At 62.8% G+C, this 55,797-nt stretch carries 56 protein-coding genes, 1 tRNA gene and 2 pseudogenes (1 of these 59 only partly in view); 22 read left to right on the forward strand and 37 right to left on the reverse strand.

The annotated features are described in order from the left end of the window. Positions 1–956, reverse strand: a pseudogene (locus NKL06_RS26810) (FAD-dependent monooxygenase); the annotation flags it as partial. 95 nt (positions 957–1,051) lie between these two features. On the opposite strand from NKL06_RS26810, the gene NKL06_RS26815 reads away from it, so the two are divergent. The 8 genes from NKL06_RS26815 (at position 1,052) to NKL06_RS26850 (ending at position 9,344) form a co-directional block, all read left to right on the forward strand. Next, complete coding sequence (locus NKL06_RS26815) at positions 1,052–1,939, forward strand: DUF2182 domain-containing protein (protein ID WP_023691318.1); 888 nt, start codon at positions 1,052–1,054, stop codon at positions 1,937–1,939. A 14-nt stretch (positions 1,940–1,953) separates the two neighbouring features. Further along, positions 1,954–2,568 (forward strand): DUF1326 domain-containing protein, encoded by a 615-nt coding sequence (locus tag NKL06_RS26820; protein WP_023691317.1) that lies wholly within the window; start codon positions 1,954–1,956, stop codon positions 2,566–2,568. Beyond that, entirely contained in the window at positions 2,565–3,395 is an 831-nt protein-coding gene (pcsA, locus tag NKL06_RS26825; RefSeq protein WP_023682522.1) for a phosphatidylcholine synthase, read from the forward strand. Before NKL06_RS26820 ends, pcsA begins: the two co-directional genes overlap by 4 nt. An 18-nt stretch (positions 3,396–3,413) precedes the next feature. Next, positions 3,414–4,391, forward strand: a complete 978-nt coding sequence (locus NKL06_RS26830; protein ID WP_023691316.1) for a quinone oxidoreductase family protein — start codon at positions 3,414–3,416, stop codon at positions 4,389–4,391. Positions 4,392–4,607: 216 nt separating this feature from the next. Further along, positions 4,608–6,185 carry an ABC transporter ATP-binding protein gene (locus NKL06_RS26835; RefSeq protein ID WP_023691315.1) on the forward strand — a complete coding sequence of 526 codons (1,578 nt, stop codon included), beginning with the start codon at positions 4,608–4,610 and terminating at the stop codon, positions 6,183–6,185. Further along, entirely contained in the window at positions 6,182–7,306 is a 1,125-nt protein-coding gene (locus tag NKL06_RS26840; RefSeq protein WP_031193354.1) for an ABC transporter permease, read from the forward strand. The genes NKL06_RS26835 and NKL06_RS26840 overlap by 4 nt, the downstream gene beginning before the upstream one ends. Beyond that, entirely contained in the window at positions 7,306–8,226 is a 921-nt protein-coding gene (locus NKL06_RS26845) for an ABC transporter permease (protein WP_023668962.1), read from the forward strand. The genes NKL06_RS26840 and NKL06_RS26845 overlap by 1 nt, the downstream gene beginning before the upstream one ends. Positions 8,227–8,276: 50 nt before the next feature. Further along, positions 8,277–9,344, forward strand: a complete 1,068-nt coding sequence (locus tag NKL06_RS26850) for a BMP family ABC transporter substrate-binding protein (protein ID WP_023682527.1) — start codon at positions 8,277–8,279, stop codon at positions 9,342–9,344. A gap of 139 nt (positions 9,345–9,483) precedes the next feature. On the opposite strand, the gene rimO is transcribed toward NKL06_RS26850, so the two are convergent. From rimO to NKL06_RS26880, 6 genes are all read right to left on the reverse strand, one after another. Beyond that, positions 9,484–10,797 carry a 30S ribosomal protein S12 methylthiotransferase RimO gene (gene rimO / locus NKL06_RS26855; protein WP_023691314.1) on the reverse strand — a complete coding sequence of 438 codons (1,314 nt, stop codon included), beginning with the start codon at positions 10,795–10,797 and terminating at the stop codon, positions 9,484–9,486. Positions 10,798–10,936: 139 nt separating this feature from the next. Beyond that, positions 10,937–11,596, reverse strand: coding sequence for a TerC family protein (locus NKL06_RS26860; RefSeq protein ID WP_023668959.1), 660 nt, complete (start codon positions 11,594–11,596; stop codon positions 10,937–10,939). A gap of 262 nt (positions 11,597–11,858) precedes the next feature. Next, positions 11,859–12,266 (reverse strand): DUF930 domain-containing protein, encoded by a 408-nt coding sequence (locus NKL06_RS26865; RefSeq protein ID WP_032889884.1) that lies wholly within the window; start codon positions 12,264–12,266, stop codon positions 11,859–11,861. 119 nt (positions 12,267–12,385) lie between these two features. Then, a complete protein-coding gene (locus NKL06_RS26870) occupies positions 12,386–13,312 on the reverse strand; it encodes a glycosyltransferase family 2 protein (RefSeq protein ID WP_023691313.1) in 927 nt (308 codons plus the stop codon). Continuing rightward, complete coding sequence (locus NKL06_RS26875; protein ID WP_023691312.1) at positions 13,313–14,533, reverse strand: FAD-dependent oxidoreductase; 1,221 nt, start codon at positions 14,531–14,533, stop codon at positions 13,313–13,315. A 43-nt stretch (positions 14,534–14,576) separates the two neighbouring features. Further along, entirely contained in the window at positions 14,577–14,966 is a 390-nt protein-coding gene (locus NKL06_RS26880) for a sugar 3,4-ketoisomerase (protein ID WP_023691311.1), read from the reverse strand. A gap of 431 nt (positions 14,967–15,397) precedes the next feature. On the opposite strand from NKL06_RS26880, the gene NKL06_RS26885 reads away from it, so the two are divergent. After that, entirely contained in the window at positions 15,398–16,129 is a 732-nt protein-coding gene (locus NKL06_RS26885; protein WP_352581297.1) for a hypothetical protein, read from the forward strand. Between the two features lie 349 nt (positions 16,130–16,478). On the opposite strand, the gene NKL06_RS26890 is transcribed toward NKL06_RS26885, so the two are convergent. Continuing rightward, positions 16,479–16,670 (reverse strand): DUF3606 domain-containing protein, encoded by a 192-nt coding sequence (locus NKL06_RS26890; protein ID WP_023668952.1) that lies wholly within the window; start codon positions 16,668–16,670, stop codon positions 16,479–16,481. Positions 16,671–16,856: 186 nt separating this feature from the next. Here NKL06_RS26890 and NKL06_RS26895 point away from each other — a divergent pair, with 186 nt between their 5' ends. Then, positions 16,857–17,018 carry a hypothetical protein gene (locus NKL06_RS26895; protein WP_023691300.1) on the forward strand — a complete coding sequence of 54 codons (162 nt, stop codon included), beginning with the start codon at positions 16,857–16,859 and terminating at the stop codon, positions 17,016–17,018. A 147-nt stretch (positions 17,019–17,165) separates the two neighbouring features. On the opposite strand, the gene NKL06_RS26900 is transcribed toward NKL06_RS26895, so the two are convergent. After that, a tRNA-Ser gene (locus tag NKL06_RS26900) sits at positions 17,166–17,255 on the reverse strand. Positions 17,256–17,466: 211 nt separating this feature from the next. Next, entirely contained in the window at positions 17,467–17,910 is a 444-nt protein-coding gene (locus tag NKL06_RS26905; RefSeq protein ID WP_502903795.1) for an MgtC/SapB family protein, read from the reverse strand. A gap of 330 nt (positions 17,911–18,240) precedes the next feature. On the opposite strand from NKL06_RS26905, the gene NKL06_RS26910 reads away from it, so the two are divergent. The 7 genes from NKL06_RS26910 (at position 18,241) to NKL06_RS26940 (ending at position 25,759) form a co-directional block, all read left to right on the forward strand. Further along, a complete protein-coding gene (locus NKL06_RS26910; RefSeq protein WP_023691299.1) occupies positions 18,241–19,449 on the forward strand; it encodes a septal ring lytic transglycosylase RlpA family protein in 1,209 nt (402 codons plus the stop codon). A gap of 102 nt (positions 19,450–19,551) precedes the next feature. After that, entirely contained in the window at positions 19,552–20,718 is a 1,167-nt protein-coding gene (locus NKL06_RS26915; RefSeq protein WP_023691298.1) for a D-alanyl-D-alanine carboxypeptidase family protein, read from the forward strand. Between the two features lie 72 nt (positions 20,719–20,790). After that, complete coding sequence (gene tmk / locus NKL06_RS26920) at positions 20,791–21,465, forward strand: dTMP kinase (RefSeq protein ID WP_023668949.1); 675 nt, start codon at positions 20,791–20,793, stop codon at positions 21,463–21,465. Beyond that, positions 21,462–22,517 (forward strand): DNA polymerase III subunit delta', encoded by a 1,056-nt coding sequence (locus NKL06_RS26925; protein WP_023691297.1) that lies wholly within the window; start codon positions 21,462–21,464, stop codon positions 22,515–22,517. The genes tmk and NKL06_RS26925 overlap by 4 nt, the downstream gene beginning before the upstream one ends. Before the next feature lie 90 nt (positions 22,518–22,607). Further along, entirely contained in the window at positions 22,608–24,158 is a 1,551-nt protein-coding gene (gene metG, locus NKL06_RS26930) for a methionine--tRNA ligase (RefSeq protein ID WP_023691296.1), read from the forward strand. Further along, the gene (locus NKL06_RS26935; RefSeq protein WP_023691295.1) at positions 24,158–24,946 is read left to right on the forward strand and encodes a TatD family hydrolase; all 789 of its coding nucleotides are present in this window, start codon (positions 24,158–24,160) and stop codon (positions 24,944–24,946) included. Before metG ends, NKL06_RS26935 begins: the two co-directional genes overlap by 1 nt. Positions 24,947–24,949: 3 nt before the next feature. Continuing rightward, a complete protein-coding gene (locus NKL06_RS26940) occupies positions 24,950–25,759 on the forward strand; it encodes an MBL fold metallo-hydrolase (RefSeq protein WP_023691294.1) in 810 nt (269 codons plus the stop codon). A gap of 23 nt (positions 25,760–25,782) precedes the next feature. On the opposite strand, the gene NKL06_RS26945 is transcribed toward NKL06_RS26940, so the two are convergent. The 10 genes from NKL06_RS26945 to NKL06_RS26990 form a co-directional block, all read right to left on the reverse strand. Then, positions 25,783–26,544 carry a GNAT family N-acetyltransferase gene (locus tag NKL06_RS26945; RefSeq protein ID WP_023691293.1) on the reverse strand — a complete coding sequence of 254 codons (762 nt, stop codon included), beginning with the start codon at positions 26,542–26,544 and terminating at the stop codon, positions 25,783–25,785. A 342-nt stretch (positions 26,545–26,886) separates the two neighbouring features. Beyond that, on the reverse strand, positions 26,887–27,216 hold the full coding sequence (locus tag NKL06_RS26950; RefSeq protein WP_023691292.1) for a hypothetical protein: 330 nt from the start codon (positions 27,214–27,216) through the stop codon (positions 26,887–26,889). After that, entirely contained in the window at positions 27,213–27,359 is a 147-nt protein-coding gene (locus tag NKL06_RS26955) for a hypothetical protein (protein WP_155927151.1), read from the reverse strand. The genes NKL06_RS26950 and NKL06_RS26955 overlap by 4 nt, the downstream gene beginning before the upstream one ends. A 47-nt stretch (positions 27,360–27,406) precedes the next feature. Further along, on the reverse strand, positions 27,407–28,318 hold the full coding sequence (locus tag NKL06_RS26960) for an alpha/beta fold hydrolase (RefSeq protein ID WP_031208114.1): 912 nt from the start codon (positions 28,316–28,318) through the stop codon (positions 27,407–27,409). A gap of 52 nt (positions 28,319–28,370) precedes the next feature. Continuing rightward, entirely contained in the window at positions 28,371–29,255 is an 885-nt protein-coding gene (locus NKL06_RS26965; protein ID WP_081725383.1) for a DUF8605 domain-containing protein, read from the reverse strand. Then, on the reverse strand, positions 29,255–30,031 hold the full coding sequence (locus NKL06_RS26970; protein ID WP_023691288.1) for a pyrroline-5-carboxylate reductase: 777 nt from the start codon (positions 30,029–30,031) through the stop codon (positions 29,255–29,257). Before NKL06_RS26970 ends, NKL06_RS26965 begins: the two co-directional genes overlap by 1 nt. A 23-nt stretch (positions 30,032–30,054) precedes the next feature. Further along, on the reverse strand, positions 30,055–30,933 hold the full coding sequence (locus tag NKL06_RS26975) for an aldose 1-epimerase family protein (protein ID WP_023668938.1): 879 nt from the start codon (positions 30,931–30,933) through the stop codon (positions 30,055–30,057). Between the two features lie 174 nt (positions 30,934–31,107). After that, on the reverse strand, positions 31,108–31,824 hold the full coding sequence (locus NKL06_RS26980) for a Bax inhibitor-1/YccA family protein (RefSeq protein ID WP_023668937.1): 717 nt from the start codon (positions 31,822–31,824) through the stop codon (positions 31,108–31,110). Between the two features lie 56 nt (positions 31,825–31,880). Continuing rightward, entirely contained in the window at positions 31,881–32,657 is a 777-nt protein-coding gene (locus tag NKL06_RS26985) for an anti-sigma factor family protein (protein ID WP_023691287.1), read from the reverse strand. Beyond that, the gene (locus tag NKL06_RS26990; protein WP_023691286.1) at positions 32,654–33,187 is read right to left on the reverse strand and encodes a sigma-70 family RNA polymerase sigma factor; all 534 of its coding nucleotides are present in this window, start codon (positions 33,185–33,187) and stop codon (positions 32,654–32,656) included. The genes NKL06_RS26985 and NKL06_RS26990 overlap by 4 nt, the downstream gene beginning before the upstream one ends. Before the next feature lie 175 nt (positions 33,188–33,362). Between NKL06_RS26990 and NKL06_RS26995 the strand changes: the two genes are divergently transcribed. The 3 genes from NKL06_RS26995 (at position 33,363) to mazG (ending at position 36,015) form a co-directional block, all read left to right on the forward strand. After that, the gene (locus NKL06_RS26995) at positions 33,363–33,800 is read left to right on the forward strand and encodes a DUF3592 domain-containing protein (protein ID WP_023706554.1); all 438 of its coding nucleotides are present in this window, start codon (positions 33,363–33,365) and stop codon (positions 33,798–33,800) included. Between the two features lie 129 nt (positions 33,801–33,929). After that, positions 33,930–35,114 (forward strand): amino acid aminotransferase, encoded by a 1,185-nt coding sequence (locus NKL06_RS27000; RefSeq protein WP_023691284.1) that lies wholly within the window; start codon positions 33,930–33,932, stop codon positions 35,112–35,114. 76 nt (positions 35,115–35,190) lie between these two features. Continuing rightward, positions 35,191–36,015, forward strand: a complete 825-nt coding sequence (gene mazG / locus NKL06_RS27005; protein ID WP_023691283.1) for a nucleoside triphosphate pyrophosphohydrolase — start codon at positions 35,191–35,193, stop codon at positions 36,013–36,015. A 6-nt stretch (positions 36,016–36,021) separates the two neighbouring features. Here the strand turns inward: mazG and hflX are convergent, their stop codons facing one another. From hflX to dusB, 8 genes are all read right to left on the reverse strand, one after another. Further along, complete coding sequence (gene hflX / locus NKL06_RS27010) at positions 36,022–37,413, reverse strand: GTPase HflX (protein WP_023691282.1); 1,392 nt, start codon at positions 37,411–37,413, stop codon at positions 36,022–36,024. Then, complete coding sequence (gene hfq / locus NKL06_RS27015) at positions 37,414–37,659, reverse strand: RNA chaperone Hfq (protein ID WP_006202172.1); 246 nt, start codon at positions 37,657–37,659, stop codon at positions 37,414–37,416. Positions 37,660–37,804: 145 nt separating this feature from the next. After that, positions 37,805–38,665, reverse strand: a complete 861-nt coding sequence (locus NKL06_RS27020) for a D-amino-acid transaminase (protein WP_023668930.1) — start codon at positions 38,663–38,665, stop codon at positions 37,805–37,807. Positions 38,666–38,767: 102 nt separating this feature from the next. Then, the gene (gene ntrX, locus NKL06_RS27025) at positions 38,768–40,129 is read right to left on the reverse strand and encodes a nitrogen assimilation response regulator NtrX (RefSeq protein WP_023668929.1); all 1,362 of its coding nucleotides are present in this window, start codon (positions 40,127–40,129) and stop codon (positions 38,768–38,770) included. Continuing rightward, positions 40,119–42,407 carry a sensor histidine kinase NtrY-like gene (locus NKL06_RS27030; RefSeq protein WP_023688460.1) on the reverse strand — a complete coding sequence of 763 codons (2,289 nt, stop codon included), beginning with the start codon at positions 42,405–42,407 and terminating at the stop codon, positions 40,119–40,121. The genes ntrX and NKL06_RS27030 overlap by 11 nt, the downstream gene beginning before the upstream one ends. A gap of 144 nt (positions 42,408–42,551) precedes the next feature. Then, the gene (gene ntrC, locus NKL06_RS27035) at positions 42,552–44,009 is read right to left on the reverse strand and encodes a nitrogen regulation protein NR(I) (RefSeq protein WP_023691281.1); all 1,458 of its coding nucleotides are present in this window, start codon (positions 44,007–44,009) and stop codon (positions 42,552–42,554) included. Then, positions 44,006–45,151 carry a two-component system sensor histidine kinase NtrB gene (locus tag NKL06_RS27040; RefSeq protein ID WP_023691280.1) on the reverse strand — a complete coding sequence of 382 codons (1,146 nt, stop codon included), beginning with the start codon at positions 45,149–45,151 and terminating at the stop codon, positions 44,006–44,008. The genes ntrC and NKL06_RS27040 overlap by 4 nt, the downstream gene beginning before the upstream one ends. Then, a complete protein-coding gene (gene dusB, locus NKL06_RS27045; RefSeq protein ID WP_023691279.1) occupies positions 45,148–46,170 on the reverse strand; it encodes a tRNA dihydrouridine synthase DusB in 1,023 nt (340 codons plus the stop codon). Before dusB ends, NKL06_RS27040 begins: the two co-directional genes overlap by 4 nt. A gap of 139 nt (positions 46,171–46,309) precedes the next feature. On the opposite strand from dusB, the gene NKL06_RS27050 reads away from it, so the two are divergent. Together NKL06_RS27050 and NKL06_RS27055 are read left to right on the forward strand one after the other, a co-directional pair. Next, entirely contained in the window at positions 46,310–47,533 is a 1,224-nt protein-coding gene (locus NKL06_RS27050; protein ID WP_023682550.1) for a bifunctional 2-C-methyl-D-erythritol 4-phosphate cytidylyltransferase/2-C-methyl-D-erythritol 2,4-cyclodiphosphate synthase, read from the forward strand. Continuing rightward, complete coding sequence (locus tag NKL06_RS27055; RefSeq protein WP_023682551.1) at positions 47,530–48,039, forward strand: CinA family protein; 510 nt, start codon at positions 47,530–47,532, stop codon at positions 48,037–48,039. The genes NKL06_RS27050 and NKL06_RS27055 overlap by 4 nt, the downstream gene beginning before the upstream one ends. Here the strand turns inward: NKL06_RS27055 and NKL06_RS27060 are convergent. From NKL06_RS27060 to pdhA, 9 genes and pseudogenes are all read right to left on the reverse strand, one after another. After that, positions 48,015–48,476: a type II toxin-antitoxin system RatA family toxin gene (locus tag NKL06_RS27060; protein ID WP_023682552.1), complete on the reverse strand. Its 462-nt coding sequence runs from the start codon at positions 48,474–48,476 to the stop codon at positions 48,015–48,017. The genes NKL06_RS27055 and NKL06_RS27060 overlap by 25 nt on opposite strands. Before the next feature lie 11 nt (positions 48,477–48,487). Further along, positions 48,488–49,453, reverse strand: a complete 966-nt coding sequence (gene lipA / locus NKL06_RS27065; protein WP_023688453.1) for a lipoyl synthase — start codon at positions 49,451–49,453, stop codon at positions 48,488–48,490. A gap of 126 nt (positions 49,454–49,579) precedes the next feature. Next, on the reverse strand, positions 49,580–49,837 hold the full coding sequence (locus NKL06_RS27070) for a GlsB/YeaQ/YmgE family stress response membrane protein (protein ID WP_023668920.1): 258 nt from the start codon (positions 49,835–49,837) through the stop codon (positions 49,580–49,582). Positions 49,838–49,939: 102 nt separating this feature from the next. Continuing rightward, the gene (gene lpdA, locus NKL06_RS27075; RefSeq protein ID WP_023668919.1) at positions 49,940–51,388 is read right to left on the reverse strand and encodes a dihydrolipoyl dehydrogenase; all 1,449 of its coding nucleotides are present in this window, start codon (positions 51,386–51,388) and stop codon (positions 49,940–49,942) included. 21 nt (positions 51,389–51,409) lie between these two features. Further along, on the reverse strand, positions 51,410–52,051 hold the full coding sequence (locus NKL06_RS27080) for an SGNH/GDSL hydrolase family protein (protein ID WP_023682555.1): 642 nt from the start codon (positions 52,049–52,051) through the stop codon (positions 51,410–51,412). Further along, positions 52,048–52,467, reverse strand: coding sequence for a hypothetical protein (locus NKL06_RS27085; RefSeq protein WP_023668917.1), 420 nt, complete (start codon positions 52,465–52,467; stop codon positions 52,048–52,050). Before NKL06_RS27085 ends, NKL06_RS27080 begins: the two co-directional genes overlap by 4 nt. Positions 52,468–52,481: 14 nt before the next feature. After that, positions 52,482–53,902, reverse strand: a pseudogene (locus NKL06_RS27090) (pyruvate dehydrogenase complex dihydrolipoamide acetyltransferase). An 18-nt stretch (positions 53,903–53,920) separates the two neighbouring features. Continuing rightward, complete coding sequence (locus tag NKL06_RS27095; protein WP_023691277.1) at positions 53,921–55,342, reverse strand: pyruvate dehydrogenase complex E1 component subunit beta; 1,422 nt, start codon at positions 55,340–55,342, stop codon at positions 53,921–53,923. A 15-nt stretch (positions 55,343–55,357) separates the two neighbouring features. Further along, a protein-coding gene (gene pdhA / locus NKL06_RS27100) for a pyruvate dehydrogenase (acetyl-transferring) E1 component subunit alpha (protein WP_023682559.1) crosses the window boundary here: on the reverse strand, positions 55,358–55,797 show its end. Its footprint extends 607 nt past the window's final position; the window shows 440 of its 1,047 coding nt (coding positions 608–1,047); its start codon lies off the right edge, out of view — the gene reads right to left on this strand; the stop codon is at positions 55,358–55,360.

Genomic DNA, 55,797 nt, shown 5'->3' on the forward strand with positions numbered 1-55,797 from the left:
TCGCCGCGATTTTCACCAGCGATTCCAATCAGATCCTCGACGTCCCTGATGCCGAGGTTTAGACCTTGGCCCCGATCGGCGGGAACACATGTGCAGCCTCGCCGACCAGCGCCACACGGTTTTGCGCGAAGCGCCCCGGTGATGCCGCTGAAAGCGGGTAAATTTGTCGGCCGGGCTCGACCGACACCCGGCCCAGCATCGACTGCATCTGCTGCTCGACACGCTCGGAAAGCGTCGCGTCATCGAGTGCGGCGAGGTCCTTCGCCGCCTCCGGTTTCACCACCCAGACGAGGCTGGAGCGGTTGCCGGGCAGCGGCACCTGGGTGAACGGCCCGGTCTCTGTGTGGAACTCGGTCGAGGTGAAGCCGTGTTCGCTGCGATGGCCAAAATTCAGCACCAGCGCCGCTTGGCGGTAGGATCGCACCGAGGCCACTATGCCTGCCGCCTCGCGCGCCGGCGACAGGCGCCCATCGGCAGCGACCGCAAGCGCGGCCGAGACTTCGCGACCATCAGTCAAGACGGCATGCGCCTGATCGGCGTCCAGACGCCAACTCTCGACCATCGACGTCAGCCATTCGATGCCGGGATGGGCCGCGACGGACTTGGCCAGCGTCGGGTTCAGCGCACTATTGGGCAGGTTGAGCCCGAACTGCTCCTCGCCGATCTCCATGGCGCGAAAAGTCACCACCGGGGCTGCGGATCAGCCGGCTGGTCGCATCAACGATGCGCATGACCTTCAGCGGCGCGGCCTTCGGCGCAAGTTCGGCCAGCACGCCCAGCCGATCGAGAACCTTGAGAGCAGGGTTCATCAGCGCCGTGGTCCGGCCATCGGGCCCGCCTGCTTCGGGTCCGACCAGGGTTACCGGAAAGCCCGCCTCGGCGAAACCGAGCGCCGCGATCAGTCCGGCAGGGCCGCTGCCGGCTACCAGTATCCGTGCTGTCTCGCGATGATCCAAATTGGACTTCCAGTTTGCGATGCAGGTGTCTACCCATGGATATAGGTCAGACCATGCGGCTTGATCAACGCGGCGATTAGGCTCATTCGGTTGTCATGACCGGCCAGCAGGACGATTTCAGCCATCTCGACCGCGCCGGCCGCGCCACGGCAAGCCTGGCCCGCAGCCCCCGCCTGACGGTCAACATCGCCATCGCCGGCGGCATTCTGCTCGCCTGGTTCATTCTCGGCGCCATGGCGATCCGCGGCGCCGAAGCCCGGCTCCCCGGCGTACCAGGCGATGTGGTCCTGCGATATCTGCCGCAACTGCCGCTGCCGGATGTCCTCGACCGCTTCTTCGGCATGTGCCTGACGCCCGCACCACTTGATGCCGGCGGCGCACCGGTTCTGGCGCTGATCGTGATGTGGTTTTTGATGGCCGTGGCGACGATGCTGCCGTCGGCGGCGCCGATGATCCGTACCTATTGTGAAATCGCCGACACCGCCCGCATCAAGGGCGAGCCGGTGGCCCATCCGCTGGTCCTGGCTGCCGGCTACCTCTCGACATGGCTTGTCGCCTCTATCGGCTTCGCGGTGCTGACGTTGCTCGTCCACGCATTTACGTCCTCCGCTCGATTGCTCGATCCGGTGAGCGGCCTTGCCGCGGCGGCCGCGCTGCTGGTTGCCGGCCTCTACCAGTTCAGCAGCCTCAAGCAGGCCTGCCTGACAAAATGCCGGAACCCGTTCTCGACACTGTTTTCCAACTGGAGCGCGGAGCCGGGTGGCATCTTCCGGCTAGGGCTGAAGCAGGGCCTGTGGTGCCTCGGCTGCTGCTGGGCGCTGATGCTGGTGATGTTTGCCGTCGGCGCGATGAACGTGTTCTGGATGGCGCTGATCGGCCTGTTCACCTTGATCGAAAAACAGACCACCGGCAGCCTTCCAACCCGAGTGGCCGGTGCGATACTGCTTGTCTGGGTAGTCGCCCTGCTAGTAGTCTCGGCATGACGGGGGAGAATTCCATGGCAGAGCAAGGCTGGGCAATGAAAGGAGAGCTCGTACTCTCCTGCAATTGCACGGTTTTTTGTCCTTGCGTGCTGTCGCTTGGCAGCCATCCGCCGACGGAGGGTTATTGTCAGACCTGGGCGGGCTTCCGCATCGACGCAGGCCATTTCGGCGAGGTCGACCTGTCCGGCCTCAATCTCGGTCTGGTCATGGAAATCCCCGGCTTTATGAGCCGCGGCAACTGGACCGCAGGCCTGTTCATCGACAAGCGCGCCTCCGTCTACGCGGTGAAAGCGCTGACCAGGATCTTCACCGGGAAGGCCGGCGGAACAACCTCGCTGTTGTCGATCCTTGTCGGCAAGTTCCTCGGTGTCGAGCAGGTGCCGATCACCTACGAGACGCGTGACAAGACCCGTATTTTCCAGATACCGAAGATCATCGACGGGGCGGTCACACCGATTCCCGGCAAGGATCGCGAGAAGGATACCGTGATCGGCAACTCGGAATACTGGATCGCGCCGGAGATCATCGTGGCCAGGTCCGACAAAAGCAAGATGCGGGCGTTCGGCCACAACTGGAACTTTGCCGGCCGCTCGGCCGAAATCTGCAAACTGGATTGGCGGGGCCCGTGAGCAAGAACACAACCGCCAGGAATGCCGCCAAAAAGATCACCGACCGGATACCCAGGCCGAAGAAAAAGGTCACCTGGCCGCAGGCGCGGGCATTCTCGGTGCATCTGTTGACCGCGTCTGGCTCGTTCCTGGCCTTCCTGTCTCTGGTGGCGGCAAGCGAGCAACGCTGGACGGCGATGTTCTGGTGGCTGGGGCTGGCGCTGTTCGTCGACGGCATAGACGGGCCGATCGCGCGCAAGCTTGAGGTCAAGGAGATCCTGCCGACCTGGTCGGGCGAACTCCTCGACAACATCATCGACTATGTCACCTATGTGCTGATCCCCGCCTTCGCGCTCTACCAGCGCGGCTTCATGGGCGAAGGGCTGTCTTTCCTGTCGGCGGCCATCATCGTGGTGTCCAGCGCCATCTATTATGCCGACACCGGAATGAAGACGAAGGAGAACTTCTTCAAAGGCTTTCCGGTGGTCTGGAACATGGTCGTGTTCACGCTGTTCGTCATCGAGCCGGGACAGTGGGTGTCCTTCGGCGTCGTCGTGGCGGCCGGCATCCTCACCTTCGTGCCGATCAACTTCATTCATCCCGTGCGGGTGGTGCGGCTGCGGCCAATTAATCTTGGCATGACGCTGCTCTGGTGTGCTTTCGGTGCGCTGGCGCTGGCGCAGGCGGCCCTTGCCGCCTTCTACGACCAGATCGGCGTTTTGGGCGAACAGGTCGGCGTCTTTACCAAGGTCGGCATCACCATCACCGGACTTTACCTCGCCTGCATCGGCGGTATCATGCAGTTCTTCCCCAAACTCGGCGCCAAGCCGGACACTAAGAAAGCCTGACCGCAGGAAAGCCCACAAATGTCCAAAGCAATCCGTATCCACGCCCATGGCGGTCCGGAAGTCCTGACCTATGAAGACGCCGATCCGGGACAACCCGGCGCCGGGCAGATCCTGGTCAGGCACACCGCGATCGGCCTCAATTTCATCGATGTCTATCACCGCATCGGCTTCTATCCGCCGCCCGGCGGCTTCCCGCTGATCCCGGGCGGCGAGGCGGCAGGTGTGGTTCTCGAGGTCGGCGCAGGCATCGACTGGCTGAAGCCGGGCGACCGCATCGCCTATGCCGTCAATGTCGGTGCCTATGCCGAACAGCGCATTGTCGCCGCCGACCGCGTGGTCAAGGTACCGGACCGCATCAGCGACGAACAGGCCGCCGGCATGATGCTTAAAGGCATGACGGCGGAGTATCTGTTGCGCCGGACCTTCAAGGTGAAGGCAGGCGACACCATCCTGTTTCATGCCGCCGCCGGCGGCGTCGGGCTGATCCTGGGACAATGGGCAAAACATCTCGGCGGCACCGTCATCGGCACGGCAAGCTCAACCGACAAGATCGAGCTCGCCAAGGCGCATGGCTTCGACCATGTCATCAACTACAAGGAGCAGGATTTCGTCGCCGGCGTCGCCGCCATCACCGGCGGCAAGAAATGTGACGTCGTCTACGATTCGGTCGGCAACGACACATTCCCGGCCTCGCTCGACTGTCTGAAGCCGCTCGGCATGTTCGTCTCTTTCGGTCAGTCCTCTGGACCGATCCCGTCATTTTCGATGTCGCTGCTGGCGCAGAAGGGCTCGCTGTTCGCTACCAGGCCGACGCTGTTCGTCTACAACGCCAAGCGTGAAGACCTCGAAATCTCCGCCGCGGCATTGTTCGATGTGGTGTTGAGCGGTGCGGTCGAGATCAAGATCAACCAGCGCTATGCGCTGAAGGACGCCGGCAAGGCGCAAGCCGATCTCGAAGGGCGCAAGACCACGGGTACGACAATACTGATCCCCTGACGGAGGTTTGCCTTCCTTTCAGTGCTTTGCCGCGGCGCCCAGGCACTGTTTGCACGAAAAACCGGTCGGTCGGTTTGTTGTGCGAAACGGGCCTATCTTTACCCCTTGAGTTTCCGCTGAAATTCTTGAAGCTCTTTCAAGGTGGGTGCTGCTTTCGCACGAGAGCGGCCAGCGCATACGATGTTGGCGGGAACACAGAACATATCCGGAAACCGGATGGGAGGCACTGTGAGTGCAGATCATGATGGAGCGAACCTGCTTGAGGTTCGTGGCCTGACCAAGATATTCGGCACGCTGACTGCGTGCGATCATATCGACCTCAACATCGCCAAGGGCGAGATCCACGCGCTGCTTGGCGAAAACGGCGCCGGCAAGTCGACGCTGGTCAAGATGCTGTTCGGTTCGCTGGAGCCCAATTCCGGCGAGATATTCTGGAACGGCGAAGCGGTGCGGATCACCAGTCCGGGCATGGCGAAGAAGCTCGGCATCGGCATGGTGTTTCAGCACTTTTCGCTGTTCGAGGCGCTGACCGCGGCCGAGAATATCGCTCTGTCTCTGGATGACGGCTCACCGATCAGCTCGATCGCGGCCAAGGCGAGGGCGCTTTCCTTCAGCTATGGCCTGCCGCTCGATCCGGACTCGCTGGTCGGCGATCTCTCGGTCGGCGAACGCCAGCGCATCGAGATCATCCGCTGCCTGTTGCAGACGCCGCAGCTCATCATCCTCGACGAGCCGACCTCGGTGCTGACGCCGCAGGAAGCCGACAAGCTGTTCGAAACGCTTGAGCGCCTGCGCTCGGAGGGCAAATCCATCCTCTACATTTCGCACCGGCTGGAAGAGGTCAAACGCATCTGCGACCGCGCCACCGTGCTGCGTCACGGCAAGGTCGTCGGCCATTGCAACCCGCGCGAGGAAACGGCTTCGTCGCTGGCCCGCATGATGGTCGGCAACGAGGTGAAGGCCGTGGTGCGCGCACCGGCCGAAGGCATCGAGGCCGCGCAGCCGCTGCTCGAAATCCGCGCCCTCAGCCGCAAGCCGGCAACCCCGTTTTCGATCCCGCTGAAGAATATCAACCTCACTGTGCGCGCCGGCGAGGTGATCGGCATTGCCGGTGTCGCCGGCAACGGCCAGGGCGAGTTCTTCGAATCCGTCTCCGGCGAGGTGCTGCAGCAGGACGCCGCATCCGTGCGCATCCGCGGCAAGGATGCCGGCTCGCTCTCGATCACAGGCCGGCGGCTGATGGGCGCTGCCTTCGTGCCGGAAGAACGCCTCGGCCATGGCGCGGCGCCACGCATGAAGCTTTCGGAAAATCTGCTTCTGTCGCGGCACGCCACCGACGGCAAGGTTTTTGTCGGCGCCGGCGGCACGGTCAAAAGCGGTGCGGTCTATGCCGCCGCCCAGCGCATCATCGTGGCGATGGACGTGCGCAAGAGCGCGCCCGATCCGGAAGCCGCGGCCCTGTCGGGCGGCAATCTGCAGAAATTCATCGTCGGCCGCGAACTCGACCGCAGCCCTGCCGTCATGGTCGTCAACCAGCCGACCTGGGGCGTCGACGCCGGTGCCGCCGCCCACATCCGCCAGGCGCTGATCGAACTGGCGCGCAGCGGCTCGGCGGTTCTGGTCATCAGCCAGGACCTCGATGAGCTGTTCGAGATTTCGGACGCGATCGCGGTCATGCACAATGGCGAATTGTCGAAACCGCTGCCGATCGCCGAGGCAACTTTCGAAAAGATCGGCCTGTTGATGGGCGGCGCCGAGCCCGGCCACGCCGAACATGGTCTGGAGACGGCATGATGCGCCTCGAACTCGTCAAACGCCCGCAGCGCTCGATGCTGTTTTCCGCGCTGTCGCCCTTCATCGCCTTCGCCCTGACGATCATCGCCGGCGCGGTTCTGTTCGCGTTGCTCGGCGTCAACCCGCTGAGCGCATTCGAGATCTATTTCATCGAGCCGATCAGCCAGGTCTGGCAGTTGCATGAACTGGCGATCAAGGCCGCACCTTTGATCCTGATCGCGGTCGGCCTGTCGGTCTGTTACAAGGCCAACATCTGGAACATCGGCGCTGAGGGACAGTTCATCCTCGGCGGCATTTTCGGCTCGGCCATTCCGGTGCTGTTTCCCGGGTTCGAAGGCCCGCTTGTGCTGCCGCTGATGCTGTTGTTCGGCATGGTCGGCGGCGCCGCCTATGCGGCAATCCCTGCTCTCCTAAAGACGCGCTTCGGCACCAACGAAATCCTGACCAGCCTGATGCTGGTCTACGTCGCCCAGCTTTTCCTCGACTGGCTGGTGCGCGGCCCCTGGCGCGATCCGCAGGGCCATGGTTTTCCGCAGACGATCCAGTTCAACGACTCGGCGGTCCTGCCGGAACTGATGCCGGACGCCGGCCGTGCCAATTGGGGTTTTGTCTTCGCGCTTGTTGCAGCCGTGCTGATCTGGGTGCTAATGAGCCGCCTGCTCAAGGGTTTTGAGGTCCGCGTGCTCGGCTCCAGCCCGAGGGCAGGGCGCTTCGCCGGCTTCGGCCTCAACCGCATGGTCTTCTTCGCCTTCCTGCTGTCAGGCGCGCTGGCCGGGCTTGCCGGCATTTCGGAAGTCTCCGGCGCCATCGGCCAGCTGCAACCGGTGATCTCGCCCGGCTACGGCTTCACAGCGATCATTGTGGCGTTCCTCGGCCGGCTCAATCCGCTCGGCATCGTCGCCGCCGGCCTGGTGCTGGCGCTGACTTATCTCGGCGGCGAGGCGGTGCAAAGCGCGCTCGGCATTTCCGACAAGGTGGCGCGTGTGTTCCAGGGCATGCTTTTGTTCTTCGTGCTCGGTTGCGACACGCTCATCCATTACCGCATTCGCCTGGTCGGCATGGCGCTGACGAAAAGCGCGGCGAAGCTTGAAGCCGCGCCGAAGTTGAAGGAAGCCCGCTGATGGACATCGCCGTCAACATCCTTTTGACCATCGCCACGGCGGCAACGCCGCTTTTAATAGCGGCAATCGGCGAACTCGTGGTCGAGCGCTCCGGCGTGCTCAACCTCGGCGTCGAAGGCATGATGATCATGGGCGCCGTCGGCGGCTTCGGCGCCGGCTATCTCACGGGATCGCCCTGGATCGGCCTGTTGGCGGCAATCGCCATGGGTGCCGTGTTCTCGCTGCTGTTTGCGGTGATGACGCTGTCGCTCGCCACCAACCAGGTGGCGACCGGCCTGTCGTTGACGCTGCTTGGCCTCGGCCTGTCCGGCATGATGGGGACCAGCTTCGTCGGCCAGCCGGGCGAGCGGCTGCCAAACCTCTACGTTCCGGTGCTCACCGACATTCCCGTCGTCGGCAGGCTGTTGTTCGGCCAGGACCCGATCTTCTACATCTCGATCGCGCTGACGGCGGCCGTCATGTGGTTCCTGTTCAAGACCCGCACCGGCCTCACTCTGCGCTCGATCGGCGACAGCCACACATCGGCGCATGCGCTCGGCATCAAGGTCATCCGCTACCGCTATCTCGCGGTCATCTTCGGCGGCGCCTGCGCCGGCCTTGCCGGCGGCCATCTGTCGCTGGTCTACACGCCGCAATGGGTGGAGAACATGAGCGCGGGCCGCGGCTGGATCGCGCTGGCGCTGGTCGTCTTCGCCTCCTGGCGGCCGTGGCGCGTGCTCGCCGGCGCCTACATCTTCGGCGCGGTGTGGATCGGCCAGCTTCATGCACAGGCATTTGGCATTCCGGTGCCTTCGCAGCTGCTTTCTTCTCTGCCCTATCTGGCAACCGTCGTGGTTCTCGTTCTAATCTCGCGCAACAAGCGTCTGACGATGATGAACACGCCGGCTTCCTTGGGGCAGCCATTCGTTCCGGATCGTTGACAACAAAAACAAACGGGAAGCTCCAAGGCTAAACTCAGAGAGGTAACACAATGAAAAAACTGCTTATTGCGTTGATGACCACGACCGCCGCCATGTCACTGGCGGCGTCCGCGCAGGCCGCCGACAAGTTGAAGGCATGCTGGGTCTACACCGGCCCGATCGGCGACTTCGGCTATTCCTACCAGCACGACCAGGGCCGCCTCGAGGTGGAAAAGGCGCTCGGCGACAAGGTCGAAACCGCCTATCTCGAGAACGTCTCGGAAGGTCCCGATGCCGACCGCGCTTTCGAGCGTCTGGCGCGCGAAGGCTGCAAGATCATCTTCGGCACCTCTTTCGGCTTCATGGACCCGGAAGTGAAGGTCGCCAAGAAGTTCCCCAAAGTGATGTTCGAGCACGCCACCGGCTACAAGACCGCTGACAATCTCGGCATCTACAATGCGCGCTTCTATGAAGGCCGCTATGTGCTCGGCCAGATCGCCGCCAAGGAATCGAAGGCAGGGGTCGCCGGCTATATCGTTTCCTTCCCGATCCCCGAAGTGGTGATGGGTATCAACTCCTTCATGCTCGGCGCGCAGTCGGTCAACCCGAACTTCAAGGCCAAGATCGTCTGGGTGAACTCCTGGTTCGATCCGGGCAAGGAAGCTGACGCGGCCAAGGCACTGTTCGATCAGGGCGCCGACATCATCGTTCAGCACACCGATTCCACCGCTGCCTTGCAGGTGGCGGAAGAGCGCAAGCTGCACGGCTTCGGCCAGTCCTCCGACATGATCAAGTTCGCGCCGAACGCGCAGCTGACCTCGCTGACGGACGAATGGGGGCCGTACTACATCAGCCGCGTTCAGGCAGCGCTCGACGGCACCTGGAAGCCGGACAATGTCTGGCTCGGCATCAAGGACGGCGCCGTCAAGCTGGCGCCCTTCACCAACATGCCGGACGATGTGAAGGCGATGGCCGAGGCAACCGCCAAGAAAATCGCAGATGGCTGGAACCCCTTCACCGGACCGGTCGCCAAGCAGGACGGCACGCCGTGGCTCAAGGACGGCGAAGTCGCCGACGACGGCACGCTGCTCGGCATGAACTTCTATGTGAAGGGCGTCGACGACAAGTTGCCGCAGTAAATATCGGAAACGCAAAGGAGAAGGGGCGCCGCGCGGCGCCCTTTTTCATTTCGCGGGCTGCACGCTTCGACTGCGAAACCGCGCCGAGGGCTGTGCCAAAAATCCGAGGGCGCCGGGAGGCGCCCTTTTTGGCAATTTTCTAAACCGCCGAGCCGTAAAGGTCGTAGGCGTCGGCGCGGTCGATCTTGACCGTGACGATGTCGCCTTGGCGCAGCGGGCGGCGCGACTGGATATGCACCGAACCGTCGATCTCGGGCGCGTCGTATTTTGTCCGGCCCTTGGCAGACGTGCCATGCGCCTCGTCGATCAGCACCGGCAGGCGCTTGCCGACCTTCTTGGCCAGCTGCGTCGCCGAGATCTTCTGCTGGCGCTGCATGAAGCGATGCCAGCGCGCTTCCTTGATCTCCTGCGGCACCTGTTCGAGGCCGAGATCGTTGGAGCGGGCGCCGCGGACCGGCTCGTATTTAAAGCAGCCGGCGCGATCGATCCTGGCCTCGTCCAGCCAGTCGAGCAGCATCTCGAAATCCTCGTCGGTCTCGCCGGGGAAACCGACGATGAAGGTCGAGCGTATCGCCAGATCCGGGCACACCTCGCGCCAGCCGCGAATGCGCTCCAGCGTCTTTTCGCCATGGGCTGGACGGCGCATGTTCTTCAGCACCTGCGGCGAGGCGTGCTGGAAGGGGATGTCCAGATAGGGAAGGATTTTTCCATCCGCCATTAGCGGGATGACATCGGCGACATGCGGGTAGGGGTAGACATAGTGCATGCGTACCCAGATGCCGAGCTTGCCCAGCTCCTCCGAAAGGTCGAGGAATTTCGCCCGCACTTCGCGGTCGCCGAACATCGACGTCTGGTACTTGATGTCGATGCCGTAGGCGCTGGTGTCCTGCGAGATGACCAGCAGTTCCTTGACGCCGGCCTTGGCCAGCTTCTCGGCCTCGCGCAGCACATCGGCCGCCGGGCGCGAGACGAGGTCGCCGCGCAGTGCCGGAATGATGCAGAAGGTGCAGCGGTTGTTGCAGCCTTCGGAAATCTTGAGATAGGCGTAGTGGCGCGGCGTCAGCTTGACGCCTTGCGGCGGCAGAAGGTCGATATAGGGATCGTGGCTGGGCGGCGCCGCCTCATGCACCGCGGCCATCACGCTCTCATAGGCCTGCGGGCCGGTGATGGCGAGGACGTTGGGGTGCTTCTCTCGTATGACGTCCGGCTCGGCGCCGAGGCAGCCGGTGACGATCACCCGGCCGTTTTCCGAAAGCGCCGAACCAATGGCGTTGAGCGATTCGTCGCGGGCCGAATCGAGAAAGCCGCAGGTGTTGACGACGACAAGGTCCGCGCCGTCATGCTTGCGCGCGATCTCATAGCCTTCGGCGCGCAGGCGCGTGATGATGCGCTCGGAATCCACAAGCGCCTTCGGGCATCCAAGGCTGACGAAACTGACGCGAGGCGCAGACATGAGAAACATTCCGGGTTTTTCGGGATCGGCGGCCAGTACCACACTTATTGCGGCATTGGTATGGGCAGCGGCTGCGGCGAACGCGACCACTGCCTCCGGCAGATACCCGTAGTATACAGAAGCTGTAGGACCGGCAGAGTCAGCTCACCACAGGACTGACATGCGGCCAGACCTCGACAACGCCGCGATAGACCATATCGATCGCGACGTAGAGAATGATCAGCAGGCCGACATAAGCGATCCAGCGGTGGCGGTGCAGCAGCTTGGCAATGAAGCTCGCGGCCAAGCCCATCAAGGCGATCGACAGCACCAGGCCTATGACAAGCACCGGAAAATGATCGCGCGCCGCACCGGCGACCGCCAGCACATTGTCCAGCGACATCGAAACATCGGCGACGACGATCTGCAGGGCCGCCTGGCCGAGCGTCTTGCGCGGCGCCTTGCCACCTACCGTTCTGTCGCTGTTGAGGTCGGAATCGGAGAGCGCCTCGGTCGCCTCGAACTCGTCGGCATGCGACGTCCGCAGCTCGCGCCACATCTTCCAGCACACCCACAACAAAAGGATGCCGCCGGCCAGCAGCAGGCCGACAATGGCAAGAAGCTTGACGGTGACGGCGGCAAACAGGATGCGCAGCACAGTCGCCGCCAACACGCCGATCAGGATGGCTTTCTTGCGCTGCTCGACCGGCAGGCCGGCGGCGGCAAGGCCGATGACGATGGCATTGTCGCCGGCAAGCACCAGATCGATGGCGATGACCTGGAGGAGGGCCGTCATGCTTGCAGCGCTGAAAATGTCCATCGACCGGAGCCCCTTGCTGTATCGGCGTGTTCGTCGTCGGATATGCCGACGCCCTAACGTGTATGGTTCCCGCGCGTCAAGAGACTGCCGGCGCAATTCCAGGAAAAGTGCGTAGCGGTTTTCCGTCCGGAATCATGCAAAAACAAAGAGTTAGAGTGGGTCAGCTGCTCTGTAAAAAGCTGAACCGCTCTAACGGCCGACGCTGAAAGCCACGGGAATAGGGAAGGTCGTTCTGCCAGAGAGAATTCTGGTCGCAGCGAATTCAGTCGTAGAGATTGTACTTCGCCCAGTCGGCTTCCGGAATCTCGTCGCCGATGCGGTAACGGAACTGCAGGACCTCCATATGGTCAGGCGCCGTCTCGCATTTGAACTTCAGCCGGTACCACTGCCCCTTGCTGCGGAAGGCAGCGCCCGGGCTGCGGATGGCATCGGCCTTCATTTCCGGCGTCGCGAAGGCGTAGGCGACGACGCGGTCTGCCTTGTACTTGTGGTCGTCATGGCTGATGCGGTCGAGCACTTCGGCGTCGCATCTCTGCTCCAGCCGGGTCTCCGGGTCGAGTTTCAGCAGGCCGGCGCGCAGGGCGGCGTCCATCGCGTGGGCGGGCCAGGCCAGCGTCACCGAGGCCAGCGCCGCAAGGAATAGTTTTTTCATGGGCGGGAGAACGACCATAACTCGCGTGAAAAATCAACCGGAGTGCCATTTTGGGGCAGCCGGATATGCGCGGAAATCGCCGTTGGCCGGGCAGGGTGTTTTGACGCAGCCGCTTTGATACGTCGCCGGCGCCATTCTTATTTGTCCGGGCTGCCATGCACCGATTGCCTGTTTCGCCGTCTTTGCGCTTCTCGCGATCGCGGCACCCACCGCCACGGCCGCAAGGCGATATAGACAGCGAGGAAGGCTCTTTGTGCAAGGCCGGCCTCGCTGTGCCAGACCTCCCTTATCCCCGCCGCCCGCAAGGCCCTTCGTTGGGTGCTGTTGCGGTCCCAGCGCCGGCTGATGCTGCCCGCCCGGTAGTATTTGTGGCAGAGCACTTGCGGCACGCGGACAAAGCCGCCGAGCAGCGACAGATGCAGAAGCCAGGTCCAGTCGGCGCTGAATTCGCCTTGGCTGTTGGGCTTGATCCCGCCGCTACGGTGGAACGCCCAGGCCCTGAATATCCCACGATTGGGAACCCACCATCCATGCGGCTGGCGCGCCATCGCCCGGCCACGCGCAAAACCGTCCTGCAAGCCCTCCAGCAGGTCGAACTTCCACGTGGCACTTTCGCCGCTGACTTCGATCACTTCGACGTCGCTGAACGACAGTACGGCCGCGGGATTGGCATCGAGCGCCCGCACCAGCGCCTCGATATAGGTTGGATCGATGACGTCGTCATGGAAGGCAAAGAACATCAATTCGCCGCTGGCATTGGCCATCAGATCGTTGGAGTTCTTCAGCCATCCCAGGTTTTTGTCCCGGCGGAGGATACGGACATCGTCGCGGCCGCCGGCGAAGGCTGAAACGATCTCGAATGTCGCGTCGGTCGAATTGTCCTCCCCGACCAGGATCTCGATATTGTCCCAGGTCTGCGCGGCGAGGCTGTCCAGCGTACGCGAAATGAATGCCGCCGAATTGTAGCATGGCACCAGCGCCGTGACCTTCGGCCGCCAGCCGGATCGAAGCTGGACTTGTTTCTGCGCTACCTGCTTCGCGCCGCCCTGTTCTGTCTCACCCATTCACTCGATCCCGCAGATTTGCCGCGCCAGCCTGTCGGCAAGCCACGGCGCCGTCGAATATTTACCTGTGTCGACCGAGATGTAGTTGCCCAGGCGGTTGACCCCGAATTGGTCGCGGCGATGGATTGTGGCTTTCGGGTCGCTGAGCGAACCACGCCCTTGCGCAAACACGAAGCCGCCGCGTACCTCAAGCTCCTCGGCATCGTCGAACATGCTGGAAACACTGGGCACCAACCGGGCGAGCGTGGCGCGAACGTCGCCGATGAACCGCTGTCGTGCGTCGGCATCGAGCGCTTGCGGCGTTTCGATCGACAATTCGCCACTCTCCGCAAGCAACCCGCTCGGGTACCAGGAGAGATAGAAGTTGCGCCCGTCATAGTTTTTTATGTCGCCGAACGGGCCAAGGGCGACGACCGCGCATGGCACATTGACAGGCTGCCTGGTGCGGCCGAACAGGCAAAGCCTGTAGCGGTGCGACCATCCGGGAACCGGCTCGATGCCGGCCGTGCGGTCGACAGCCAGCCGCCCCTCCCAAAGGCAATTGACGACGATGTCGAACGCCTCACTTTTCTTGCCTGCGACCGCCACGCGCCATTTCCCGTCAATTCCGTCCACCGGCTGTGCCGACAGGACTTTGGACGCCATCCGCAAGCTGATATTGGGTTCACCCCGAAGCGCCGCGCAAAGCCGGTCGGCAACCCATCGCGTGTTGACGGATCGCTCCGGCACCTGGAAGCCGCCGACGATCTGGTCCGAGTTGGTGACATCGGCCAATTCAGTTCTGGAAAGCCGATTCGATCGCGCCGCCGATACGTCGGCAAGGTAGCTGGTGGCGTCAGCGTGGCTGCGCACCAATACATCCACACTTTCAAAGATCGCCCCCAGCGCCTCGACAGCGACGATCGAGTTGCGATGGACCAGATAAAGATCTTCCGAAAAGGTCGTGTGCGTTTCCAGATTGCTTCCGATCAACTCGGAAACAAGCCTGCCGAAACGCAGTCCTCCCGAAAGCAGATGCCGGGCGGTCAGCAACGAGGGATCGTTCCCGTAGAGATAGCCGAGATGAATCTTGCCCTCGTTCCAACGGCTGGCGCAGGCCATCGGCTCGCTCTCCTTGTCGAAGAGGGACACCGCGTAGCCTCTGCGGGCCATCATGAGAGCGAGGCTGGCGCCCATGATGCCGGCGCCGAGAATAGCCATTCTGCCGCGAGGCGCTGTCATGTCCTGGCGCGCATCGCGGCCTCTCCTTTCGCGATGAGTGTCATCAGGGGTTCGATACGTAGTCTTCAGGGTCGTATTCGGTATCGCAGAAAACCAGCAAAGCCGGGTTCTCGCCTTCATAGGTCTGCAGCGCCCACACCGCGGCATCGACCAGCACCGCGCGGTTCGATGCGGTGAGCGTCAGCCGTTCGACCTGTTCCCGGTAGCGAAATTCGATGCCGATCTCGCCCGACAGCTGCATCATCAATTGCCGGCCCGAGCCGTGTGCATGTCCGCCCCGCGACGTGCCGCGCGGCGCGGTGACGACGAACGCCCGCACGGCTTGGAAATTGTAACCGCTGAACTCGATAGCGGTCAGCATTCCCCTGGGATCGCAATGTAACGAAGTGGGGATCTCGGTGACCTTGCCGCCAAAGAACGTTCGATGCTGCATAACGTAAGCCCGCCAGATGCCGGTCGAAATTTACCTCAGACTAGCGCTTATATCAAAAGACAGAGAATACAACCACTTAGGCGGTGTTTTGGGACACAGCAGCGGATCGATGTCGAGCTCGGCCTCAGGCCGATACGGCGCCGACTACCGAAGGTCGCCGCGCCGTCACGACTTCTGAGTCGCGGCCGAAACCACGGCTTAAGACCTTGGTCCGAGCGGTCTAGGACCTTTGAGTTCGGAAGGCCGGCCGGTCCCAACGAGGGTGATCTACTTCAGCAATTTCAAAGAGTTATGCTGGTTGGCGTTTCGCCGGCCGGCCGCTTCGTTCTCGCCATGAAAGCACAGCTATATCCAAGTTTACCCTTTGTGTTAGCGATTCCTCATGTTGCCCGCTATAGCGGTTAGTGGCGGTGGCAATCTCGGAGGTAGTTATGACATCCCGAAAGACCCTTTTTGCTGCATTTGCAGTGTTCTCGCTTCTGGTGTCGCCGGCCCTGGCTGCTGCTGGTGGCAACGGCCATGGTAACGGCCATGGCAATGGTAACGGCAATGGCAATGGCAATAGCGGAGGAAACGGTAATGCTGGCGGCAATGGCGGAGGCGGCGGTTCGGTCGGCAAGTCGGCATCCGCCAAGGGCCAGGCCCCTAAGGGCCAGGTCGCCAAGGCCGCTACCCCTTCTGTGTCCAAGGAAAAGAATATCCATGCCAAGCTCGGCCGGTTGAACTCGCTTCAGCGCAACGCCAACGCCTTTATGCACTCCAAGAGCAAGAACTTCGCTGGCGTGCAGGCTTTTGTGACACAGTCGGCAATAGCCAAGAACGCTCAATCGGCGCTCGACGCCGCTAATCAGGCGGTTACCGACGCCAAAGCGGCGCTCGACGCGCTGAATGCGAAAGCGGCTGACCCGAATACCCTGCCCGAAGATGTCCCGACGCAGGCCGACCTCGATGCAGCACAGGCAGCGCTCGATGACGCCACCCAGGATGCGGCCGCTGCTCAGACCGCCGCCACAGCTGCCGCTGCCAACGTCCCATCGATCGATGCAGCCCTTGCCCAGATGGCCAACAAGCCCGTTGACCCTGAGGTCACAGATTGGGCCAATGGCGTACTTGCCGACAAGATCGACCAAGTGGCCGCCAAGTTGGCTCCGGCCACGCCTTAAGGCCTCATGCGGCGGCAGCGATCCAGTCGACGATAAAGCCGTCGGGTTTGCCCGGCGGCTGTACCTTTCTCGCCTATCTGCAGCGTTGGTCCTAATGCAGGTCCGAGATTCTGGTGGATGGCTATTTTGCGAAATCTGCAGCCGCGCCGCCGTCCTCAACGCTGAATTCATGCGTGCTTCGCGCATCTTCATCGACCACACGAAACCAATGCTCCTGAAGCGCTCTAGGCGACACCCTTTGGCCCGTGACCTTCTCTACCGCAGATAACGGATCATCGGCGTTCGTGGCCTGAGATGAGACACACTCCTCTCCATGCCACTCTTCCACCTGGTACTCTGGCATGCCGGCCTACCTACCGCTCCCCAGAGCCTTCGCTTCCCGCTCCAGCGTCTCGCGTCGGTTGCCGTGCTTCGCGATCAATTCCTTGACCTGCTGCGGGGTGATGCCGGCCTTGGTGGCGAAATACTCGACTTCATAATCCTCATCGGCAGAGACGCGGTCCCGATCGCGGAAGTCCGTCTTCGTTTTGTCGTCGGCCATTTGCTTTGCTCCTGGTTGAATGATCAACCGCAACGTGCAGCCGCAGCCTTTTGTTGCAGCGGAGCCCGGATTTCCGAAACGGTCACATGGGAAAACGACCCTCAGTCGCAGGAGGTGCTGGTGTTGCTGTAACTTTGAACGGAACGGTTCTTCTCCTTGACGGTTGTGACGTGAAGGAGATGCCTCATGTTTGAAAGTGTGATGTGGTTGATCGTCGTTGCTGGTGGGCCACTGTTGCTGGCCCTATTGATGGCATACGTTCTTATGACCCGACGCCACCGTGGTCCTGCAGAGCGCATGGAAAGCGACCGCGCGACCAAACGGCTCTATCGCCAGGACGAACGTTGATCCTTAGGCTGGCGCAACGTTTGCGCTCACGCTGGCCCGCTGCCTCACGGTGGCAGGCTTCTTCGTTTTAGGAAGTTAGGAATAACTTAGCAAAGATTTGGCCCTCTTTGAAAATACAGAGGCAATTCAGCACGATAGCCAAATATCTGGCGGAGGGAGTGGGATTCGAACCCACGGTGGGCTTGCACCCACGCCGGTTTTCAAGACCGGTGCCTTAAACCGCTCGGCCATCCCTCCGTCGTGATTTTTCAATCATTTAGGAACATCAACCGACCCAGTGAACGACAGTCGGTATCGAATGATACCTATGCGTTCCGGACCAGCTTGCGGTTCATTTCTCTAGAGCGTTGCCCAGCGCCAAGTCAACCATCGGCGCTGCCATGGATAATAGGGGGTGGCGTTCGTTACCCGGACGGAGCTGCGAACCCGTTTTCGAAAGCGCCGGGATCTAATTGCGATCCTTGCTGCCGACCTGCACAAGTTGCAGAAGACCCAGCACGACAAGTGCGAGCAAGGTAGCCAAAGCCGCGATCTGCCAGAACCCGAGCCCAACCGCCAGGCCTATGGCGCCTGCCAGCCACATGCCCGCCCCAGCGGTAAGCCCTTGAACCTCGCCCTTGCAGAAGAAGATCAAGCGCGCGGCCAGAAATGCCACGCCGGCAGTCGTGGCTTCGATCAAGCGGATAGGATCAATGGCGATTTCCTGACCATCGAAGACGTGAAGATGAGTAATCTCGATCGTGAGGATGGCAATTAGAGCCGTCGCAACACAGACTAGGATGTGTGTCCTCAATCCGGCCGGCCGGTTACGCCATTCGCGTTCGATCCCAACGATGGAGCCAAGGACGCCGCGAGCAAAAGCCTGGCTGAAATTACGGAAAAGGGCAGCCACGTCTGTTGCCCGAAACGTTCAAAGAATTCATCCATGAGGCGCAGAACGTATCTCGGGTCGGTCGGTTCCAGGCAGCCGCGCTTCATGCCACAGGTTCACTTCCAGACTCCAAAGGACAGAGGTCTCGGATGCCTCCTCACAGGCGCCCGGCCAGCCCGGGACATGGCCGCCACATTCCTGCCCGGTTCCGGACACAATCGATTAATACGCTGATAAACAATTCCTGCGCACAAGGGATGGGGACTGGCGCGTCGCAGGCATTGCTCATCTGGCTCCGCCGAAATTCTAGAAGCGGCGCCTGTGTCGAGACGGTAGGGGACATCGGAAAACATGCAGACCACGACGCATCGGCGTCTTCGTCGCGCTCCTGCTTTGGTGTTGTGCGCTCTTTCGGCTGCGTTGCTGGCCGCGTGCGCGTCGCCGCAGTCCGAGCCGAAAGCCATGGTCTACAAGGAGCCTCGCTCGAAGGAATATTTTGCCGAGACCGAATACGGTGTGAAGGCCAGCCCGCGCGTTCAGTACATGCGGCGCGGCGGCGGCCGCGACCAGTTGGGCAAGCCCTATCAGGTGCGCGGCAAGTGGTATTACCCCAAGGAAGACAAGCGCTACGCCAAGGTCGGTCTCGCCTCCTGGTATGGCGATGCCTTCCACGGTCGTCTCACAGCCAATGGCGAAGTCTACGACATGACCCATCTGACGGCGGCGCATCCGACCATGCCGCTGCCGAGCTATGCCCGTGTCACCAACACCGAGACCGGAAGCTCGGTCATCGTGCGCGTCAACGACCGCGGCCCCTATCACGAGGGACGCATCATCGATGTCTCGGAACGCGCCGCGCAAATGCTCGACTATGCCAAGGTCGGCACGGCCAGGGTCAAAGTGGAATATATCGGCCGCGCGCCGCTCGACGGCGACGACGACCAATATCTGGTCGCCTCCTATCGCCCGGGCAACAACCGCCCGGACCCGTCCGATGGCTTGCCGACCGGCGTCATGGTGGCGATGAACGGACCTTCGCCGAGCCTATCTGTTGGCGCACCACCTGCCGCAGTGCCGTTTCCTGGTCAGTTGACGAATTCCGACACACAGCCAGTGATGTCGATGCAGGCACCGGGCTCAAGCGATGTGACGCTGCCGGAATTCGGGCCGATCGTGCCTCAGCGCCCGGAATCGCCCTTTGCCGTGGCTTCGCTCTCCTATGCGGATGCACGCGTGCAGCGCGCCGACGTCTTTGCAGCACTCGATGACCAGGGCATGTCACCAGCCGACATCCTGCAATCGTGGAAGAAATCCAACCCGCAGGCGGCGCCTGCCGTTTCCGACTATGTCGCCGCCGGCTCCTTCGACGATGCCGCCGAGGCAAAGCGGGTGGCTGCGGCTCTCGAACCGTTCGGGAGGACCGAAATCCAGAGCACCGAACTCGACGGCAATGACTGGTACGCGGTCAATCTCTATCCGGATGGCCACGGCAATGTCGACGACCTCTTGCGCGCGGCATGGTCGCATGGCGCGCCGGACGCGCTGGCTGTGCGCAACTGACCAACAAAGGCACGCCGGTTTTGTCATTGCGCGGTTGATCCGCCGGGAAGAAGCCTGCTAGCGTTGCGGCAAGTTTCTGCCGGCTAACAGTCGAGCCTCTTCATGCGATTTCGCCTTTTCCACCCTTTTGCCGGGCTTTTTGGCCTTGGCTTCTTGCTTGCCGCGCTGGCTCCGGCCAACGCGCAGCTTTTTGAGACCAAGGCCACGCAGGCCTTCATGATCGATGCCGAGACAGGCACGGTGCTGTTTTCCAAGGATGCAGATCAACCGATCCCGCCGGCCTCGATGGCCAAGCTGATGACTATGGAGATGGTCTTCAACGCCATCAAGTCGAAGCGCATGAGCCTCGACGACACCTTCGTGGTTTCGGAAAATGCCTGGCGCAAGGGCGGTGCGCCTTCGGGAACGTCGACCATGTTTGCCAAGCTCAAATCGGCGATCCGGGTCGAGGATCTGATCCAGGGCGTGACCATCCAGGCCGCCAATGACGGCTGCATGGTGCTGGCCGAAGGCATGGCCGGCTCCGAACAGAATTTCGCAGTGCAGATGAACGATCGCGCGCGCCAGATCGGGCTGGCGAAATCGACATTCGTCAATTCCACCGGCCTGCCGGGCGACGGCCAGCAGACGACGGTGCGCGAATTGGCGCAGCTTGGCCTGCATATATGGCGCGAATATCCGGACCTCTATCTCTATTATGGCCGGGCCGATTTCACCTGGAACAAGATCTCGCAAAAGAACCGCAACCCGTTACTGGCCATGGGCATCGGCGCCGACGGAATGGCGGTCGGGTCGAGCGAGACGGGCGGCTTCGGCATTGTCGGCTCGGTCAGCCATGACGGGACGCGGGTGATCGCCGCGATGAGCGGATTGGCCAACGATCGCGAGCGCGCTGAGGAAGCGCGCAAGCTGCTTGAATGGGGCGTCCGCTCCTTCGAGAAGACCGAGATTTTCGCCAGCAACGAAGTGGTCGGCGAGGCCCAGGTGTTCGGCGGCGCCAAATCCAGCGTAGCGCTGAAGGCAAAGGCGCCCATCGACGTCCTGCTGCCGATCGCCAACCGCGACAAGCTGACCGCCAGGATCGTCTATCAGGGGCCGGTATCGGCGCCGGTGGAGGAGGGGCAACCCGTCGGCGCGCTACGCGTCTGGATCGGCGACACGCTAAGCCAGGAAACGCCGCTTTTCGCCGCCGAATCGGTCGGCGTCGGCACGTTGCCGCAACGCGCGTTTGATGCCGCCAGGGAACTGGCCGTAGGCTGGCTGCGTTGAGTTCCTGCGGCGTGGACCTTTTCTCAGGCGAGGACTAAGACACCAGCGCAAAGCAGGACAAAGGCCTTTCGATTGGCAAGCGGATTTTTCATCACCTTCGAAGGCGGCGAGGGCGCCGGCAAGTCGACGCAGATCGAACGGCTGGCCCAGAAAATGCGCGCCAAGAAATACGATGTCCTCCTCACCCGCGAACCCGGGGGGTCACCCGGCGCCGAGGCGGTCAGGCATGTGCTCCTGTCCGGCGCCGCCGAGCCGTTCGGGCCGAAGATGGAGGCGCTGCTGTTTGCCGCCGCGCGCTCCGACCATGTCGAGCAGGTCATCCGGCCGGCGGTGGAGCGCGGCTCCATCGTGCTGTGCGACCGTTTCCTGGATTCGTCGCGCGTCTATCAGGGCGTCACCGGCGGCCTCGATCCGGCTTTCATGGAAGCTCTGGAGGAGGTCGCCATCAACGGCATGATGCCGGACATGACGCTGATCCTTGACATTGACCCCGCCGAGGGCTTGCGGCGCGCCGCCGCGCGGCGTGGCGCCGAGGACGGTCCGGACCGCTTCGAAAAGGAGACGCTGGACATCCACCAGCGCCGCCGTGACGCCTTCCTGGCGATCGCAGCCGCCGAGCCGGACCGCTGCATCGTGATCGACGCGTCGGCGCCTCCCGCTGCGGTGGAGGATGTCATCACCGCGGTGGTGTTCGCCGCACTTGAGGCGAGGGCGCCCGCGCGCAACCGACAGGCGGCGCCCGCATGATCTTCGAACGCATCGCTCCCGAGCAGCACGACACACTGGACGGTGTACCGGAGCCGTCCGAGACGCTGCGCCTGGTCGGCCATGAGCAGGCGGCCGCGATGCTCGCTGCCGCCTATCGCTCGGGAAAACTGCCGCATGCGTTGATCTTTGCCGGGCTGGTCGGCATCGGCAAGGCGACGCTTGCCTTTCACCTGGCGCACCATCTGTTGAAGCATCCGGCCTTCGACCAGGCGCCGGATGTGTTTGCCGTTCCCGATCCGGCCTCACCGCTGTTTCGCCAGATCGCCACCGGGGCGCATCCCGGCGTGCTGCACCTGACCCGGCCGCTGAACGACAAGACCAAGAGTTTCAAGACCGTCGTCACCGTCGACGAGATCCGCAAGGTCAACCGCTTCCTGTCGCTGACCTCGCATGACGGCAGCTACCGGGTGGTGATCGTCGATCCGGCCGACGACATGAACACCAACGCCGCCAATGCCTTGCTGAAGAACCTCGAGGAGCCGCCGAGCCGCACGCTGTTCATCCTCATCGTGCATGCGCCGGGCAGCCTTTTGCCGACCATCCGTTCGCGCTGCCAGATGGTGCGGCTGACGCCGCTCGATGCCGGCAGCCTGATGAGTGTTCTGGAGACCGTCGAGCCGCCGCCACCTTCCGATCCTGCCGCGCGCGCGGCACTGGCGGAACGGGCAGGGGGCAGCGCCCGCAATGCGATCCTTCTGACCCAATATGGCGGGCTGGAGATTGGCGGCACGCTCGACGCCCTGGTCACGTCGGGCAAGAGCGACATCGCCGGAGCCTATCGGCTTGCCGAGGCCGTCGCCGGCCGCGACCAGGCGATCCAGTTCGACATCTTCAACCGCCGCGCGCTCGATCTGCTCTCCACTGGCGCCAGTGAAGCCGCGCTGGCCGGGGATCTCGCGCGGGCGAAAACGCTGTCCGACACTTGGCACGAGGCGCTGAACGCCATATCTGAGACCGATACCTACAATCTCGACAAGAAGCAGCACGCCTTGACCATGATCGACCGCCTGAATTCCGCAATGCGAATGTGACCGGTTTCGGCATTGGGTCGGGATGGCAATCGCCGTCTCGATGCGATATCCACCGCTCACATTCATTTGGCCATTCATGACGGTTCATTCATGTCACGCGACACATTCTACATCACCACACCGATTTTCTATCCGAACGGCAAGCCGCATATCGGCCACGCCTATACGGTCATTGCGACCGACGCGCTGGCCCGCTTCCAGCGCCTGGACGGCAAGGACGTGCTCTTCCTCACCGGCACCGACGAACATGGCCTCAAGATGCAGCAGACGGCCGAGAAGGAAGGCATAACGCCACTCGCGCTTGCCGACCGCAACTCGGCGATCTTCCGTTCGATGACAGAGGTCCTGGGCGGCTCGAATGATGATTACATCCGCACGACGGAACCACGCCACTACGAGTCGTGCCAGGCGATCTGGAAGGCGATGGCGGCCAATGGCGACATCTATCTCGACCGCTACAGTGGCTGGTATTCGGTCCGCCAGGAAGCCTATTTCGAAGAGAGCGAAACCACGCTCGGCGACGACGGCGTGCGCCGCGAGCCGCTTGGCTCGCCGGTCGAATGGAATGAGGAGGAAAGCTACTTCTTCAGGCTTTCCGCCTATCAGGACAAATTGCTTGCGCTGTACGAAAGCCAGCCCGATTTCGTCGGTCCGGCCGAGCGTCGAAATGAGGTGATGAGCTTCGTCAGGTCCGGGCTCAAGGACATCTCGGTCTCGCGCACGACCTTCAATTGGGGCGTGCCGGTGCCCGGCGACGACAAGCATGTGATGTATGTCTGGGTCGATGCCTTGACCAACTACATCACCGCTGTCGGCTATCCCGACACCAAGGCCGAGCAATGGCGCTACTGGCCGGCCACGCACATTATCGGCAAGGACATCGTCCGCTTCCATGCCGTCTACTGGCCGGCTTTCCTGATGTCGGCCGGCATCGAACTACCGAAGCGCGTCTTCGCGCATGGCTTCCTGTTCAACCGCGGCGAGAAAATGTCGAAGTCGGTCGGCAATGTCGTAGACCCCTTCACCATGGTCGAGCATTACGGCCTCGACCAGGTGCGCTATTTCTTCTTGCGTGAGGTGCCATTCGGCCAGGACGGCAGCTACAGCCATGACGCGATCGTCAACCGCACAAATGCCGATCTCGCCAACGGTCTCGGCAATCTGGCGCAGCGCTCGCTGTCGATGATCGCCAAGAACTGCGGCGGCGTGGTGCCGCATCGCGGCGAGCTGACCGAAGCCGACAGCGCGATCCTCGACCAGGCGGTGGAAGCGCTGGGTACCGCGCGCCAGGCGATGGCGGAACAGGGCATCCATCTCGCGTTGGCGGCGATCTTCGGCGTTGTGGCGGAAGCGGATCGCTACTTCGCCTCGCAGGCGCCCTGGGCGCTGAAGAAGACCGATCCGGCGCGCATGGAAACAGTGCTGTGGACGACCGCCGAACTGGTGCGGCGCGTGGCATTGCTGTGCCAGCCCTACATTCCGGGGTCGGCCGGCAAGCTGCTGGACCTGCTGGCGGTGCCGGCGGACAAGCGCGACTTCGCGCATGTCCATGCCGACTATGCGCTGGTGCCCGGCACGGCGCTGCCCGCGCCGGAGGGCGTGTTTCCGCGTTACGTCGAAAAGCCTGAGGCGAGCGCCTGATGCTCGTCGACAGCCATTGCCATCTCGACTTTCCGGATTTCGCCGAGGAGCGGGCGGCCATCGTCGCCCGCGCAAAGGCTGCCGGTATAGGTCACATGGTGACCATCTCGACACGCGTGAAGCGGTTTGCGCAAGTGCTTGAGATTGCCGAGAGTTTCGACGAAATCTATTGCTCGGTCGGCACCCATCCTCACAATGCCGGCGAAGAGCTGGATGTGACGGCTGAGGACCTTGTGCGCCTGTCCGCGCACCCGAAGGTAGTGGCGATCGGCGAGGCCGGGCTCGACTATTTTTACGACAAGGCGCCACGCGATGCGCAGGCGCAGGGTTTTCGCACTCATATAGCAGCCGCGCGCGAGACCGGGCTGCCGCTGGTGATCCATTCGCGCGATGCCGATGACGACATGGCTGCCATCCTCGAAGACGAAACAGGGAAGGGCGCCTTCCCCTTCATCCTGCATTGTTTTTCGTCGGGGCGACGGCTGGCAGAGGTCGGCGTGGCGCTTGGCGGCTATGTGTCCTTCTCGGGCATACTGACCTTCAAGAACTCCGCCGATTTACGCGCCATCGCAGCCGATGTGCCGCATGACCGGCTGCTGGTCGAGACCGACGCACCGTATCTGGCGCCGGTGCCGTTCCGCGGCAAACGCAACGAGCCGGCCTATATCGCGCATACAGCCAAGGTGCTGGCGGAGACGGTCGGCGTTGGCGAAGCCGAGATCGCGACGCTGACGACGGCGAACTTCTTCCGGCTGTTCGGCAAGATGCCGCGGCCCGCCGGGCTCTGACGCATGAGCGACCGGCTGCGCCTCACCATCCTCGGCTGCGGCTCGTCACCCGGCACGCCGCGCATCACCGGCGATTGGGGCAATTGCGACCCGGCCAATCCGAAAAACGGGCGTACACGCTCAGCCGCGCTCGTCGAGCGGATAGCAGCCAATGGCGCCAGAACCACGGTCGTCATCGACACCGGGCCTGATTTCCGTGAGCAGATGCTGATGGCGGCCGTCCGGCGCATCGACGCCGTCGTCTATACGCATCCGCACGCCGACCACATCCACGGCATCGACGATCTGCGCGGCTACGTGCTGGAGCAGCGCCATTTGATCGATGTCCATGCCGACCAGCCGACCATGCTCAGGCTGCGCGAAGCGTTCGGCTATTGCTTCGAGACGCCGTTTGGCAGTTCCTATCCGCCGATCGTCAGGCCGCACATCATCGATCATGCAAGGGCGGTGACGATCGAAGGCGAGGGCGGTGCCCTCACCCTCGAGCCGCTGCCGCAGATCCATGGAGACATCATTTCGCTCGGCTTCCGCATCGGCGGGCTGGCCTACTGCCCCGATATAAGCGACTTCCCGGATGCCACCGCCGAGCGGCTGCGCGGCCTGGAAATGCTGGTCATCGATGCCTTGCAGTACCATACCCATCCCAGTCATCTGTCGCTCGGTCAGGCGCTTGGCTGGATTGAAAAACTGGCGCCGAAACAGGCCGTGCTGACGCATATGCATGTGCCGCTCGACTATGCCACGGTGAAGGCCGAGGTGCCGGCCAACGTCACTCCGGCCTATGACGGCATGGTGATCGAAATTCCTTTATGAGACAGCATGATACGAGCAGATCTTTATAAGGACGTTCGGTTCTTCGGCGCGAAGATCAGCAGCGTTCCTATCCGCTCATAGCCCATGCGGGGATAAAGCAGCGCTCCGGCACGCGTCGCCAACAGCATCGAGCACCGCGACCCATGCGCTTTGTCGTCATGCAGCATTTTGGCCATCAGCGCCTGGCCGATGCCTCTACGCCGGTGCGAAGGCTCGACAAACATTGCCGAGCACCATGTGGCGCCGACGGCGTCTATGCTGCGCACACGCCCGACGATGGCGTCGCCATCGAGCGCCACATACTGGCGAAACGGCGCATCGTCGCCGAGTTGATCGTCTGGAAGTGGCCGCCTGCGTATGACCTTTCCCAGTTGTGCAGCGCGTTCAGCCGTCCTCACGCGTTCGATAGAGACGATTGCTGGCGGGTCTGGAATTTGGCGCAGCGACTGGACGAAAAAGCCTTCCGTCCGCAGCAGCCGGTAGCCGAGCGCCTTGTAGGCAGTTCGCGTCGGTTCGTCCGGGCCGTCATTCGCGATCACGACCGAAACGGCAAAGCTTGGCCGCGCATGCTGCCGCACGATGGCATCGGCTTCCTCGGCGGCGACGTCATGGACGATCCATTCTTCGCCACGGTAGTCGCGTGCATTCTTGCGCTCGGCATCGCGCATCAGCCACAAGGGTCCGACGCGGCTGGCCACGTAGGGAAAGGAACGGCTCTTATCGGTACTGAAGCCGTGCACGAACACTTCGATCGCCGCTTCGATGTCACGCTTTCCTGTCGTCATCGACACAGCGTAGCGTTGGCCAACGGCTCAAGACAACACGCGTCGATCATGCCAAGCCCTATGAAAGTCCGCGTCCTTTCCCAGCTGCAGCCTGATGCATAAGTTCCATAATATATCTTATGCGACTTTCATATGTGGCTGCTGCTTCCATTAGGGGCGTGCCAATATACGCCCTGCTGACTGAGATGCAGGCCGGCGGCTCTGATTGCTTGGCGGGAGGAACGTTGACGAAGCAGTGGCGAAATGAGTTGGCGTGGTCTTCATTTCTCAAGGGATGGCGCCTTTCGCAAAGGCCTCGACTTCCTGCTCGACCGGCCCGCGCCGGGATAACGAACAGGAGCGTCATCCCGAAAAGCTTTCCAGGAGGCCGCTGAAGGCTGCTGCGATTGCAACAAGATGGAAGACGCCAAGGGCCAGCCATCTGGAGCCGCCGGCGCCCGCAACAAATGCCCCATAGGCAGGAAACTGCAGCGCAGCCAATCCGATGGAAAGGCCGGTGATCGTTGTGTTGGTCAACAGCGTTGCCAGCATGGGGACCGGATAGAGAAGTCGCGCCAGCCCATAGTCGCCATGCCCGGCTCCGGCCGAATAGAGCGCCAGGAAAAAGGTGACGGGCGTGATGCCGAGGCCGACAAGGAACCCTGCCCGCGAGGAGAATTTTGGCGACGTCATCTCGCCATGGCCATGGCGGCGGACGGGTCGCGGTCGTCAGGCGCGAGCTTGGACGAAGTGACAAGCAGCTTCTCCTGATCCGCCCGCGACTTCGGCTCGATCGCCATTTGCAGCAGAGGCCAGGGCGCGGCAGACTTTTCCATCATGACGCCATGGTTGCAGATTGATCGGATGGCCGCAACGAAGGGGTCTACGCCCGGCCGGCCGTCCCTTTCGCTTCCTGACTGTGGACGCGCGCCAGAAAATCGCGCACCAGCGGAAGCGCCTCATCGAAATGGGTTTCGAGCAACCAGTGGCCGGCGCCGCCGATGAGATGAAGTTCTGCTTCCGGCAAATCGCGCTGGTAGGCATGCGCCGATTGCGCCGGCATGTAACCATCCTCGGGACCCCAAACGATGAGCGTCGGAGGTTGGTGCTCGCGCAGAAAGCTCTGATAGCGGGGGAACCAGCCGAGGTTCGCCTCCAACTTCTCCATCAGGTTGACCGCGAGCCGCCGGCGGATCGGCGTGTCCATCAAAGGCCAGTGGAGTTTCCAAAGATCGGGAGGCACGCGCTCGGCTACAGCGTCATCCACCTCTCCGACAAACTCGTGCCGGAAGCCCTCCTCGCTTACCGCCTCTTCCAACGGCCGGTGCTTTTCGGGCGTCTTCTCATTCCAATAGGCTTTTATGGCGGCGTATTTCGGCCCGAGAACGTCCTCGTAGATGTCACCGTTCTGGATAATGAGTGCGGCGATGCGCTCGGGATGTGCGATGGCGTGGCGCAGTCCGATCTGAGAGCCATAATCGTGCAGCCAGAGAGCATAGCGCGACATGCCGAGCGCATCGGCGAAAGCTGTCAGAAACCCGGCATAGGCATCGAAATCATAGCCAAAAACCGACATTTCGGGCGTGGCGCTGTAGCCAAAGCCGGGAAAGTCCGGCGCGAATGTATGCCAGCGATCGGCAAGTGCCGGCATCAACCTTCGGAATTGATAAGACGAGCACGGATAGCCGTGCGGCAGCAGGAGGACGGGAGCATCAGGCGGGCCGTCTTCGCGATAGAAGATGCTGTTTCCGTCAACGTCGATCCGGCGATGTTGCAATTCTACCTCCTTGCTCAAAGCTTGCCCGCCACTTTGTTTACGGCGCTCCGGCAAGAAGGTTCCCTTGAAGTCAGGGCGTGACGGCTTCCGGCTCTCCATTGCCCGACAGGATCTGCAGCGTTCCGCGCGTGGCGTTGCGGAACGCATCGTCGAAACTGACGCCACGTACCTGCCAGCGATACTCCTTATCCTTGAAGCTGAGCCGCCAGTCGCCGACCCAGCCCAGCGCTTCCTGGCGCCATACCAAAGTGCCGGCAAGCAGGGCGTCCCCATCCAGCGTGTTGGCCACGTCGGCGAGCGCGACGTCGGACGGCCGAGGCAACTCCAGCGGCAAACCGGTCCGGTGCGCCGCGTCCGCCAGCGCAACGCGCATATCCGCCGCAAGCTCGCCGCCGCCATCGCGCACCAGCGTGAAGCCGTCGCCTTTCATCGGCCTTACATCCAGCAGTGCGACGATTTTTGGCCGCGGCACCGCCCACGGTTTGCGCCCGAGCGACGCCAGCAAGGCATCGATCTTGTCCGGGTCGAAATCGGCGGTGATGTAATGCGGCCGGTCGTGGGTGCCCTGCTCGTCATGCGGCGGGCGGTTGTTGAGCAGGTCGCGGTAGCCGACACCAGTGACATAGTCGGCCGCGTGCCGGCTCATGTCCGCAACACGCGGGTCGCCGATCAGCCGCGGGTCGCCGGAAACCTTGACCAGCACCTCTTCAAGGCACGGCGCCAGGCCCCACGCCCGGTTCTCCTCGCCAGTGCCGCTGGTCACCGATTGCGCGCGGTAGAGGCTGGCGCGGTCGATGTCGGCGGCAGCGACCGGAAAGACAATCAGCACAGCCAGCGCCGCTGCCACAAAGCCCAATTTCAAGCATCCAGGCACCCGCCGACCCTCCCGAAACGGTCCGGAACATCCGTTGGAGCCATACTCCTGATCATCAGGGAATTTCAAGGTGCCGCCCATCAAGGCGTATCGCCGACGATGCGCCAGTGTACGCCGTCCAGGCTCTCGGTGAGCGCCTCGAACACGTTTCGCGCCGTGAGTTCGCGAAGAACCTGTTCGTTGATGCCGCCGCGCGTCGCATAGTCCTGCGCCAGATGCATGAAGTCGGCATCCGGCGACATATCAGGAGCGCATCCCAAGGCTTTGAAAAGCGAGGCGATGTAATCGCGCCCCTTCCCTTCCTCCACGCCATTCCTCTTGAGCCAGCTGTTAATCGTATCGAGATATCTAAAGTAGCTGGCATAGGTTGCGGTGGCCACGCTCAACGCGTTGAATTCGGCTGGGTTCTCGACCTCGATCACTTTCCCCAGATTGCCGAACAAGGCAGCGACAGTGGCATCCGGCGGGCAGATGGTCGTTGCCCCCAGCCGGTGGGCGATCATCGGCATGGGCAGCGCTTTCGTCACCTGGTGCGCGGGTGCGGTCAAGCGGGCAATCTCCTCGCGCGGCAGCGTGGCGATCAAGCTGATGAGGTGATGCTCGCGCCGAAACCGCAAACCCGGCAGGACGTCATGCGCAATTTGCGGCCGGACAGCCAGCATGACCAGGTCGCATTGATCGAGAACCGCCTGATTGTCATCAGCGATACGCACATCCGGATAACGGGCTGCCAGCTCTGCGGCGATCTCTTCATTGCGCGGCGACAGCAGCACGGAGACGGAGTTATCCGCGACGGATTTGAGCCCGCTGACAATGGCCGCTGTAAGGGCACCCGTGCCGATGAAGCCAAGTTTCATCGCGCCTGTCTCTGGTTCATCGGTCACAGCGGCGCATGCTCGAGCCGTACCTGATAGCTCAGCACGCGCTTTTCACCGGGCGCGATCAGCATCACGCCCGGCTTGTCCGCGAACTCGCCATCGAAATCCACGGGGCTGGCAAGCCCGTGCCAGGGTTCGATGCACAGGAACGGAGCGCCGCCCGGCTTCGACCAGATGCCCAATTCCTTAAAACCCTGCCACGACATCTCGATCGCCGCACCGTTCGCGGCGGCATAGCGCACGCTGGTGCTGGCCGGCCGGTCGAGGATCACGGCGTCTGCCTCGAACAGCTGTTCGGAAAGCGCCAGCGTTTTGCCTTCGATAGGCGTCGGCCGCGGTGCAGCCAGCACCAGGCCATCCTTCAGCCGGCGGATCGGCGCCGGCTCGTCCTGGGCAAAGGTCAGGTGGTAGTCTGTCTTGGCGAGCCCCGGCTGCAATGGCCAATTGAAAGCCGGATGTGCACCGATGGAGGCTGGCAGCGTCTCGTCGCCGGTGTTGGCAATCTCGAAGCTCACACCAAGTTCGCGACGCTCGAGGGTGTAGGTGATGGCAAGGCGAAAGGCGAACGGATAGCGCGTGCGTGTATCGGCATCGTCGGTCAACACCAGCGTGCAGGATCGGGGGCTCGCGTCAGCCCACACAAATGGCTTGTCGCGGGCAAATCCGTGCTGCGTCAGGGGATAGACCCGGCCCCGATGGCGAAGCTGGTCCCCCTTCAGCCGGCCGACGATCGGAAACAGCACCGGCGAATGCCGCCGCCATTCCGGCCCGGCCTGCCACAAAAACTCCAGACCCTCGGCATTGCGCAAGGAGACGAGCTCGGCCCCCTGCCCGACAATGGTTGCCGAGATGCCGTCGCCCTGAAGCGTCACTTGTTCCATGCGTTCTCGCGGAAAGCTGCGTGCGAGCGGCAGGTTAGCAAAAGCCCGCATGGACTCAAGGGCGCAGCGACATCGCGCTGATAGAGGAGCGATGTCTCCACGCCAAAACGACAGTGGCCGGAGATTCTCCTCCGGCCACTGCGAGATCGAGATTGTTGCCTTGCTACGGTTCGACTATTCGCGTTCGCCGGTGAAGTTCAGCAGCAGCTGGAAGATGTTGACGAAGTTCAGGTAGAGCGACAGCGCGCCGAAGACGGCGAGCTTCTGCTGCGATTCCGCGTCGAAATTCTCAGCATACTGTTCCTTGATCGTCTGCGTGTCCCAGGCGGTCAGGCCAACGAACACCGCGATGCCGATCACCGAAATGGCGAACTGCAGCGCGGTCGAGCCGAGGAAGATGTTGACGACGCTGGCGATCACCACGCCGATCAGACCCATGATCAGGAACGACGAGAACTGGGTCAGGTCGCGCTTGGTCGTGTAGCCGTAGAGGCTGGTGGCGCCGAACATGGTGGCGGTGATGAAGAAGGTGCGCGCGATGCTGGTGCCGGTGAAGACCAGGAACACCGAAGCCAGCGACAGGCCCATCACCGCGCAGAAGGCCCAGAACATCAACTGGGCGCTCGCCGCCGACATCGTCTGCATCTTGAACGAAAACAACAGCACGAAGGCGAGCGGCGCCAGCATCACCACCCATTTCAGCGGGCTGGAAAAGATCGGCACGTAGAGGGCCGGCGTCGAGGACACCACCATGGCAACGATGCCGGTGACGACGAGGCCGATGCCCATATAATTGTAGACGCGCAGCATGTGGCTGCGCAGGCCCTCGTCATAGACGGCGCCGGCGCGCGCGCCAGTGCCCATGCGGTATCCGAGGTCAGGGGTATTCATTGCGGGTTCTCCTTATGTGGTCTCAGTAAAGCGTCTTGATCAGTAAAGTGTCCTGATCAGTAAAGTGTCTTGGCAAGCGTCTCGGCGGTGCGGTCGAGGTCGTGGACATCGCTGCGCGCGACGACCGCGTACGCGACCTCGCCGATCTGGAAATAGGCAGAGGAGATGTCGCCGGAGGGCGCGATGGCAGGCTTGACCACATCGAAGGTTCCGGGCCGGATCGCAAACAGCGAGACCAGCCCCATATCCTTCGTCTCCAGCGCCACCTCGACGCTCGGCCCGAAGCGCGACGGATAGATCTGGACGTCGCGGACCTTCCAGTCCTTGGGCAGCGATGGCATGACGATTGCGGTGGCGGCGCGGATTTCGTCGCCATTGTAGTTGGGCGCCTCCAGCTGCGAGGGCATCGCCTCGCGCATGAGCGTCGTCTTGTGCGCCCGGATCGCTTCTTCGACATAGGCGGGCGGCGGCGGCGAAGCCACGACCTTGGTCACCAGCAGCGGCCCGAAGAGGCCGTTCGCCAGCCAGCCGGCAGCGACAAAGATGGCGACCGCGGCCGCCCGCTGCAGCACGGCGAAGACGCGGCGACTGGCCAGCCCCCTGCCCAGCCGGCGCGCGACTTCAGTCGTCGCCGGCCGCGCCATGCCTGTGGAAGCAGCCAGCGCCAGGCGCAGTTCGTCGCGCGTCCTCAAGTCGGACATCACCCGCGCCGCAGCCTCCGGACGAGCCGACAGGAACGCCTCGACCTCGATGCGGCGCGCGACATCCAGCTGGTCGTCGACATAGGCGTCGAGATCGGTATCGGTCACCGGGTCCCGCAACAGGTCGGTCATGACGGGTCTCCCACGATCCTCAGATGGCTTTTGGCCGGCGAAGGTGCAGCGTTTTCCATCTCGCGCAGTGCTGCGCGCGCCCTGCCGATACGCGACATCAGCGTGCCCAGCGGCACCCCGCTGGCGTCGGCGGCCTGATGGTAGGAAAGGCCCTCGATGGCGACCAGATGCAGCGCCGAACGCTGCTCCTCCGGCAGACTGAAAAAGGCCTCGCGCACCTGCGCCAGTCGCACGGAATGTTCCTGCGGCGCCGGCGTGCTGGCATCGGTGAGATAGCCGGCCTGCTCGACACGCGCTGATTCCGACCGGCGCGAGCGCATCTTGTCGATGAAAGCGTTGTGGACGATCGACAGCAACCATGCCCGCAGATTGCCGCCCGAGCGGAATGTGTCGCGCCGCTCGTAGGCGCGCACCAGCGCATCGTGCACCAGATCCTCGGCGTCAGTGCCGTCGCGCGTCAGCGAGCGTGCGTAGCGCCTGAGCGAACCCAGCTGTCCGACAATATCGAAGCGTGGCATCGACCGTTTCATGCCCCGTTTACGAAACAGGCGGGGATCTTAATCCATCGCCACCAAAACTTTTTTGCGTCGCCACAATAGGCATCATGCAATCAGAAGTTCGCTGCGCACTTACCCATCTCCCGTGCGGCAGATGTTTGCTTTATGGATGAAGTCTAGCCTTATCCGTCTGTCCCAGGAGCAAAAGATGGCCAATGGTAGTCGTGTAACGGGTTTTGCAGCGTTGCCGATCGTCGGCAGGGTGTTCATCATCTTTGGCATTGTCGGACTGATCGCTTCCGGCGTGCTGGCCATCGTCGAGATGTACGGCCCTCGTACCGCTTCGGCGACAGGCAGGATTGTCGCAGCCGAATACAATCCCCGCATCGAGTTCTCGACCGCCGACGGCACCGTCATCCGCTTCAACAATGCCGTCCACAGCTCGTTCTGGGGTGATGGCGACAGCGTCCCTGTCGCTTACGACCCAACCAATCCGCAAAATGCCTCCGTCGACAGCTTCGCCGGACGCTGGTTCCTTGCCGGGCTGGCCGGCATGCTCGGCGGTTTCTCCCTGCTGACCGGCATCGGTCTCGCCGTGATTGGACGGGTGCTTATCCGGCGGATTGGAATGAACCCGTCGCCATAGCCGCCGACCCCTGCCGTACAGACAAAGCTTGGCGTAACGGTCCAGTACGCTAGCGGACTGGCGCAGATGGAAGCACTGGCGAAACGCGGCCGCTTTGCGTATTACTCCGCCGCCATTGGAGCCGTATTGATGTTCGAGACCCTGCAACCTGCCCCGGCTGACAAGATCATCGCCTTGATCGGCCTCTATCGCGCCGATCCGCGCCCCGGCAAGATCGATCTCGGCGTCGGCGTCTACAAGGACCGCGACGGCAGGACGCCGGTCATGCGCGCCCTGCGCGAGGCCGAGAAGCGGTTGCTGCAGGACCAGGACACCAAGACCTATCTCGGCCTTGCCGGCGACACCGGCTTCAACACGGCGATGGTCAAGCTGGCCTTCGGCCCCGCTGCCGACATGACGCGCATCCGCGCCGCGCAAGCGCCTGGCGGTTCCGGCGCGCTGCGGCTGGTGGCGGAGCTGTTGAAGCGGACCCGCCCCGACGCAACCGTCTGGCTGTCGGACCCGACATGGCCGAACCATCCGCCGGTGATGCGCGGGGCCGGCCTCAAGGTGCGCGATTATCCCTATTTCGATGCCGTTTCCGGCGCGGTGCGCTTCGACGAGATGCTGGCAACGCTTGGCGCAGCCGAGCCCGGCGATATCGTGCTGCTGCATGGCTGCTGCCATAACCCGACCGGCGCCAATCTCGATATCGCGCAATGGGCCAGCGTCACCGATCTTGTCGTCGAGCGCGGGCTGTTGCCCTTTGTCGACATTGCCTATCAGGGCTTTGGCGAAGGCCTGGACGCCGATGCGGCCGGCTTGCGCCTTCTCGCGGGCAAGGTGCCTGAAATGGTCGTTGCCTCGAGCTGCTCGAAGAACTTTGCCGTCTACCGCGACCGCGTCGGCGCGGCGATGATCCTGGCGAAGGATGGTGCGCAAGCCGATGTGGCGATGAGCCAGATGCTGGCGGCGGCGCGCGCCATGTATTCGATGCCGCCGGACCATGGCGCCGCCGCCGTGCGCATGGTGCTGGAAGATGATGGCCTTCGCGCCGACTGGGAGGCGGAGCTGGAGGAGATGCGGCTGCGCATGCTGAGGCTGCGCGTCCAGTTCGCCGACGCGCTGCGCCGGCAGTCCAACTCCGACCGCTTCGACTTCATCGCCAGCCATCGCGGCATGTTTTCCAGGCTTGGCCTGACCGAGGCGCAAGTCGAGCGGCTGCGTGCCGAGTATGGCGTCTACATGGTCGGCGACAGCCGCATCAACGTCGCCGGCCTGCCCGAGGACGGCATGGATGACCTCGCCAAGGCGGTTGTGTCGGTACTCGGCTGAAGCTCGCTGTGGACAATCTCCCCTCTCCGGCTGACGCCGTTGGCCGCACGACAGGCAGCGGGATAGCATTCGCCGCATGAAACCTTCGCGCGACATTTCCCGGCTGATCGAGATCATGGCGGCGCTCAGGGCGCCGAAGACCGGTTGTCCCTGGGACATCGAGCAGGATTTCTCGACCATCGCGCCCTATACGATCGAGGAAGCCTATGAGGTGGCCGACGCCATTGCGCGCGGCGATCTCGACGATCTGCGCGACGAATTAGGCGATCTCCTGCTGCAGGTCGTCTACCACGCGCAGATGGCTGAGGAAGCCGGCGATTTTGCCTTCGGTGATGTGGTCGAGGCCATCACCACCAAGATGATCCGGCGCCATCCGCATGTCTTCGGCGACGAGAAGGCGCGCAACGCCGGCATGGCAAAGGGCATGTGGGAAAAGATCAAGGCTGAGGAAAAGGCCGAAAAGCGAAGTGCGCGCCTCGCCCGCGGCCTCGACCCCGAAGACCATGGCAAGGGTTTCCTGGACAGCGTGCCCGTCGCCCTGCCCGCTTTGACTCGTGCGCTGAAGCTGCAGGAAAAGGCAGCGCGTGTCGGTTTCGACTGGAGCGAGGCAGCACCCATCCTCGACAAGATCGAGGAAGAGATCGGCGAGCTGCGCGAGGCACTGGCTAAGGGCGAAACGGCTGAGATCAAGGACGAATTCGGCGACATGCTGTTTGCCGTCGTCAATCTGGGGCGTCACCTCAAGCTCGATTCGGAAGCGGCGCTTAGCGGCACCAACGAAAAGTTCCGCTCGCGCTTCCACTATGTCGAGCGCGCGATCGATGCATCGGGAAGCACGCTCGAAAAAGCCACGCTGGACGAGATGGAAGTGCTCTGGCAGCAGGCCAAGGGCGTGAAATAATCAGGCTTACTGCCTGTTTTTGCGGTGCAATCGGCTTTCGATCTCTTGCCGGGCGGTGTGCGTGGCCTTGAGTGCGATGGTCGCGCTGCCATCCTCATTGTCTACCCGCGAAACGACGTCGCCATTGCGGTATAGCCAGTCGACAAGGCCGAACTGCGGCGGTTCGATCGTCACCGTCAATTCCTCGAGTTCGCCCGACATCCTGGTCTCGATCAGCGCCTTCAGCGCATCGATGCCTTCGCCGGTGACCGCCGAGATGGCGATCGGCGGCGCCTTGTTGGCGTCAGTGCCGTCGGCGAGCAGGCGCTCCCGGTTGCCGTCGTCGAGAAGGTCGACCTTGTTCCACACCTCGATGACCCGGTTCGCATCGCCAGCGTCGACACCGAGATCGGCAAGGATGCGCTCGACGTCCTCGGCCTGGGCGGCCGTATCCGGATCTGAGATATCACGCAAATGGATGACCAGATCGGCCTCGACGACCTCTTCCAGCGTGGCGCGGAAGGCGGCGACCAGATGCGTCGGCAGGTCCGAAATGAAGCCGACTGTGTCCGACAGGATGATCGGCGTGCCGTGCGGCAGGCGCACGCGGCGCAGCGTCGGGTCGAGCGTTGCAAACAGCATGTCTTCGGCCAGCACGTCGGCCCCGGTCAGCCGGTTGAACAGCGTCGACTTTCCGGCATTGGTGTAGCCGACAATCGCCACCACCGGGAACGGCACCTTCTTGCGCTTGGCGCGGTGCAGGTCGCGGGTGCGGCGCACCGTTTCCAGCTCATGCTTGAGCTTGATGATTTTTTCCTGCAGCTGCCGCCGGTCCGACTCGATCTGGGTTTCGCCGGGGCCGCCGAGGAAGCCGGCTCCGCCGCGCTGGCGTTCAAGGTGGGTCCAGCTCCGCACCAGACGGCCCTTCTGGTAGTTGAGATGGGCAAGTTCGACCTGCAGCGTGCCCTCCTTGGTCCGCGCGCGCTCGCCAAAAATCTCCAGGATCAATCCGGTGCGGTCGAGCACCTTGGCATTCATTTCTTTTTCGAGATTGCGCTGCTGCACCGGCGTCAGCGGATGGTCGACGATGACCACCTCCGCGTGACCCTCTTTGACGATCTCGGCGAATTCCGCGACCTTGCCGCTGCCGAGCAAGGTTGCCGGGCGTGGATCGTTGACGGTGACCACCGCCGTGTGGATCAGATCCAGGTTGATGGCGCGGGCAAGGCCGACCGCTTCGTCGTGGCGCGCATCCGCCGAACGCGTCAGCCGTGGACGGTTCGTTTCGTCATCGTTGCGCTGATGCCGGGTAAGCACCGGCACAATGACAACCGCCCGGGTCGGACCTGTGGCTTCCGTCCCGGAATTATGTGCTGGTTTCGCGCGGACGCCGCGGTCCGCGTCTTTTTCACGTGCCAATCAGGCGCCCTGGCTTTCCTCGCCATCGAACATCTGAACCGGCTGGCTCGGCATGATCGTGGAAATGGCATGCTTGTAGACGAGCTGGGAGTGGCCGTCACGGCGCAGCAGAACACAAAAATTGTCGAAGGAAGTGACCACGCCGGTCAGCTTGACGCCGTTGATGAGAAAGATGGTGAGTGGATTTTTGCTCTTGCGAACAGAATTCAGGAACAGGTCCTGAAGGTTTTGCGATCGTTCCGCCATTGTTCTTGTCTTTCGCCGATCCCCTTCGGTTTGCAGGCTAATGCGCCAAATTAGCGGGCACATGTCAAGCTTGCAAACACCCCCTTGCCGTCAGTAACGACAAGCAGAACGAGATATATTGATGTGCAGTCCGTCTGTGCGGTTATCAGGCTGGACTTTTTTCCGCAACGTCAAAAAAGGCTTGCCGCAATGAAAGTGTTATCGAACCGGGGTGCCCATTGGCGACCGCGGCACCGTCGATTGCCACGACCGGCATGGCGATTGTCGTTGCCGAACTGATGAAAGCTTCTCGCGCCGCCTTGGCTTCAGTGACTGAAAAACCGCGCTCCTCGATCGTCAACCCGAGCTTTGCCGCCACTTCGAACATGGTCGTGCGGGTGATGCCGCGCAGGATGCCATGCTCCGCCGGCCGGGTGACCAGAACGCCGTCCCTTGTAACGATCCAGGCGTTGGACGAGCCGCCCTCCTTGACGTTGCCATCGGTGTCGACGAACCAGGCCTCCTGGGCGCCGGCCTCCTTGGCCTTCTGCTTGGCCAGTACGTTGGGCAGCAGGCCGGTGCTCTTGATGTCGACCCGGTCCCAACGGTTTTCCGGCACGGTGATGACCTTGATGCCCGCCTCGGCTCGCTTGGCGGCCGCCGCCGGGTCGGCCTTTCTGGCCGTAATCACCAGCGATGACGGTGTATCGGCGGGGAAAACGAAGTCGCGGCTGGCAACACCGCGCGTAACCTGGACATAGACCAGGCCGTTGACGACGTGGTTGCGCCGGACGATTTCGCGCAGAAGAAGCGGCAGCACACCCTTGGTGACCGGCCAGTCGATCGACAATTCGCTAAGGGAGCGGCTCAGCCGGGCAAGATGGCGCGGCATGTCGACGATAAAGCCCTGCGCCACCTCGCAGACCTCGTAGACGCCGTCGGCGAATTGATAGCCGCGATCCTCGATATGCACGGCAGCGTCGGCATGGGCGACATAGCGCCCGTTCACATAGGCAATGCGCGGCATGGGTGATCCCTCAGAAAAGTCCCGGTTTTTCTATGCGATTCCGCCGCTGCCGTAACCGGCAATTGAATGGGCCACAGCCCGCTGGACCAACAACAACGGGGGTCAGACCCCCAGCGACTTCAGTTTCCGGTGCAGAGCCGAGCGCTCCATGCCAATGAATTCGGCCGTCTTCGAGATGTTGCCGCCGAAACGGTTGATCTGGGCGATCAGATAGTCCTTCTCGAACTGTTCGCGCGCCTCGCGCAGCGGCAGCGCCATGATGTGCTGGTCGGACTGGTTCGGCGTGCGCGGCATGACATCGCCGATCTCCGACGGCAACAGGTCGGCGGTGATCGGCGCATCGATATCGTCGCCACGCGCCAGGATCATCAGCCGTTCGACATTGTTGCGCAGCTGGCGGACATTGCCCGGCCAGTTGTGCGCCTGCAGCACGGCAAGCGCATCGTCGCCGATGCGGCGCGGCTTGATGCCGGCCTGGCGAGCGATCTGCTTCATGAAATTGTCGACGAGATAGGGAATGTCCTCTCGCCGCTCGGCCAGGCCCGGCACCATGACCGGAACCACCGCCAGGCGGTGATAGAGGTCTTCGCGAAAACGGCCGTCGGCGATCATCGCCTCCAGGTTCTGCGAGGTCGAGGAGATGATGCGGACGTCGACCTTGACCCGCTTGGTGCCGCCGACCCGCTCGAACTGCTGTTCGACCAGCACGCGCAAAATCTTGTTCTGCGTCTCGCGCGGCATGTCGGCCACTTCGTCGATGTAGAGAATGCCGCGGTGCGCCTCTTCAAGCGCGCCGACCTTGCGCTCGGTGCCGTTCGATTCGGTACCGAACAGCTCGATCTCCATGCGCTCGGGCGTGATGTTGGCCGCGCTCAGCGTCACGAACGGCGCGCCCTTGCGCGTCGACAGCGTGTGGATGGCGCGCGCGGCGAGCTCCTTGCCCGAGCCGGACGGACCGATGATCATGACGCGGCTGTTGGTCGGCGCCACGCGCTCGATGGTCTGGCGCAGCTGGCTCATCGCCGACGACATGCCGATCAGGTCGAAAGTTTCGCCGCTGCGCTGCTTGAGGTCGGACACCTCGCGCCGCAATTTCGAGGTTTCGAGCGCCCGCTCGGCGATCAGGATCAGCCTGTCGGCCTTGAACGGCTTCTCGATGAAATCATAGGCGCCGCGGCGGATGGCCGACACCGCTGTCTCGATATTGCCGTGGCCGGAGATCATCACCACCGGCAGGCTCGGATGCATCGTCTTGATCTCGTCGAGCAGCGCCAGCCCGTCGAGGCGCGAGCCCTGCAACCAGATGTCGAGGAAAATCAGCCGCGGCGCCCGGTCGGCGATTGCCGCGAGCGCGCTGTCGGCATCGAATGCCGTGCGGGTTTCATGCCCTTCGTCGCTCAATATGCCCGCGACGAGTTCACGGATGTCTTCCTCGTCATCGACGATGAGAATATCAGACGCCATTACCGACCTTTTCAGTTTCTCGTTCGTGTTCCGTTTCGCCTTGACCGCGTGGCGGCGCGGTTGCGGCAGCTGGCGGCAGGATGATCGAGATCATCGCGCCGCGTCCACCGTGGAAGTCCGCAGGCGCATCGTGCAATTCAAGCCGCCCGCCATGGTCCTCCACGATCTTCTTGACGATGGCGAGACCAAGCCCGGTGCCCTTCTCGCGCGTCGTCATATAGGGCTCGAGCAGCCTCTGGCGATTCTCGCGCGGCAGCCCTTTGCCATTGTCGATGACGTCGATTCGTATGGCGCCATTCTGCCGGGCAGCTTGAATCCGGATTATGCCGTGCGAACCGTCCTTTTGTTCCAGCCCGTCAATCGCCTCGGCCGCGTTCTTGATGACGTTGCCGAAAGCCTGCGCCATCAATCGGCTATCGAACGTGCCCTTGAGCGGCTCGTTGCCGAACACGCGTTCGAAAGCAATGTCGGCGCGACTGACTTCGACCAGGAACGACGCCTCGCGCAGCGATTCACGCAGATCGATGGCTTTCATCTCGGGCTTGGGCATGCGGGCGAAAGCCGAGAACTCGTCGACCATGCGGCCGATATCCTCGACCTGCCGGATGATCGTGTCGGTGCACTGGTCGAAAATCTCGCGGTCCTCGGTGATGACCTTGCCGAAGCGTCGCTTGATGCGCTCGGCCGAGAGCTGGATCGGCGTCAGCGGGTTCTTGATTTCATGTGCGATACGCCGCGCCACATCCGCCCAGGCAGACGAGCGCTGTGCCTGGACCAGATCGGTGATGTCGTCGACCGTCACGACGTAGGATTTCTCCTCCTCGCCGTCGTCGCCGGCCTCGATGGTGATCTGCACGTTGAAGGTACGCTCGGCGCCGGTGCGATAGAAGGTGACCTGCTCGCGATAGACCGGCTTGCCGGATTTGCGGCCGATCTCGAAGACACGGCCGACATGCGGCAGCACGGCGGACAGGTTCTGCCCCAGCGCCGCCGTGGCCGATATGGCCAGCATCGTTTCGGCCGATTTGTTGACGATGGAGACGATGCCGTAGGGATCGACGCCGATGACGCCGGCGGTGACGCCGGCCAGCACCGCTTCCGAGAAACGACGCCGTTCGTCGATCAAATCCTTGGCCGACAGGATCTCGTTGCGCTGCGATTTAAGCTCCAGCAGCATCTTGTTGAACGTATCGCCAAGCGAGGCGACATCGCCGTCGGAAGGCCGTACCGGAACGGCGACATCGAGATTGCCGGTCGCAACCTCGTCAGCCGCGCCGATGAGCTGACGGATGGGCCGCACCAGACGGTCGGCGACCGCTATGCCGGTCCAGATGGCCGACAGGATGATGATCAGCGTCAGCGACAGATAGGGCAGCGCGAACGCCACCTGCGACGTCCGCCTGTTGTCTTCCAGGCCGCGATATTCGGCGGTGTTGGACTGGACGATCGCCCTCGCCTTGATCACTTCGGGGTCGACCAGGCGATTGGTGTAGAGGTAGAGGCCTTCGATCTCCCGCAGCTTGATGATGGCGCCCATGATGTTGCGCGTCTTCGGCTCGATCAGCACCGGCTTGCCGTCGGCCGCACTTGCCACCGCGCCCTCAGGCGGTGCCGGCATGGCGAAGTCCGCATCGGTCTGGGCACTCACGACAAAGGAGCCGTCTTCCCTGACCAGCGCCGCATGCACCAGGCTTCTGCCGACGGCTTCCTTGTTCATCAGGTCGAGAAAGCCGGTTCGATCGAGGCCGTAAAGCGTGCGCGACGCATCGAGATCGTAGGCCATCGACAGCGTCGTGCCCTGAAGATTGCGAGCGTTTTCCTGCACATAGGCGTCGGCGATCGACAGCGACGAGTTGACGATCGCCTTGGTGCGGATCTCGAACCAGCGGTCGAGGCCGATATCGAGCGTGATCGAGGCGATGATGGCCACCATGATGGCGGGGATGGCCGCGACCAGCGCAAACATCGTCACGATGCGCACATGCAGCCGCGACGCCGCCTTGCCGTGCCGGCGCGCCATGGTGATGCGATGCACCTCGCGGCCGACGAGGGCAATCAGCGCCAGCACAAATAAGGCATTGGCCGCAATCAGCGTCAGCGTTGTGTTTGCGTCTGGCGTGATCGGCGTGGCGCCGACAAGAATCGCAAACGAGATTGCCGCCGTAACCAGCGCGCCGGCAATTGCCACAACGCCGGGCAACGCAAGCAGCCGCCGTCCATCCCTCTGGCCGGGTCTGCTGAAAAGCGGTTCGTTTGATGTCAGAGCTTGCGAAGCCATGTCGCCGTCTAAGAGCCAGTGATTGCGTCGGATGTATGCAACGCATTGTGGCGATTATGCAACAAGTGTGGCCGTGACGGAAATCTTTCGGCCGCCGATCCCCTGAAAAGGGGACGACCTCGCGTCACTTCGGGCGCCAGGCGCTCATGATCTCGACGATTTGTAGACGTTGACGCCCAGCTCGCGAATCTTCTTGCGCAGCGTGTTGCGATTCAAGCCGAGCAATTCGGCCGCCTTGATCTGGTTGCCGCGCGTTGCCGTCATGGAAGCGAGCACCAGCGGATATTCGACCTCGGACAAGATGCGTTGATAGAGACCTGCCGGCGGCAAATCACCGGCAAAAGAGGCGAAATAGCGCTGCAGGAAGTGCTCCACCGCCTGGCCGATGGACAGATCGTCCGGGATCAAATTGCCGCCGCCGGGAACGACCGGCCTTTCGCCTGTCTTCAGTTCGGCCTCGATGATCTCGGCTGATATTTCGTCCTGCGAATAGAGCGCCGCAAGCCGGCGCACCAGGTTTTCCAGCTCGCGCACGTTTCCCGGCCACGGATAGCGCTTCATCAATTCGATGCCGCCGGTCGAAATGCGCTTGGTCTGCAAGCCTTCGCTGGCGCCGATCTTGAAGAAATGCCGCACCAGATCGGGAATGTCTTCCGATCTCTCACGCAAACCCGGCAGCCGAAGCGGCACGACGTTCAGGCGATAGAACAGATCCTCGCGGAAAAGCCCCTGGTTGATCAGCGTGCGCAGATCCTTGTTGGTGGCGGCGACGATGCGCACATCGGTCTTGATCGGCGTGCGCCCGCCGACAGTGGTGTATTCGCCTTGCTGCAGCACGCGCAGCAGCCGCGTCTGCGCCTCCATCGGCATGTCGCCGATCTCGTCGAGGAACAGCGTGCCGCCCTCGGCCTGCTCGAAGCGGCCTGTCGAGCGGTTCTGTGCGCCGGTGAAGGCACCCTTCTCATGACCGAACAGTTCCGATTCGATGAGGTCGCGCGGGATTGCCGCCATGTTGATGGCGACGAACGGACCGCCTCGGCGGCGGCCATATTCGTGCAGCGCGCGCGCTACCAATTCCTTGCCGGTGCCGGACTCGCCCGAGATCATCACCGTCAGATCCGTCTGCATCATGCGCGCCAGCATGCGGTAGATGTCCTGCATGGCGGCCGAGCGGCCGACCAGCGGCATGGCGTCAGGCTGTTCTTCCGGTCGCGTATCGATCTTCGGTCGGCGCGGCTCTGACAGCGCACGATTGACGATGTTGAGCAGCTCGGTCAGGTCGAACGGCTTCGGCAGATATTCATAAGCACCTGTTTCGGAAGCACGAATCGCCGTCATGAAAGTGTTTTGCGCGCTCATCACGATGACCGGCAGCTCGGGCCGCGCCTTCTTGATGCGCGGCAGCATGTCGAAGGCGTTCTCGTCCGGCATGACAACGTCGGTGATCACCAGATCGCCCTCGCCCGCCGCCACCCAGCGCCACAGCGTCGAGGCGTTGGAGGTCACGCGCACCTCATGGCCGACGCGCGACAGCGCCTGATTGAGCACGGTGCGGATGGCCGCATCGTCGTCGGCGACGAGAATATTGCCGCGAACCGTCATTTGCGGTCTCCTTCGCCTTCATCATCGGCAGTGTCGATGGGTGTTTCTTTCCAGGCCGGCATCAGGATTCGGAAGGTGGTGCCGCGCGGCGTCGAATCGCATTCGATGATGCCGCCATGCTCGCCGACGATTTTCGCCACCAGCGCCAGGCCGAGCCCCGAGCCGTTCGGCTTGGTGGTGATGAACGGATCGAACAGGATCGGCAGAATGTCTTCCGAAACGCCGGACCCATTGTCGCGCACGCAGAATTCAAGCGGCAGCGACACGCGGTCCTGGGTTCCGGGAACGGACACGCGGATGCCCGGCCTGAACGCGGTCGACAGCACGATCTCCCCCTGTGGGTCGCCGCCGATGGCCTCGGCGGCGTTCTTGACCAGGTTGAGGAACACCTGGATCAGTTGGTCGCGGTTGGCGAAAACCGGAGGCAATGATGGATCATAGTCCTCCATTATCCTGACTCTCTTGGCAAAACCGTTCTTCGCGATTGCCTTCACATGGTCCAGCACGACATGGATGTTGACGGGATAGCGGTCAATCGGCCGCTCGTCGGAAAACACTTCCATGCGGTCGACCAGGGAGACGATACGATCGGTCTCGTCAGTGATGAGGCGGGTCAGCGCGCGATCCTCGTCGGACGCCGAGAGTTCGAGCAGCTGTGCGGCGCCACGAATGCCGGACAGCGGGTTCTTGATCTCATGCGCCAGCATGGCGGCAAGGCCGGTGACCGAACGCGCGGCACCCCTGTGTGTCATCTGCCGGTCGATCTTGTCGGCCATCGAGCGTTCTTGGAACATCACCACGATCGAGCCTGGGAATTCCGGCACCGGCGCGACATAGAGATCGACGACCTTCTCGATGCCGAGACGCGGCGACGACACGTCGACACGGTATTCGTTGACCGGCGCACGGCGCTCGCGCACCTGGTCGACCAGCTGCAGCAACGGGCTGCCGAACGGGATCAGCTTGGACAGTGTGTTGCGGGCAAGCATGTTGGCACTTGAACGGAAGAAGTCTTCCGCATCGGCATTGGCGTAGGTGATGAACCCGTCCGGATCGACCATGATGACCGGACGGCGGATGGTGTTCAGCACGATACTGGCGGCATCCGCCATGTCGGAGCTCGGTGTGACGGTGGCGTTCATGCGGCGCTCCGCAAGGGCGTGGCTTCGCCGGAAAACACCTCATGCAGCAAGGCAATGACGCGGGCGGGTTCGAAAGAGGTGAGGATGGCTTTCCGCCGCTCATCGGAAACGCCAGCAGAGTGGCGGTCGAGATACCAGCCGAGATGCTTGCGCGCCTGGCGCAAGCCGCTTTCGACGCCGTAAAGCGTCAGCATGTCTTCGTAGTGGGAAACGATGTAGTCCGCCATGGCTTGCGGGCTTTCCGGCACGCCGGAGGGGGCGTCGCCCGCAGCCGTTGCCGCGATGTGGCCCGCCGTCCATGGCGCGCCATAATGCGCGCGGCCGATCATCACCGCGTCGGCGCCCGACTGTTCAAGGATTTCGGCGGCCTCCGCGGGCGAGCCCACATCGCCGTTGGCGACCACCGGGATCGAGACGGCGTCCTTGATGCGGGCGATGGCGCCCCAATCGGCCTTGCCTTGATAAAACTGGCAGCGCGTGCGCCCATGCACGGTCACCATTTTAACACCGGCCTCTTCGGCGCGGCGCGCCAAAACGGGTGCATTGAGCGCATTGTCGTCCCAGCCGAGCCGCATCTTGACCGTGACCGGCACCTGGACCGCGCGGATCACCGCTTCGATCAGCGACAGCGCGTGGTCGAGATCGCGCATCAGCGCCGAGCCGGCATAGCCGCCGGTCACCTTCTTGGCCGGGCAGCCCATATTGATGTCGATGATGTCGGCGCCCTCGCCGGCAGCGATGCGCGCGCCCTCGGCCATGTGCTCGGCCTCGCGGCCGGCAAGCTGGACCATATGGACGGGCAGCCCGGAATGACGGATGCGCAGGTCGCAGCCGGCCCTGCCCTTGGCAAGCTCGCCGCTCGCCACCATTTCCGACACGACCAGGCCCGCGCCATGCGCGTAGGTGCGCTGCCGGAACGGCTCGTCCGTTATTCCCGACATGGGCGCGAGGAAGACGCGGTTGCGGATCGTCACGCCGCCAATGTCGAGCGGCGAAGCCAATTTTGTCACTTCAGGCATGCACAAAAACCAAGCATATCGGATTGCTGCACATTCTCTAGCCATAAGAAAGGCATTGTGCAACGCGCAATGACGTCACATTGCGGCGCATTTGGGAAAATGCTGGCCTTCGCCATAAGCCGCGACTAAGCCTCTCGGCATGACAGACGCAAGCGAAAAACCGGCCGAGGCGACGACCGACAAGGTCGGCGTGGTCATCGTTGCAGCCGGCCGCGGCGCGCGTGCCGGACAGGCCGACGGGCCGAAGCAATATCAGCGCATCGGCGGCCGTGCCGTTATCGCGCGCACGCTGGAGACTTTCCTGGCGCATCCCGAAATTGGTCCCGTCGTCGTCGCGATCCATGCCGATGACCACGCGCTTTTTGACAAGGCAGCGGGCGTATATGCCGAGCGGGTTACCGCCGTGGTCGGTGGCGAGTCGCGCCAGGCCTCGGTCCGGCTCGGCCTGCTGGCGCTGAGGGAACGTACGCCCGGCCGTGTCCTTGTCCATGACGCGGTGCGGCCGTTTGTCGACACGGCCCTGATCGACCGTATCATCGCCGCCATTGGCGAGCGCCAGGGCGCGCTGCCCGCTTTGCCCGTCGCCGATACGCTGAAGCGCGAGTCGGCCACCGGCATGATCGAGGAGACGGTGCCAAGGGCCGGCCTTCATGCCGCGCAGACGCCGCAAGGCTTTCCGTTCTGGCCGTTGCTCGCCGCGCACGAAAAAGCCCATCATCTCGGCAAGACGGATTTCACCGACGATGCCGCGATCGCCGAATGGGCGCATATTCCGGTGAAAATCGTTCAGGGGTCGCCGGACAACGTCAAACTGACCTGGGCAAGGGATATTGCGATGGCGGATCAGCGGCTTACTGGCGAGCGTTTTCCAGACATTCGCACCGGCAATGGCTATGACGTGCACGCCTTCGAGGCAGGCGACCATGTCACTCTGTGCGGCGTCGCCATTCCGCACGGCAAGAAGCTTTCGGGACATTCGGATGCCGATGTCGGCCTGCACGCGCTGACCGATGCGCTGCTCGCCACTTGCGGCGCCGGCGACATCGGCACGCATTTCCCGCCTTCCGATCCGCAATGGAAGGGCGCGGCGTCGAAGATCTTCGTCGAGCATGCGGCCAGGTTGGTGCGCGAACGCGGCGGCCGCATCGCCAATGCCGACATCACGCTGATCTGCGAGGCTCCGCGCGTCGGCCCGCATCGCGAGGCCATGACCAACGCGTTGTCGGCGATGCTGGGCATTTCCAGCGATCGCATCTCCATCAAGGCGACTACCAACGAAAAACTCGGCTTTGTCGGCCGCGAGGAAGGCATCGCCGCCATCGCCACAGCCAGTGTCGTCTTCCCCGGGGAGGTTCCCGCATGAACAACAGCGATCTTGCCAACGCCCTGCTCCAGGTCTGCCAGCAGCGCGGCATCATGCTGGCGACGGCCGAGAGCTGCACCGGCGGCATGATCATCTCGGCACTGACCGACATTGCCGGCTCGTCCGCTGTCGTCGATCGCGGCCTCATCACCTATTCCGATGAAGCAAAGATGGAGATGCTCGGCGTCTCGCCCGCCACACTCGAGGCGCATGGCGCCGTCTCGCGCGAAACGGTTCTGGAGATGGCGGCGGGCGCTCTGGCGCGCTCGCGCGCCGGGCTGGCGCTTGCCGTCACCGGCATTGCCGGCCCAGGCGGCGGTTCGCCGGAAAAACCGGTCGGCCTCGTCTGGTTCGGAGTTGCCCTAAGACGTGGGCCGGTGGCTGCCGAGCTCAATATGTTTGCCGACAATGGCCGCGACTTCATCCGCCGCGAGACGGTCAAGCATGCGCTGGAGATCGGGCTGCGCGCGCTCGGCGACACTCATGAGATGGGCGTCGTTCCGTAGATGACGTCCGCACGTTTTTCGAAGGCTTCGGAAAACATGCGGAAGGCGCGATCGAACATGGTGCCCATCACCACGCCGAGGATGCGGCTCTTGAACTCGTAGTCGATGAAGAAGCGGACGTTGCAGCCGCCGCCGTCGGCCGGCTCGAAGCGCCAGATATTGCTGAGATATTTGAACGGTCCATCGATGTATTTGACATCGATTGTGTTCTCGTCCGGCTTCAAAAGCACCTGCGTCGTAAAGGTCTCGCGGATCGCCTTGTAGCCGATGCTCATATCGGCGAGGAGAATGGTGCGGCCGTCACGCTCCTTGCGCGAGCGCACCGTCAGCGCCTCGCAAAGCGGCAGAAATTGCGGATAGGTCTCGATATCGGCGACCAGAGCAAACATCTGCTCCGGCGTGTGGGCAACGCGGCGTGTGGCTTCGAATTTCGGCATTGAAGCAGGATTTAACTGGCTTTTTTGAGCTGCGCCTCACGCGCCGCCCGCAGCCTGGCGAAATCGTCACCGGCATGATGCGAGGAGCGCGTCAGCGGGCTCGACGCCACCAGCAGGAATCCCTTGGTCTTGCCGATCGTCGCGAAGGAGTTGAACTCCTCCGGCGTGACGAAGCGGATCACCGGGTGGTGTTTCTTCGACGGCTGCAGATACTGGCCAATGGTCATGAAGTCGACATTGGCCGAGCGCAGGTCATCCATCAGCTGCAGGATCTCGTTGCGCTCTTCGCCGAGGCCGACCATGATGCCGGACTTGGTGAAGATCGACGGATCGAGCTCCTTGACCCGCTGCAACAGCCGGATCGAGTGGAAATAGCGGGCACCCGGCCGCACCGTCAGGTAGTTCGACGGCACGGTTTCGAGATTGTGGTTGAAGACATCGGGCTTGGCCGCCACGACGATCTCCAGCGCGCCTTCCTTGCGCAGGAAATCGGGCGTCAGGATTTCGATCGTGGTCAGAGGTGTCGCTGCCCGGATCGCCCGGATAACCTCGGCGAAATGCTGCGCGCCGCCATCGGCGAGATCGTCGCGGTCGACCGAGGTGATGACGACATGGGTCAGCCCCATCTGCTTTACGGCATGCGCGACACGCGCCGGCTCATCGGCATCGAGCGCGGTCGGAATGCCGGTGGCAACATTGCAGAACGCGCAGGCGCGCGTGCAGATCTCGCCCATGATCATGAAGGTGGCGTGCTTCTTTTCCCAGCACTCGCCGATATTGGGGCAGCCGGCCTCTTCGCACACCGTGACCAGCTTGTGCGACTTCACGATCTCGCGGGTTTCGGCATAGCCCTTGGACATCGGCGCCTTGACGCGGATCCAGTCGGGTTTGCGCAGCACGTCCTGATCAGGCTTGTGCGCCTTCTCGGGGTGCCGCAGGCGCGGCGCGTTGGCGATCGTGTCGAGGACGGTGACCATCTCAAACCTGACTTATTGGCGTCTGCCCGTCGGCATTCGCCCTCCTGACGTCATCTAGGACTTTTCGGTGCAAAGAAAAGGCCGCGGCGGCGCATGCCGCCACAGCCTTTTTCGCATAGCGGTAGTCTAGCGGCGTATCAGCCGCCCGGCAAAGATCAGCAGGCAGGCGCCGATGAAGCCGGTGATCAGGTAGGCGAGCCAGCCGACACCGAAGGGTTCGATGTTGAGCGCCCTGAGAATTGCGTTCAGCACCACCGCGCCGACAATGCCCATAATGATGTTCATCAAGACGCCGGTATTGCTCTTCATGACCATCTCGGCCAGCCACCCGGCCAAACCGCCGATGATGATGGCCGCAATCCAGCCCACGCCATTCACGTCCATATGCCAACTCCTCCAGTGTCAGGTGAAAATGCATCCGGAAACGAACTGTCTTGCCGTAAGGTTCCTCCGGCGCATGCGTCTGAGTCTCGCGGCAGCAATTTATCACGCGTTGAGCGCACGGCCATAGGCATCAAGCACGCTTTCCTTCATCATCTCCGACAGCGTCGGATGCGGGAAGATGGTGTGCATCAGTTCTTCCTCGGTGGTCTCCAGGTTCATCGCCACGACAAAGCCCTGGATCAGCTCCGTCACCTCGGCGCCAACCATATGCGCGCCGAGCAGCTGGCCGGTCTTCTTGTCGAAGATGGTCTTGATGAAGCCCTGGTCCTCGCCAAGCGCGATCGCCTTGCCGTTGGCGCCGAACTGGAAACGGCCGACGCGGATGTCCTTGCCTTCGGCCTTGGCCTTGGCTTCGGTGAGCCCGACCGAGGCGACCTGCGGGTTGCAATAGGTGCAGCCCGGGATCTTCAGCTTGTCTGTCGCATGCACGCCGGGGAAATTGGCGATCTTCTCGATGCAGACCACGCCTTCATGCTCGGCCTTGTGGGCGAGCATCGGCGGTCCGGCGACATCGCCGATAGCGTAGATGCCGGGAACGTTGGTCTTGCCATAGCCGTCAATGACGACGCAGCCGCGATCGGTCTTCACGCCGAGCGTCTCGAGGCCGAGATTATCGATGTTGCCCTGCACGCCGACGGCCGAGATCATGCGGTCGGCGGTGATCTTCTCGACCTTGCCGTCCTTCATCTCGACATGGGCGGTGATCGAGTTGGCACCCTTCTCGACCTTGGTCACCTTGGCCTCGAGGATGATTTTCATGCCCTGCTTCTCGAACTGCTTCTGCGCGAATTTCGAGACCTCGGCATCCTCGACCGGCATCACCGCCGGCAAAAGCTCGACCACCGTCACCTCGGCGCCCATGGTGCGGTAGAAGGAGGCGAACTCGATGCCGATGGCGCCCGAACCCATGACCAGCAGCGACTTCGGCATCTCCTTCGGCACCATCGCCTCGAAATAGGTCCAGATCAGCTTGCCGTCCGGCTCGATGCCGGGCAGCGCGCGCGGCCGGGCGCCGGTGGCGAGAATGATGTGCTTGGCGGTATAGGTGCCCTCGCCCTTGACGCCCTTGGGCACCGGCGGCTGCGGCTCCATCGGCTTCTTCGCCGTCTTGGAGACGACGATTTCACCCGGCTTGGAGAGCTTGGCCTCGCCCCAGATAACGTCGACCTTGTTCTTCTTCATCAGGAAGGCGACGCCGCCATTGAGCCTCAACGACACTTTGCGCGAGCGGTCGACGACAGCGGCCGTGTCGGCGCTGACCTTGCCGCCTTCGAGCTTCAGGCCGTAGTCCTTCAGATGATCGGAATAGTGCATGATCTCGGCCGAGCGCAGCAGCGCCTTGGTCGGGATGCAGCCCCAGTTGAGGCAGATGCCGCCGAGATGCTCGCGCTCGACGATCGCCGTCTTGAAGCCGAGCTGGGCGGAGCGCACCGCCGTGACATAGCCGCCGGGGCCTGAGCCGATGATTATGACGTCGTAGGATTCAGCCACGGGGTTTCTCCCTGATTTTCTCTAGAGTTCCAGCATCACACGCACCAATGGCGCCAATGCGTCACCTATATTGCGCGTGTTTTCGGCATCGAGATGGACCCCGTCGATCGGTGTGGTCTCGGCCACCGTGCCGGCATCGAAAAAGCCGCAGCCGGCCTCGTCGGCGAGCGCGGAATATTGCGGCGCCAGCCGCTTCGAGGCCTCGTCGCCGCCGGCAAACATTTCCTTGAATTCGGCATTGTCGGTGCGGCTGACCGCTGGTGGCGCGACGATCAGGATTTGCGGCGCGGCCCAGTCGAACGGATAATCGTGGCCGCGCACGATGTCGATCAGCCGTTGCACCCCCTGCTTGGCCGCGACCGGATTGCCGTGGATCCAGGGCTTCATGTCGTTGGCGCCGAGCATGATGATGATCAGGTCGAGCGGCGCATGGCTGGTCAGGATCGTCGGCAGCACCTTGGCGCCATTGCGGTCGGCACCAGCCAGGTGATCGTCGAAAGCCGTGGTGCGGCCGTTCAGACCTTCGGCAATGACTTCGATATCATCGTCGCCCAACGCCGCCTTGAGCACGCTCGGCCAGCGATCTTCCAGCGCATGACGCCCGAGGCTCGCCGCGTCATAGCCCCAGGTCAGGGAATCGCCGTAGCAGAGGATCGTCTTCATGCACCCGCACCCGCCTCCGCCCTAAGCCCGCGCCGCACGCGCCATCCCACGAACAGCCACTGCACGATAACCGTGGCGATGCTTGGCAAAAACAGACCGGCGACAACGGGGAGATCGCCCGACCACTGGGCTTTGCCAGGCGGCTGCGAGAAGGTCCAGGCAATCAGCCCGATTCCGGCCAGCACGAACAACGAAACCCCAACAAGCCCCGTCAGGTTTATCGCCCTTTGCGGGTTTGGCACGAACTGCGCGATGAAAAACGCCACGGTCGCAACGATGGTGACCAGCGCCGAAACCATGAAGACCAGGATGTATTCGGAATTCGCATTGGTGACGATTGCCAGCCACAGCGCCACCAGCCCGCCGGCCAGGCCGGAAAGGATCAGGGCGAAAAGGCTGGTGACGAATTTCCGCACAGCCTTTTTCCTTCCTAGACCAGCATGCCCATCGGATTTTCGATCATGCGCTTGAAGGCGACCAGAAGTTCGGCGCCGAGCGCACCGTCGACGGCGCGGTGATCGGTCGACAGCGTCACCGACATGATATTGGCGATTCTGATCTCGCCATTCTTGACCACCGGCCGCTGCTCGCCGGCACCCACCGCCAGGATCGTCGCATGCGGCGGGTTGATGACGGCGGCAAAGTCCTTGATGCCGAACATGCCGAGATTGGAGACAGCCGTCGTGCCGCCCTGATATTCCTCAGGCTTCAGCTTGCGGCTGCGGGCACGGCTCGCCAGATCCTTCATCTCGTTGGAGATAGTGGACAGTGTCTTTTCGTCGGCGTGGCGGATGATCGGCGTGATCAGGCCGCCGGGGATCGACACGGCAACGCCGACATCGGCGTGCTTGTGCTTGACCATGGCGCTTTCGGTCCACGACGCATTGGCATCCGGCACCGCCATCAGCGCCATCGCCATCGCCTTGATCACCATGTCGTTGACCGACAGCTTGTAGACGGGCACTTCGCCCTTGTCGGTCTTCTTCATCGGAGCCGCCGCATTGATCTGTGTGCGCAGCGCCAGCAGCGCATCGAGCTCGCAGTCGAGCGTCAGGTAGAAATGCGGGATGGTTGTCTTGGCCTCGACCAGGCGGCGCGCAATGGTCTTGCGCATATTGTCGTGCGGGACGAGCTCATAGGACCCTTCGGCAAACAGCTTCAGCACCTGTTCGTCCGACATCGCCTTGGGTGCCGCAGCCGGAGCCGCAGGTGCCGGAGCGCCGGCAGGTGCGGCTTTCGCGGCCGGTGCAGCCTTGGCGCCACCGCCGGCAATCGCCGCCTCGACATCGGCCTTGACGACACGGCCATGCGGGCCGGTGCCGGTTACGGCGGACACATCGACGCCGGCGTCCTTGGCGATGCGCCGAGCCAGCGGCGAGGCGAAGGTGCGCTCGCCTGACGATTGGCTGATCTCCCCCTTTGTGGGGGAGATGGCCGGCAGGCCAGAGGGGTGCGCGACAGACTGAGAGGTCGGCGGGGCAGCGCCCCCCTCTGTCGACTTCGTCGACATCTCCCCACGGGTGGGGAGATTGACGCCTTATCCTGCTTGGCATCGGCTTTCGCGGGCGCGGCATCGCCGCCGCCCTTTGCCGCTGCACCTGCATCCTCGCCTTCGCCGGCGAGAATGGCGATCAGCGCATTGACCTTGACGCCTTCGGTGCCGGCCGGAACGACCAGCTTGGCGACCGTGCCCTCATCGACGGCCTCGACTTCCATCGTCGCCTTGTCGGTCTCGATCTCGGCGATCACGTCGCCCGGCGAAACCTTGTCGCCCTCCTTGACCAGCCACTTGGAAAGATTGCCCTCTTCCATCGTGGGCGACAGCGCCGGCATGGTGATGTTGATTGGCATGATGTCCTCCCGACCGGCTCAGCGATACGTGACGGCTTTGACCGCCTCGATGACCTCGCCGACATTGGGCAAGGCCAGCTTTTCGAGGTTCGCCGCATAGGGCATCGGCACGTCCTTGCCGGCGATGGTGATGACCGGCGCGTCGAGGAAATCGAAGGCGCGCTGCGACACCTGATTGGCGATGTGGTCGCCGACCGAGCTTTGCGGGAAACCTTCTTCCACCACGATCAGGCGGTTGGTCTTCTTTACGGAGGCAATGACGGTGTCGAGGTCGAGCGGGCGGATGGTCCGGAGATCGATGATCTCGGCATCGATGCCCATGCCGCGCAGTTCGGCTTCCGCCTTGATGGCATAGGTCATGCCGATGCCGAACGAGACGATGGTGACGTCCTTGCCCTGCTTGTGAATGCGCGCCTTGCCGATCGGCAGCACGAAATCATCGAGCTTCGGCACGTCGAAGGACTGGCCGTAGAGGATTTCGTTTTCAAGGAAGATGACCGGGTTCGGATCGCGGATCGCCGCCTTGAGCAGGCCCTTGGCGTCGGCAGCCGTGTACGGCATCACCACCTTCAGGCCGGGAATATGGCTGTACCAGGCGGCATAGCACTGCGAATGCTGGGCGCCGACGCGGGCGGCCGCACCGTTCGGTCCGCGGAACACGATCGGTGCGCCCATCTGGCCGCCCGACATATAGAGCGTCTTGGCCGCGGAGTTGATGATCTGGTCGATCGCCTGCATGGCGAAGTTGAAGGTCATGAACTCGACGATCGGCTTCAGGCCGGCCATCGCCGCACCGACGCCGACGCCGGCAAAGCCGTGCTCGGTGATCGGCGTGTCGACGACGCGGCGCGGCCCGAATTCCTGCAGCAGCCCTTGCGTGATCTTGTAGGCGCCCTGGTATTCCGCGACCTCCTCGCCCATGACGAAGACATCGCCGTCGCGGCGCATTTCCTCGGCCATGGCATCGCGCAAGGCCTCGCGCACCGTAGTCGAGATCATCTCGGTGCCGGCGGGAATATCCGGATCGGCGGCAGGTTTGGCTGCCGGAGCGGCGGGAACTGCCTTCGGAGCCTCGCCGGCATCCTGGGGAGCCGCCTTTGAGCCTTCCTCGGCTGCATCGGTCCGCTGACCGCCAGCGGAAACGGCATCCTGGGTTGAGGCAGGCTGGCCGCTCTTTTCGACATCGCCTGCACTTTCGCCGTCCTGCAGCAACACGGCGATCACCGCATTGACCTTGACGCCTTCGGTGCCGGCGGGAACCACGATCTTGCCGATCGTGCCTTCATCGACGGCCTCGACTTCCATCGTCGCCTTGTCGGTTTCGATCTCGGCGATGACATCACCGGCGACGACCTTGTCGCCCTCGTTCTTCAACCACTTGGAAAGATTGCCCTCTTCCATGGTCGGCGAGAGAGCGGGCATGAGAATTTCGATCGGCATGTCCTTGCCCTCCCGTTACAATACGATGTCGGTCCAGAGCTCGGACGGATCCGGCTCTGCGTCGTGCTGGGCAAATTCGGCAGCGTCGGCGACGATGTCGCGGACTTCCTTGTCAATGTTCTTGAGCTCGTCCTCGGTCGCCCACTTCTTGGCCGTCAGCCGCGCCTTGACCTGCTCGATCGGATCATGATCCGAGCGCATCTTCTGCACTTCTTCCTTGGAGCGGTATTTCGCGGGATCCGACATCGAGTGACCGCGATAGCGATAGGTCTGCATCTCGAGGATGATCGGACCGTTGCCGGCACGGCACCATTCGGTCGCCTGATCGCCGGCGGATTTGACCGCACGCACATCCATGCCGTCGACCTGAATGCCGGGAATCTTGAACGAGGCGCCGCGATGCGAAAAATTGGTTTCGGCCGACGAGCGCGACACCGAGGTGCCCATGGCATAGC

Origin of the sequence: Mesorhizobium sp. C268A, assembly GCF_040324475.1 — a bacterium.
Taxonomy (GTDB): Bacteria; Pseudomonadota; Alphaproteobacteria; order Rhizobiales; family Rhizobiaceae; genus Mesorhizobium.

What these genes read in the sequence shown, in the direction of transcription:
- NKL06_RS26870 (WP_023691313.1), bottom strand. Translation starts at nt 13,312, where the DNA reads ATGGGTGAGACAGAACAGGGCGGCGCGAAGCAGGTAGCGCAGAAACAA.
- NKL06_RS26990 (WP_023691286.1), bottom strand. Translation starts at nt 33,187, where the DNA reads ATGAAACGGTCGATGCCACGCTTCGATATTGTCGGACAGCTGGGTTCG.
- NKL06_RS26970 (WP_023691288.1), bottom strand. Translation starts at nt 30,031, where the DNA reads ATGAAACTTGGCTTCATCGGCACGGGTGCCCTTACAGCGGCCATTGTC.
- NKL06_RS26835 (WP_023691315.1), top strand. Translation starts at nt 4,608, where the DNA reads ATGGGAGGCACTGTGAGTGCAGATCATGATGGAGCGAACCTGCTTGAG.
- NKL06_RS26985 (WP_023691287.1), bottom strand. Translation starts at nt 32,657, where the DNA reads ATGACCGACCTGTTGCGGGACCCGGTGACCGATACCGATCTCGACGCC.
- NKL06_RS27050 (WP_023682550.1), top strand. Translation starts at nt 46,310, where the DNA reads ATGACAGACGCAAGCGAAAAACCGGCCGAGGCGACGACCGACAAGGTC.
- metG (WP_023691296.1), top strand. Translation starts at nt 22,608, where the DNA reads ATGTCACGCGACACATTCTACATCACCACACCGATTTTCTATCCGAAC.
- dusB (WP_023691279.1), bottom strand. Translation starts at nt 46,170, where the DNA reads ATGCCTGAAGTGACAAAATTGGCTTCGCCGCTCGACATTGGCGGCGTG.
- NKL06_RS26850 (WP_023682527.1), top strand. Translation starts at nt 8,277, where the DNA reads ATGAAAAAACTGCTTATTGCGTTGATGACCACGACCGCCGCCATGTCA.
- NKL06_RS26935 (WP_023691295.1), top strand. Translation starts at nt 24,158, where the DNA reads ATGCTCGTCGACAGCCATTGCCATCTCGACTTTCCGGATTTCGCCGAG.
- NKL06_RS27000 (WP_023691284.1), top strand. Translation starts at nt 33,930, where the DNA reads ATGTTCGAGACCCTGCAACCTGCCCCGGCTGACAAGATCATCGCCTTG.
- NKL06_RS26925 (WP_023691297.1), top strand. Translation starts at nt 21,462, where the DNA reads ATGATCTTCGAACGCATCGCTCCCGAGCAGCACGACACACTGGACGGT.
- NKL06_RS26950 (WP_023691292.1), bottom strand. Translation starts at nt 27,216, where the DNA reads ATGACGTCGCCAAAATTCTCCTCGCGGGCAGGGTTCCTTGTCGGCCTC.
- hfq (WP_006202172.1), bottom strand. Translation starts at nt 37,659, where the DNA reads ATGGCGGAACGATCGCAAAACCTTCAGGACCTGTTCCTGAATTCTGTT.
- NKL06_RS26830 (WP_023691316.1), top strand. Translation starts at nt 3,414, where the DNA reads ATGTCCAAAGCAATCCGTATCCACGCCCATGGCGGTCCGGAAGTCCTG.
- NKL06_RS27020 (WP_023668930.1), bottom strand. Translation starts at nt 38,665, where the DNA reads ATGCCGCGCATTGCCTATGTGAACGGGCGCTATGTCGCCCATGCCGAC.
- NKL06_RS27095 (WP_023691277.1), bottom strand. Translation starts at nt 55,342, where the DNA reads ATGCCGATCGAAATTCTCATGCCCGCTCTCTCGCCGACCATGGAAGAG.
- NKL06_RS26885 (WP_352581297.1), top strand. Translation starts at nt 15,398, where the DNA reads ATGACATCCCGAAAGACCCTTTTTGCTGCATTTGCAGTGTTCTCGCTT.
- NKL06_RS26955 (WP_155927151.1), bottom strand. Translation starts at nt 27,359, where the DNA reads ATGGAAAAGTCTGCCGCGCCCTGGCCTCTGCTGCAAATGGCGATCGAG.
- ntrX (WP_023668929.1), bottom strand. Translation starts at nt 40,129, where the DNA reads ATGGCGTCTGATATTCTCATCGTCGATGACGAGGAAGACATCCGTGAA.
- NKL06_RS26910 (WP_023691299.1), top strand. Translation starts at nt 18,241, where the DNA reads ATGCAGACCACGACGCATCGGCGTCTTCGTCGCGCTCCTGCTTTGGTG.
- NKL06_RS26940 (WP_023691294.1), top strand. Translation starts at nt 24,950, where the DNA reads ATGAGCGACCGGCTGCGCCTCACCATCCTCGGCTGCGGCTCGTCACCC.
- NKL06_RS27030 (WP_023688460.1), bottom strand. Translation starts at nt 42,407, where the DNA reads ATGGCTTCGCAAGCTCTGACATCAAACGAACCGCTTTTCAGCAGACCC.
- NKL06_RS27040 (WP_023691280.1), bottom strand. Translation starts at nt 45,151, where the DNA reads ATGAACGCCACCGTCACACCGAGCTCCGACATGGCGGATGCCGCCAGT.
- NKL06_RS26840 (WP_031193354.1), top strand. Translation starts at nt 6,182, where the DNA reads ATGATGCGCCTCGAACTCGTCAAACGCCCGCAGCGCTCGATGCTGTTT.
- NKL06_RS26865 (WP_032889884.1), bottom strand. Translation starts at nt 12,266, where the DNA reads ATGGTCGTTCTCCCGCCCATGAAAAAACTATTCCTTGCGGCGCTGGCC.
- NKL06_RS26880 (WP_023691311.1), bottom strand. Translation starts at nt 14,966, where the DNA reads ATGCAGCATCGAACGTTCTTTGGCGGCAAGGTCACCGAGATCCCCACT.
- NKL06_RS26915 (WP_023691298.1), top strand. Translation starts at nt 19,552, where the DNA reads ATGCGATTTCGCCTTTTCCACCCTTTTGCCGGGCTTTTTGGCCTTGGC.
- NKL06_RS26890 (WP_023668952.1), bottom strand. Translation starts at nt 16,670, where the DNA reads ATGGCCGACGACAAAACGAAGACGGACTTCCGCGATCGGGACCGCGTC.
- NKL06_RS26860 (WP_023668959.1), bottom strand. Translation starts at nt 11,596, where the DNA reads ATGGACATTTTCAGCGCTGCAAGCATGACGGCCCTCCTCCAGGTCATC.
- NKL06_RS26965 (WP_081725383.1), bottom strand. Translation starts at nt 29,255, where the DNA reads ATGGGCGGCACCTTGAAATTCCCTGATGATCAGGAGTATGGCTCCAAC.
- lipA (WP_023688453.1), bottom strand. Translation starts at nt 49,453, where the DNA reads ATGGTCACCGTCCTCGACACGATCGCCAACGCGCCGCGCCTGCGGCAC.
- NKL06_RS26995 (WP_023706554.1), top strand. Translation starts at nt 33,363, where the DNA reads ATGGCCAATGGTAGTCGTGTAACGGGTTTTGCAGCGTTGCCGATCGTC.
- NKL06_RS26895 (WP_023691300.1), top strand. Translation starts at nt 16,857, where the DNA reads ATGTTTGAAAGTGTGATGTGGTTGATCGTCGTTGCTGGTGGGCCACTG.
- NKL06_RS26815 (WP_023691318.1), top strand. Translation starts at nt 1,052, where the DNA reads ATGACCGGCCAGCAGGACGATTTCAGCCATCTCGACCGCGCCGGCCGC.
- NKL06_RS26945 (WP_023691293.1), bottom strand. Translation starts at nt 26,544, where the DNA reads ATGACGACAGGAAAGCGTGACATCGAAGCGGCGATCGAAGTGTTCGTG.
- rimO (WP_023691314.1), bottom strand. Translation starts at nt 10,797, where the DNA reads ATGTCTGCGCCTCGCGTCAGTTTCGTCAGCCTTGGATGCCCGAAGGCG.
- NKL06_RS26820 (WP_023691317.1), top strand. Translation starts at nt 1,954, where the DNA reads ATGGCAGAGCAAGGCTGGGCAATGAAAGGAGAGCTCGTACTCTCCTGC.
- ntrC (WP_023691281.1), bottom strand. Translation starts at nt 44,009, where the DNA reads ATGACGGTTCGCGGCAATATTCTCGTCGCCGACGACGATGCGGCCATC.
- NKL06_RS26845 (WP_023668962.1), top strand. Translation starts at nt 7,306, where the DNA reads ATGGACATCGCCGTCAACATCCTTTTGACCATCGCCACGGCGGCAACG.
- NKL06_RS27060 (WP_023682552.1), bottom strand. Translation starts at nt 48,476, where the DNA reads ATGCCGAAATTCGAAGCCACACGCCGCGTTGCCCACACGCCGGAGCAG.
- mazG (WP_023691283.1), top strand. Translation starts at nt 35,191, where the DNA reads ATGAAACCTTCGCGCGACATTTCCCGGCTGATCGAGATCATGGCGGCG.
- NKL06_RS26980 (WP_023668937.1), bottom strand. Translation starts at nt 31,824, where the DNA reads ATGAATACCCCTGACCTCGGATACCGCATGGGCACTGGCGCGCGCGCC.
- NKL06_RS27070 (WP_023668920.1), bottom strand. Translation starts at nt 49,837, where the DNA reads ATGGACGTGAATGGCGTGGGCTGGATTGCGGCCATCATCATCGGCGGT.
- NKL06_RS26875 (WP_023691312.1), bottom strand. Translation starts at nt 14,533, where the DNA reads ATGACAGCGCCTCGCGGCAGAATGGCTATTCTCGGCGCCGGCATCATG.
- NKL06_RS27080 (WP_023682555.1), bottom strand. Translation starts at nt 52,051, where the DNA reads ATGAAGACGATCCTCTGCTACGGCGATTCCCTGACCTGGGGCTATGAC.
- NKL06_RS26975 (WP_023668938.1), bottom strand. Translation starts at nt 30,933, where the DNA reads ATGGAACAAGTGACGCTTCAGGGCGACGGCATCTCGGCAACCATTGTC.
- NKL06_RS27055 (WP_023682551.1), top strand. Translation starts at nt 47,530, where the DNA reads ATGAACAACAGCGATCTTGCCAACGCCCTGCTCCAGGTCTGCCAGCAG.